This window comes from Paenibacillus sp. Negev47, from assembly GCF_058313655.1.
On the sequence record NZ_CM177754.1, the window covers coordinates 1,095,760 to 1,153,430 of the forward strand.

At 45.7% G+C, this 57,671-nt stretch carries 62 protein-coding genes and 1 pseudogene (1 of these 63 running past the window's edge); 52 read left to right on the forward strand and 11 right to left on the reverse strand.

Annotated elements, in window-relative coordinates; all coding sequences use genetic code 11:
* The 15 genes from AC4G47_RS05020 to AC4G47_RS05090 all read left to right on the forward strand — a co-directional run.
* Positions 1-581, forward strand: partial view of a histidine racemase CntK family protein gene (locus tag AC4G47_RS05020; protein ID WP_458123932.1) — the 3' portion only. 280 nt of this gene lie to the left of the window's left edge; the window shows 581 of its 861 coding nt (coding positions 281-861); the start codon falls outside the window, past its left edge; the stop codon is at positions 579-581.
* A 42-nt stretch (positions 582-623) separates the two neighbouring features.
* Positions 624-1,418, forward strand: coding sequence for an SAM-dependent methyltransferase (locus AC4G47_RS05025; RefSeq protein ID WP_491105052.1), 795 nt, complete (start codon positions 624-626; stop codon positions 1,416-1,418).
* A gap of 46 nt (positions 1,419-1,464) precedes the next feature.
* Complete coding sequence (locus tag AC4G47_RS05030; RefSeq protein WP_491105053.1) at positions 1,465-2,760, forward strand: opine metallophore biosynthesis dehydrogenase; 1,296 nt, start codon at positions 1,465-1,467, stop codon at positions 2,758-2,760.
* A gap of 258 nt (positions 2,761-3,018) precedes the next feature.
* Positions 3,019-4,647: a staphylopine-dependent metal ABC transporter substrate-binding lipoprotein gene (cntA, locus tag AC4G47_RS05035; protein WP_491105055.1), complete on the forward strand. Its 1,629-nt coding sequence runs from the start codon at positions 3,019-3,021 to the stop codon at positions 4,645-4,647.
* 128 nt (positions 4,648-4,775) lie between these two features.
* A complete protein-coding gene (gene opp1B, locus AC4G47_RS05040; RefSeq protein ID WP_458123928.1) occupies positions 4,776-5,708 on the forward strand; it encodes a nickel/cobalt ABC transporter permease in 933 nt (310 codons plus the stop codon).
* Entirely contained in the window at positions 5,708-6,604 is an 897-nt protein-coding gene (gene cntC, locus AC4G47_RS05045) for a staphylopine uptake ABC transporter permease subunit CntC (protein ID WP_491105058.1), read from the forward strand. The genes opp1B and cntC overlap by 1 nt, the downstream gene beginning before the upstream one ends.
* A complete protein-coding gene (cntD, locus tag AC4G47_RS05050; RefSeq protein ID WP_458123926.1) occupies positions 6,585-7,394 on the forward strand; it encodes a staphylopine uptake ABC transporter ATP-binding protein CntD in 810 nt (269 codons plus the stop codon). Before cntC ends, cntD begins: the two co-directional genes overlap by 20 nt.
* Entirely contained in the window at positions 7,395-8,147 is a 753-nt protein-coding gene (locus AC4G47_RS05055) for an ABC transporter ATP-binding protein (protein WP_491105060.1), read from the forward strand.
* A 14-nt stretch (positions 8,148-8,161) separates the two neighbouring features.
* The gene (cntE, locus tag AC4G47_RS05060; RefSeq protein ID WP_491105062.1) at positions 8,162-9,355 is read left to right on the forward strand and encodes a staphylopine family metallophore export MFS transporter CntE; all 1,194 of its coding nucleotides are present in this window, start codon (positions 8,162-8,164) and stop codon (positions 9,353-9,355) included.
* On the forward strand, positions 9,352-10,611 hold the full coding sequence (gene cntE / locus AC4G47_RS05065; protein ID WP_491105064.1) for a staphylopine family metallophore export MFS transporter CntE: 1,260 nt from the start codon (positions 9,352-9,354) through the stop codon (positions 10,609-10,611). The genes cntE (AC4G47_RS05060) and cntE (AC4G47_RS05065) overlap by 4 nt, the downstream gene beginning before the upstream one ends.
* A 337-nt stretch (positions 10,612-10,948) precedes the next feature.
* The gene (locus AC4G47_RS05070) at positions 10,949-12,145 is read left to right on the forward strand and encodes a GTP-binding protein (protein WP_491105065.1); all 1,197 of its coding nucleotides are present in this window, start codon (positions 10,949-10,951) and stop codon (positions 12,143-12,145) included.
* 280 nt (positions 12,146-12,425) lie between these two features.
* Entirely contained in the window at positions 12,426-12,695 is a 270-nt protein-coding gene (gene rpsN, locus AC4G47_RS05075; protein WP_036605831.1) for a 30S ribosomal protein S14, read from the forward strand.
* Between the two features lie 43 nt (positions 12,696-12,738).
* A complete protein-coding gene (locus tag AC4G47_RS05080; RefSeq protein ID WP_169480557.1) occupies positions 12,739-13,074 on the forward strand; it encodes a DUF3024 domain-containing protein in 336 nt (111 codons plus the stop codon).
* A 205-nt stretch (positions 13,075-13,279) separates the two neighbouring features.
* Entirely contained in the window at positions 13,280-13,756 is a 477-nt protein-coding gene (locus AC4G47_RS05085; RefSeq protein WP_047841240.1) for a DUF2975 domain-containing protein, read from the forward strand.
* Positions 13,757-13,765: 9 nt separating this feature from the next.
* Positions 13,766-13,999, forward strand: a complete 234-nt coding sequence (locus AC4G47_RS05090) for a helix-turn-helix domain-containing protein (RefSeq protein WP_491105066.1) — start codon at positions 13,766-13,768, stop codon at positions 13,997-13,999.
* A 79-nt stretch (positions 14,000-14,078) separates the two neighbouring features.
* On the opposite strand, the gene AC4G47_RS05095 is transcribed toward AC4G47_RS05090, so the two are convergent.
* Entirely contained in the window at positions 14,079-14,930 is an 852-nt protein-coding gene (locus AC4G47_RS05095; protein WP_491105068.1) for a helix-turn-helix transcriptional regulator, read from the reverse strand.
* Positions 14,931-15,111: 181 nt separating this feature from the next.
* Here AC4G47_RS05095 and AC4G47_RS05100 point away from each other — a divergent pair, with 181 nt between their 5' ends.
* Complete coding sequence (locus AC4G47_RS05100; protein ID WP_491105070.1) at positions 15,112-17,184, forward strand: beta-galactosidase; 2,073 nt, start codon at positions 15,112-15,114, stop codon at positions 17,182-17,184.
* A 139-nt stretch (positions 17,185-17,323) separates the two neighbouring features.
* Here the strand turns inward: AC4G47_RS05100 and AC4G47_RS05105 are convergent, their stop codons facing one another.
* Positions 17,324-18,355 (reverse strand): helix-turn-helix transcriptional regulator, encoded by a 1,032-nt coding sequence (locus tag AC4G47_RS05105; protein WP_491105071.1) that lies wholly within the window; start codon positions 18,353-18,355, stop codon positions 17,324-17,326.
* Between the two features lie 237 nt (positions 18,356-18,592).
* On the opposite strand from AC4G47_RS05105, the gene modA reads away from it, so the two are divergent.
* The 20 genes from modA to AC4G47_RS05205 all read left to right on the forward strand — a co-directional run bounded on the left by modA (position 18,593) and on the right by AC4G47_RS05205 (position 35,498).
* Positions 18,593-19,465 carry a molybdate ABC transporter substrate-binding protein gene (gene modA, locus AC4G47_RS05110; protein WP_491105073.1) on the forward strand — a complete coding sequence of 291 codons (873 nt, stop codon included), beginning with the start codon at positions 18,593-18,595 and terminating at the stop codon, positions 19,463-19,465.
* On the forward strand, positions 19,462-20,148 hold the full coding sequence (modB, locus tag AC4G47_RS05115) for a molybdate ABC transporter permease subunit (RefSeq protein WP_491105075.1): 687 nt from the start codon (positions 19,462-19,464) through the stop codon (positions 20,146-20,148). The genes modA and modB overlap by 4 nt, the downstream gene beginning before the upstream one ends.
* A gap of 273 nt (positions 20,149-20,421) precedes the next feature.
* Positions 20,422-20,754, forward strand: coding sequence for a hypothetical protein (locus tag AC4G47_RS05120; RefSeq protein WP_145325187.1), 333 nt, complete (start codon positions 20,422-20,424; stop codon positions 20,752-20,754).
* A 319-nt stretch (positions 20,755-21,073) separates the two neighbouring features.
* Positions 21,074-21,895, forward strand: coding sequence for a transporter substrate-binding domain-containing protein (locus AC4G47_RS05125; RefSeq protein WP_491106649.1), 822 nt, complete (start codon positions 21,074-21,076; stop codon positions 21,893-21,895).
* A gap of 23 nt (positions 21,896-21,918) precedes the next feature.
* Positions 21,919-22,662 carry an amino acid ABC transporter permease gene (locus AC4G47_RS05130; RefSeq protein WP_491105076.1) on the forward strand — a complete coding sequence of 248 codons (744 nt, stop codon included), beginning with the start codon at positions 21,919-21,921 and terminating at the stop codon, positions 22,660-22,662.
* Between the two features lie 4 nt (positions 22,663-22,666).
* Positions 22,667-23,377 carry an amino acid ABC transporter permease gene (locus tag AC4G47_RS05135; RefSeq protein ID WP_491105078.1) on the forward strand — a complete coding sequence of 237 codons (711 nt, stop codon included), beginning with the start codon at positions 22,667-22,669 and terminating at the stop codon, positions 23,375-23,377.
* On the forward strand, positions 23,374-24,126 hold the full coding sequence (locus tag AC4G47_RS05140) for an amino acid ABC transporter ATP-binding protein (RefSeq protein ID WP_491105080.1): 753 nt from the start codon (positions 23,374-23,376) through the stop codon (positions 24,124-24,126). Before AC4G47_RS05135 ends, AC4G47_RS05140 begins: the two co-directional genes overlap by 4 nt.
* A 121-nt stretch (positions 24,127-24,247) precedes the next feature.
* The gene (locus tag AC4G47_RS05145; protein WP_017692509.1) at positions 24,248-24,535 is read left to right on the forward strand and encodes a hypothetical protein; all 288 of its coding nucleotides are present in this window, start codon (positions 24,248-24,250) and stop codon (positions 24,533-24,535) included.
* A 23-nt stretch (positions 24,536-24,558) separates the two neighbouring features.
* Positions 24,559-24,900: an alpha-helical endospore appendage domain-containing protein gene (locus AC4G47_RS05150; RefSeq protein WP_491105082.1), complete on the forward strand. Its 342-nt coding sequence runs from the start codon at positions 24,559-24,561 to the stop codon at positions 24,898-24,900.
* Positions 24,897-25,196 carry a hypothetical protein gene (locus tag AC4G47_RS05155; RefSeq protein ID WP_458123910.1) on the forward strand — a complete coding sequence of 100 codons (300 nt, stop codon included), beginning with the start codon at positions 24,897-24,899 and terminating at the stop codon, positions 25,194-25,196. Before AC4G47_RS05150 ends, AC4G47_RS05155 begins: the two co-directional genes overlap by 4 nt.
* 1 nt (position 25,197) lies before the next feature.
* Positions 25,198-25,539, forward strand: coding sequence for a hypothetical protein (locus AC4G47_RS05160; protein WP_458123909.1), 342 nt, complete (start codon positions 25,198-25,200; stop codon positions 25,537-25,539).
* A gap of 440 nt (positions 25,540-25,979) precedes the next feature.
* On the forward strand, positions 25,980-27,074 hold the full coding sequence (locus tag AC4G47_RS05165; protein WP_491105085.1) for a CgeB family protein: 1,095 nt from the start codon (positions 25,980-25,982) through the stop codon (positions 27,072-27,074).
* A 59-nt stretch (positions 27,075-27,133) separates the two neighbouring features.
* Positions 27,134-28,273: a CgeB family protein gene (locus AC4G47_RS05170; protein WP_458123907.1), complete on the forward strand. Its 1,140-nt coding sequence runs from the start codon at positions 27,134-27,136 to the stop codon at positions 28,271-28,273.
* Between the two features lie 67 nt (positions 28,274-28,340).
* Complete coding sequence (locus AC4G47_RS05175; RefSeq protein WP_491105086.1) at positions 28,341-29,966, forward strand: glycosyltransferase; 1,626 nt, start codon at positions 28,341-28,343, stop codon at positions 29,964-29,966.
* A 14-nt stretch (positions 29,967-29,980) separates the two neighbouring features.
* Positions 29,981-31,072 (forward strand): non-hydrolyzing UDP-N-acetylglucosamine 2-epimerase, encoded by a 1,092-nt coding sequence (gene wecB, locus AC4G47_RS05180; RefSeq protein ID WP_491105087.1) that lies wholly within the window; start codon positions 29,981-29,983, stop codon positions 31,070-31,072.
* The gene (locus tag AC4G47_RS05185; RefSeq protein ID WP_491105089.1) at positions 31,065-32,051 is read left to right on the forward strand and encodes a polysaccharide biosynthesis protein; all 987 of its coding nucleotides are present in this window, start codon (positions 31,065-31,067) and stop codon (positions 32,049-32,051) included. The genes wecB and AC4G47_RS05185 overlap by 8 nt, the downstream gene beginning before the upstream one ends.
* Complete coding sequence (locus AC4G47_RS05190; protein WP_491105091.1) at positions 32,048-32,875, forward strand: dTDP-4-dehydrorhamnose reductase family protein; 828 nt, start codon at positions 32,048-32,050, stop codon at positions 32,873-32,875. Before AC4G47_RS05185 ends, AC4G47_RS05190 begins: the two co-directional genes overlap by 4 nt.
* Positions 32,857-33,798: an NAD-dependent epimerase/dehydratase family protein gene (locus AC4G47_RS05195; protein ID WP_491105093.1), complete on the forward strand. Its 942-nt coding sequence runs from the start codon at positions 32,857-32,859 to the stop codon at positions 33,796-33,798. The genes AC4G47_RS05190 and AC4G47_RS05195 overlap by 19 nt, the downstream gene beginning before the upstream one ends.
* Positions 33,795-34,511 (forward strand): glycosyltransferase, encoded by a 717-nt coding sequence (locus AC4G47_RS05200; RefSeq protein WP_491105095.1) that lies wholly within the window; start codon positions 33,795-33,797, stop codon positions 34,509-34,511. The genes AC4G47_RS05195 and AC4G47_RS05200 overlap by 4 nt, the downstream gene beginning before the upstream one ends.
* A 270-nt stretch (positions 34,512-34,781) precedes the next feature.
* Positions 34,782-35,498 carry a glycosyltransferase gene (locus AC4G47_RS05205; protein WP_491105097.1) on the forward strand — a complete coding sequence of 239 codons (717 nt, stop codon included), beginning with the start codon at positions 34,782-34,784 and terminating at the stop codon, positions 35,496-35,498.
* A gap of 157 nt (positions 35,499-35,655) precedes the next feature.
* Here the strand turns inward: AC4G47_RS05205 and AC4G47_RS05210 are convergent, their stop codons facing one another.
* A complete protein-coding gene (locus tag AC4G47_RS05210; protein ID WP_491105098.1) occupies positions 35,656-36,543 on the reverse strand; it encodes a putative RNA methyltransferase in 888 nt (295 codons plus the stop codon).
* A gap of 321 nt (positions 36,544-36,864) precedes the next feature.
* Here AC4G47_RS05210 and AC4G47_RS05215 point away from each other — a divergent pair, with 321 nt between their 5' ends.
* Complete coding sequence (locus AC4G47_RS05215; protein ID WP_491105099.1) at positions 36,865-37,395, forward strand: GNAT family N-acetyltransferase; 531 nt, start codon at positions 36,865-36,867, stop codon at positions 37,393-37,395.
* A gap of 243 nt (positions 37,396-37,638) precedes the next feature.
* Here the strand turns inward: AC4G47_RS05215 and AC4G47_RS05220 are convergent, their stop codons facing one another.
* Positions 37,639-37,809: a hypothetical protein gene (locus AC4G47_RS05220; protein WP_458123896.1), complete on the reverse strand. Its 171-nt coding sequence runs from the start codon at positions 37,807-37,809 to the stop codon at positions 37,639-37,641.
* Positions 37,806-39,044, reverse strand: a complete 1,239-nt coding sequence (locus AC4G47_RS05225) for a glycosyltransferase family 4 protein (RefSeq protein WP_491105101.1) — start codon at positions 39,042-39,044, stop codon at positions 37,806-37,808. Before AC4G47_RS05225 ends, AC4G47_RS05220 begins: the two co-directional genes overlap by 4 nt.
* Before the next feature lie 184 nt (positions 39,045-39,228).
* Between AC4G47_RS05225 and AC4G47_RS05230 the strand changes: the two genes are divergently transcribed.
* Together AC4G47_RS05230 and AC4G47_RS05235 are read left to right on the forward strand one after the other, a co-directional pair.
* Positions 39,229-39,588 (forward strand): hypothetical protein, encoded by a 360-nt coding sequence (locus AC4G47_RS05230; RefSeq protein ID WP_491105103.1) that lies wholly within the window; start codon positions 39,229-39,231, stop codon positions 39,586-39,588.
* Positions 39,589-39,838: 250 nt separating this feature from the next.
* Positions 39,839-41,323 (forward strand): DHA2 family efflux MFS transporter permease subunit, encoded by a 1,485-nt coding sequence (locus tag AC4G47_RS05235; protein WP_491105104.1) that lies wholly within the window; start codon positions 39,839-39,841, stop codon positions 41,321-41,323.
* Between the two features lie 242 nt (positions 41,324-41,565).
* On the opposite strand, the gene AC4G47_RS05240 is transcribed toward AC4G47_RS05235, so the two are convergent.
* Positions 41,566-42,639: a glycosyltransferase family 4 protein gene (locus tag AC4G47_RS05240; protein ID WP_491105105.1), complete on the reverse strand. Its 1,074-nt coding sequence runs from the start codon at positions 42,637-42,639 to the stop codon at positions 41,566-41,568.
* A 244-nt stretch (positions 42,640-42,883) separates the two neighbouring features.
* Between AC4G47_RS05240 and AC4G47_RS05245 the strand changes: the two genes are divergently transcribed.
* The 9 genes from AC4G47_RS05245 (at position 42,884) to AC4G47_RS05285 (ending at position 51,979) form a co-directional block, all read left to right on the forward strand.
* Positions 42,884-44,017 carry an ABC transporter ATP-binding protein gene (locus AC4G47_RS05245; RefSeq protein WP_491105106.1) on the forward strand — a complete coding sequence of 378 codons (1,134 nt, stop codon included), beginning with the start codon at positions 42,884-42,886 and terminating at the stop codon, positions 44,015-44,017.
* Entirely contained in the window at positions 44,014-44,730 is a 717-nt protein-coding gene (locus AC4G47_RS05250) for an ABC transporter permease subunit (RefSeq protein ID WP_491105107.1), read from the forward strand. The genes AC4G47_RS05245 and AC4G47_RS05250 overlap by 4 nt, the downstream gene beginning before the upstream one ends.
* A gap of 4 nt (positions 44,731-44,734) precedes the next feature.
* Positions 44,735-46,129: a GldG family protein gene (locus AC4G47_RS05255; RefSeq protein ID WP_458123889.1), complete on the forward strand. Its 1,395-nt coding sequence runs from the start codon at positions 44,735-44,737 to the stop codon at positions 46,127-46,129.
* Positions 46,126-47,139 (forward strand): DUF4340 domain-containing protein, encoded by a 1,014-nt coding sequence (locus AC4G47_RS05260; RefSeq protein ID WP_491105109.1) that lies wholly within the window; start codon positions 46,126-46,128, stop codon positions 47,137-47,139. The genes AC4G47_RS05255 and AC4G47_RS05260 overlap by 4 nt, the downstream gene beginning before the upstream one ends.
* Before the next feature lie 185 nt (positions 47,140-47,324).
* Entirely contained in the window at positions 47,325-48,305 is a 981-nt protein-coding gene (locus AC4G47_RS05265; protein WP_491105110.1) for a YhcN/YlaJ family sporulation lipoprotein, read from the forward strand.
* A gap of 246 nt (positions 48,306-48,551) precedes the next feature.
* A complete protein-coding gene (locus AC4G47_RS05270) occupies positions 48,552-48,767 on the forward strand; it encodes a LuxR C-terminal-related transcriptional regulator (RefSeq protein ID WP_491105111.1) in 216 nt (71 codons plus the stop codon).
* 343 nt (positions 48,768-49,110) lie between these two features.
* On the forward strand, positions 49,111-49,380 hold the full coding sequence (locus AC4G47_RS05275) for a hypothetical protein (protein ID WP_491105113.1): 270 nt from the start codon (positions 49,111-49,113) through the stop codon (positions 49,378-49,380).
* 260 nt (positions 49,381-49,640) lie between these two features.
* The gene (locus tag AC4G47_RS05280) at positions 49,641-50,966 is read left to right on the forward strand and encodes a DNA sulfur modification protein DndB (RefSeq protein ID WP_491105115.1); all 1,326 of its coding nucleotides are present in this window, start codon (positions 49,641-49,643) and stop codon (positions 50,964-50,966) included.
* Positions 50,967-50,968: 2 nt separating this feature from the next.
* Positions 50,969-51,979 (forward strand): phage lytic cycle repressor MrpR family protein, encoded by a 1,011-nt coding sequence (locus AC4G47_RS05285; RefSeq protein ID WP_491105116.1) that lies wholly within the window; start codon positions 50,969-50,971, stop codon positions 51,977-51,979.
* Between the two features lie 491 nt (positions 51,980-52,470).
* On the opposite strand, the gene AC4G47_RS05290 is transcribed toward AC4G47_RS05285, so the two are convergent.
* The 3 genes and pseudogenes from AC4G47_RS05290 to AC4G47_RS05300 form a co-directional block, all read right to left on the reverse strand.
* Positions 52,471-52,782, reverse strand: a complete 312-nt coding sequence (locus AC4G47_RS05290) for a hypothetical protein (RefSeq protein WP_491105117.1) — start codon at positions 52,780-52,782, stop codon at positions 52,471-52,473.
* Positions 52,769-52,888: pseudogene (locus tag AC4G47_RS05295) on the reverse strand (excalibur calcium-binding domain-containing protein); the annotation flags it as partial. The gene AC4G47_RS05290 and the pseudogene AC4G47_RS05295, both read right to left, overlap by 14 nt.
* 195 nt (positions 52,889-53,083) lie before the next feature.
* Positions 53,084-53,467 carry a helix-turn-helix domain-containing protein gene (locus AC4G47_RS05300; protein ID WP_491105119.1) on the reverse strand — a complete coding sequence of 128 codons (384 nt, stop codon included), beginning with the start codon at positions 53,465-53,467 and terminating at the stop codon, positions 53,084-53,086.
* Positions 53,468-54,020: 553 nt separating this feature from the next.
* Here AC4G47_RS05300 and AC4G47_RS05305 point away from each other — a divergent pair.
* The gene (locus tag AC4G47_RS05305) at positions 54,021-54,443 is read left to right on the forward strand and encodes a hypothetical protein (protein WP_491105120.1); all 423 of its coding nucleotides are present in this window, start codon (positions 54,021-54,023) and stop codon (positions 54,441-54,443) included.
* A 134-nt stretch (positions 54,444-54,577) separates the two neighbouring features.
* Complete coding sequence (locus AC4G47_RS05310) at positions 54,578-54,934, forward strand: hypothetical protein (RefSeq protein WP_491105121.1); 357 nt, start codon at positions 54,578-54,580, stop codon at positions 54,932-54,934.
* Between the two features lie 819 nt (positions 54,935-55,753).
* Here AC4G47_RS05310 and AC4G47_RS05315 read toward each other — a convergent pair.
* Positions 55,754-56,347 carry a hypothetical protein gene (locus AC4G47_RS05315; RefSeq protein WP_491105122.1) on the reverse strand — a complete coding sequence of 198 codons (594 nt, stop codon included), beginning with the start codon at positions 56,345-56,347 and terminating at the stop codon, positions 55,754-55,756.
* 210 nt (positions 56,348-56,557) lie between these two features.
* Here AC4G47_RS05315 and AC4G47_RS05320 point away from each other — a divergent pair, with 210 nt between their 5' ends.
* Complete coding sequence (locus AC4G47_RS05320; protein ID WP_491105123.1) at positions 56,558-56,911, forward strand: hypothetical protein; 354 nt, start codon at positions 56,558-56,560, stop codon at positions 56,909-56,911.
* An 18-nt stretch (positions 56,912-56,929) separates the two neighbouring features.
* Positions 56,930-57,238, forward strand: a complete 309-nt coding sequence (locus AC4G47_RS05325; protein WP_491105124.1) for a hypothetical protein — start codon at positions 56,930-56,932, stop codon at positions 57,236-57,238.
* Between the two features lie 103 nt (positions 57,239-57,341).
* Here the strand turns inward: AC4G47_RS05325 and AC4G47_RS05330 are convergent, their stop codons facing one another.
* Positions 57,342-57,656 carry a hypothetical protein gene (locus AC4G47_RS05330; RefSeq protein WP_491105125.1) on the reverse strand — a complete coding sequence of 105 codons (315 nt, stop codon included), beginning with the start codon at positions 57,654-57,656 and terminating at the stop codon, positions 57,342-57,344.
* Between the last annotated feature and the right edge of the window lie 15 nt (positions 57,657-57,671).

A 57,671-nucleotide genomic window follows, 5' to 3' on the forward strand; every position in this document is an offset into this window, starting at 1 on the left:
ACATCATGCTGGAGGTTTCCGGAACCGATCAATTGATCATGTGCCACGTGAAGAAGCAGCAGAACGAATACGACTGCCAGGTAACCATGCCGGTTCCGAAGCAGATCGAACAACGAACAATCCGATACGAAGGCATAGAGCTCGATATGGTGATCATCCGGTACGCCGAGTTCATCCATATCGTGATTGAAGTCGATGACTTCGACGATACGATGAAGAAGAGGGCACAGACCCTTGCAAGATTACTGGGATTAACCCTGGGAGATAAGCTGATCGGTATCTTGTTATATCAATCGCACTTGGAAGAAATGGCCCCACTCATCTATGTTCCGGAGCTGGATAGTCTGATCTGGGAGAGAGGGTGCGGTTCGGGTACGGCCTCCGTGGGGGCCTATCTCGCATGGAGCCAGCAGAGAGGAATTACTCAGTACATCAAGCAGCCTGGTGGTGCGATTAAAGTGGTGGCCGAGTGGGATGGTACAGAACTTGGGAGCATTACGATTGAAGGATCGGTTGGCATCGTGGCTCAGGGCAAAGCCTTCATAGACGCTCCAATGGAATGGAGTGGTGTGAATGCATGAGATTCATGGCCATGACAACAACAACATACAGGGGGAAAAGAAATGATCACATTGGTCCATTTTCAGACATGTTTGAGTGAGTTTGCAGAGAAATTCGATAAGCTCGCAAGCAGGTATGATCATACAATTCAGCATAGTTCGGAGCTGGAGGCTGTGATCAATGACTACTCCCGCTTTGTGACCGATCAGGAGAATAAGGCAGCCTGGGAACAGTTAGAGCAGTCGGAGCTCGAAGAGCTGGATACGCTTGTATGGGAATTAAGAAATAAATCAGCCCTGTGTGTGGCGATCATGGAGAAATATCGTGCATTGAAGTTAGAGAACGGGGATGTGCAGATTGCCGATTATTTCAAAAACATAGAAGAGTGCATCGATAAAGAATTTGGCAGCTTCCATGTTACCTCCGATTCCAAAGTATTACTGGTAGGCTCCGGTTCATTCCCTATGACCCCATTACTTATCGCCAAGCGAACAGGTGCACAGGTTGTCGGGATCGATATTGATGAAGAATCCATCACACTTGGGCAAAAAGTGGTGGAGACGCTGGGCGCAGGCTTGAAGATTCGTTTGGAGTCAACATTGCTGGAGAATTTGGATTACACAAGGGAAGCAACCCATATTATTTTCAGCTCTACCGTAGCCCCAAAATATGAGCTGCTTGATCAACTGCATGCCCTGACGAATGCAGAGGTGGTTGTAGCCATGAGATATGGTGACCAGTTAAAGTCCTTGTTCAATTATCCCATGAGAGAGACGGATAGCAGCAAGTGGAAGCTGGTGGACAAGATCCTGCGCCCGGATGATGTATTCGATATTGCATTGTACCAGAAAGCATAGGCATGCAAGAAAAGTCGAAGTTGAACTTTGAATAAAGGAGGATTACATGAGCATTCTTCAGCGAATTCTAATACTCGGAACCGGACCTGCATCCATTCAGCTTGCGGTAACGCTCAAAGATCATCTCAATTGCTGCATAGGCATTGCGGGGAGACAATCGGTTCGTTCAGCATCGATATTTGCAGCCCTTGAAGAGAGCAATCAACGTATTCAGGTCAGCATTCAAAATGAGAAGCATCAGCCACTCGCAGGTGAGTGTTATGTTGATCATGTGTTCAAGGGATATGACACCATTGATGGTGAGTGGGACACACTCATTTTGGCTGTAACAACGGATGCTTATATCAATGTATTGGAACAAATGAAAAATGAATTCATTAAACAACTGAAATGTATCATTTTGGTTTCTCCAACGTTCGGGTCGAATCGACTCGTGACCCATTACATGAGAGAGCGGAATGCAGAGCCGGAAGTGATCAGTTTCTCTACCTACCTTGGGGATACCCGTTGGATGCACGAACATCCGTCGAATCATGTGATTACTACTGGGGTCAAGAAAAAGGTCTTTATCGGTTCCACTTGTTATCCGTCTGAACAGGTGAGCAAGCTACGCCAAGTTTATGAGCGTTTGGGTGTTGCGCTGGATGTGATGCGATCCCCACTGGAGGCGGAAACGAGAAATATCTCGTTGTACGTGCATCCGCCCTTGTTCATGAATGACTTCTCATTAGAGGCCATCTTTGGAGCTTCGGATATTCAGCAATACGTATACAAGATGTATCCTGAAGGTCCGATTACACAGGTTTTGATACGGGAAATGAGGGCACAGTGGCAGGAGATTATGAATATTACGGACCGACTTGATATTCAGGGAGTCAACCTGCTTCAATTCATGACGGATGACAACTATCCGGTTCGATTAGAGAGTTTATCACGTCAGGATATCGAGAGTTTCAATCAGCTGCAGGTCATTCATCAAGAGTATTTATTATACATAAGGTACACCTCATTATTGATTGATCCATTCTCGGAACCCGACTCCGAAGGGAAATATTTCGACTTTTCAGCAGTTCCATTCCGTAAAACGTTCATGAACCGCGAAGGGGAGCTGGATATTCCCCGTATGCCCAAGGAAGATTACTACCGCATCAAAATCATTCAGGGCATTGCCAGACATCTCGATGTGAGCTGTCCAACTATTGATCAATTCATCGCCAGGTATGAGGCGAAGATTCAGGAAGTAGCTGACGCACACCCGGATCAGCGCTTGTCCGATGCCTTTGTGATCCAATCCTTTGACGAAGATATCCGCATGATCTGCACCGGACTTTCAAGGGTCTAATTACATCTCAAATTAATCAAGTTGAACCTGATGTTTACATCGTAACGAAGAGTGCAGAATCAATCTGAAGAAGCGGAGCGGTCGCCTAAAAGCTTTCTGAAAGAAAGCTACTTCGGAAGCATATGCTATCCCCGGATTTTCTCTTTGGAAAAGAGAATCGAAAAAAATCTGGGGATAACAGCGATCGGAAGGTTGTTCTGACCACGTAGTGGTCTTGTGTAAAGTTTGAATTTAATTTGCTCATCAGGAGGAAATGTTGTGAAAAAGGGTCTTACTTTTACATCCATACTATTGCTGGTGTCTGCCATTGCGCTGCTCGCCGGATGCGGACAGAGCCCAAAAGGGGACGCACAAACGGAGCCTGCCAATAGCCAGGTACAAACTGAACTTATCTATGCTTCTGCCAAGGATATCAATGATATGAATCCCCATCTGTACACAGGTTCCATGCCTGCGCAAGGGATGGTATATGAGTCTCTGGTGGAAAACACGCCTGACGGGATCAAGCCATTACTGGCTGAATCATGGGACATCTCGGAGGATGGCAAGACCTATACCTTTCTTCTGCGACAAGATGTGAAATTCCATGATGGAGAGCCGTTCAACGCAGAGGCGGTTAAACAAAATATCGATGCAGTCCAGGCCAATGCCGAAAAACACGCTTGGATCAAGCTGTCTACCAAGATCACGAGTGTAAAAGTTATCGATGAGCATACCGTGGAGTTGACGCTGTCTGAAGCCTATTATCCGGCACTGGTGGAATTGTCCATGACAAGACCTTACGTCTTTATATCACCCAAGGATTTCAAGGATGGCGGAACCAAAGACGGGGTAAGTGGTTTCCACGGCACAGGACCTTACAAGCTTACTGCTCATAAAGTCGAAGAGAATGCCACGTTTGAAGCCAATGAAGACTATTGGGGTGGTGCACCTGCAATCAAGAAAATCACATCCAAGATTCTTCCGGCTGGCGAAACGACATTCCTGGCATTGCAAAAGGGAGAGATCAACTTCGTGTTCACCGATGACCGGGGAGCAGACAGTATCGATGTCGAAGCCATGGACCAATTGGCTGAATCCGGTGGTTATCAAGTGGTTCGAAGTGAAGCGATGAATACGAATATGATCGTAGCCAATAGCAGTCGCCAGAATAGTCCGGTTCAGGAAACGGCAGTCCGGGAAGCGCTATGGGTTGGCATTGATCGAGAAACGATCAGTAAAGATATTTTCAACGGAACGCAGACTGTAGCGGACACGTTATTTTCAGCCAATGTCAATTACGCCAAGGTGGACCTTAAGAAACGGGAGTATAATCCGGAATTGGCTAAAAATCTTCTGGACCAAGCTGGCTGGACATTGGCAGACGGTGAAGTGGTGAGAACGAAGAACGGTCAGCCTTTAGCCATGAACTTATACTATGACAGCAACTCTTCTTCACAGAAAATACAGGCCGAATTGATCCAGTATTCCATGAAAGAATTGGGGATTCAGCTTGAAATCTTGGGCGAAGAGTCCACTTCCATTGCGAATCGGAGAGCTACCGGGGAATATGATCTGCTCTTTAATCAAACCTGGGGACTGGCCTATGATCCACAGAGTACCATTGCGGCATTTACGTCAGATTCGGCATACAAACATACGACAAGCGGAATTGCCGAAGCAGATGAACTGTACCAGAAAATCGATGCGGTCATGGTTTCCACGGATGAGATATCACGCCAATCCCTGTATGCCGACATTATGAAGATCGTCCATGATGAAGCGTTGTTCATTCCGATTACCAACGGGCGTGTCACCGTAGTCGCTCCTGAGAATCTCGATGGAATCTCATTCAAGCAGACCCAATATGAACTGCCATTTGATCAAATGAATTTCATAACTCATTAAAATGGATTTTTGTAGCTAGATATAGACAAATTGAATCGTTTTGATCTATATCTAGCCCTGATTGAAGCAGCTGAAGGTATTATGAAATTAATTTCAACAAATGAATTTTAAATAGAGCGGAGATGGATATGGGAAGTTATATTGTCAAAAGGATTCTGTTAGCCATCCCTTTACTGATTATTATTTCATTTATAACGTTCGTTCTGATTAATCTTTCTCCCTTGGACCCGGCGGTTGTTGTGTTACAGGCACAGGAAGTTCCACAGATCACGGAGGAATTAATTGCCCAGACCAACAAGGCATTGGGGTTCGATCAGCCGTTCATGATCCAGTATGTAAACTGGATCATGGCTGTTGTGCAGTTGGATTTCGGCAACTCTTATGTATCTGGTGAACCCGTATGGTCATTGATGGGGCCAGCTTTTATGAACACATTGAAGTTAACGCTTGTTTCGTCGGTATTCATTATTGCGCTGTCCATTCTGCTGGGTGTGATCTGTGCCATGAGAGAAGGCAAGCTGTTGGATCGATCGGTCAGAGGCATTTCCTTTTTCCTTACGGCCATGCCGTCCTACTGGCTTGCAGCCCTTATGATCTGGTATTTTTCCGTCAAGCTGGACCTGTTACCTACCAGTGGCATGGACTCGTATCGAAGCTACATTCTACCGGTGATCGTAATCACGGTGAGTTATACAGGCATTTACTTCCGAACGGTTCGAAGTTCCATGCTGAGCAATATGAATGAGGACTATGTATTATATGCAAGGGCAAGCGGTCTGAGCGAAAAGAAAGTTACCCTGCATATTCTAAGAAATTCATTACAGGTGGCCGTGTCCATCTTTTGCATGGCGATTCCGATTGTGCTAGGCAGTACGGTGGTCATCGAAAATGTATTTGCCTGGCCGGGACTCGGAAGGCTCAGCGTGAAATCCATTTTAAGCAGGGATTTTCCGATTATTCAGGCGTATGTTCTGATGTTGGCTGTAACCTTTGTATTGTTTAACACACTATCCGACATCATTAATGCGGCGATGAATCCCCGTCTGAGAAAGGAATTCTGATGCGAATATTGAAAAATCTGAGCAAAGACAAGCTTGCCATGACCTCCTTGGTGGTGATTATCTTCACAATTATGGCGGGCGTTCTGGCCCCTTTAATTGCACCACATGACCCTGGGCAAGTGAATATGAAACTTCGTTATGCCTCCTCGTCCTGGGATTATCTATTAGGCAATGATCATCTGGGCAGATGTGTATTATCCCGGCTTATCTATGGTATCCGTCCAAGTGTGTTATGGGTTCTGGTTGCGCTAAGCCTTTCTGTTCTGATTGGGGCTATAGTTGGATTCGTCGCGGGTTACTTCAAGGGAAAAGTGGATGCATGGATCATGAGAGTTTGTGACATTATGCTGTCTTTCCCCGGATATGTGATGACACTTGCGGTGGTCGGCATTTTGGGTGCAGGACTGGAGAATATTTTGATTGCCTTTGTGTGGATGAAATGGGCGTGGTTTGCCCGCGTTATTCGAACATCTGTGATGCAATTCTCCGATATGGATTATGTGAAATTCGCCAAAGCTTCCGGCACGCCCAATCTGAGAATCATAACCAAACATATTGTTCCCGTTACCTTTGCTGATATTGCCGTCATAGCCAGTGGCTCCATGTGTTCGATGATGTTGCAGATCTCCGGTCTTTCCTTTCTGGGGCTTGGTATTCAGGCTCCGCATGCGGAGTGGGGGATGATGTTAAATGAGGCGAGGGAAGTCATGTTCTCCAGACCTGAATTGATGTTGGCACCAGGCCTGGCCATTGTGGTGGTGGTGTCTGCTTTTAATTTTCTATCGGATGCCCTTCAAGTGGCTCTGGACCCCAAATTGATGACCTCTCAAGGTAAGTCTGACAAGTCTTACGAAAGTGAGGTGAGAAAGACCGCTTATGAATATAGTCGAGGTTGAAAATTTGAAAGTATGGGACACCAATACAGGTAAAGTGATCATTCATAACAGTTCATTCGAAGTCAAGCAGGGAAGCTGTATGGCTATCGTGGGGGAAAGTGGAAGTGGCAAGTCCGTCACGTGCAGGGCCATCATGCGACTGAACAAGCCATGGATTCGCCAATCGGGCACGATGTTATTTCAGGGAGAAGACCTGAACCAACTTTCGGAACCGGAGATGCGGCGTAAGCGGGGCAAGCATCTGTGTATGATTTTGCAGAATGGCATGAGTGCATTTGATCCCTCCTGTGTCATTGGTGTCCATATTCGGGAGACGCTTCAGCAGCATTTTGGCTGGAACACCCGCGAGATTGAGCGGAAAATCATCAATGCCATGGAAAGCGTCATGCTCAGACATCCGCGCGAGATTCTAAATCAATATCCACATCAGCTGTCCGGTGGGATGCTGCAACGAATCATGATTGCCCTGGCATTGGTGCTTGAGCCCGATCTGATTATTGCGGATGAGCCGACAACGGCACTGGATACGATCTCCCAATATGAAGTGGTGGAGCAATTGATTCAATTACGCGAACGCATGGGCTGTTCCATGATGTTCATCTCCCATGATCTCGGCGTCGTTCAGAAGATTGCAGATGACGTGATGGTCATGAAAGACGGCAAGATCGTCGAGCGCGGTAGTATGCATTCTGTTTTGACCAATCCGGGGCATGCCTATACGCAGTATCTGGTCTCTACCCGATTGGAGCTGAGCAATCATTTTAAGGCGTTGATGCAGGAGGACTTATAGATGCTAAAGGTGGAAGGTATTTACAAATCATATAACCAAGGCGGACTGTTCTCCAAGCACAGACAACAGGTTTTGAATCAGGTTACCTTTGAATGCCGGCATGGTGAATGTCTGGGCATCATCGGTGAAAGCGGAAGCGGCAAATCGACGTTGGGCCGTCTGATTCTGGGTATTGAACGGCCGGATCATGGGAGGATCTCGCTGGATGGTAAAGACGTACAGGATCGACGTGTACGGATGGGTAACCTCAGCGCCGTTTTTCAAAATTATACGTCCTCCATCAATCCGTTTCTTACCGTGGAAGCTGCCATTATGGAACCTATGCAAGCGCAGCAAAAGCTGCGAAAGGGTCAGGGCAACTCAGATAAGGTGGATCTGTTGCTGAACCAAGTTGGACTGGACCCTTCCTATAGATCCAAATATCCACATGAACTATCCGGCGGGGAGGCCCAGAGAGTGTGCATTGCCAGGGCCATCTCCACCGCCCCCAAATGCATCGTGTTCGATGAAGCGATTAGCTCACTGGACGTGTCTGTTCAGATTCAGGTGCTGCAATTGTTGAAAGAGCTTAAGGAAATCTACCAGCTGAGCTACGTCTTTATCACGCATGATATACAGGCGGCAGCCTATATCTGTGACAGGGTTATCATTTTCAGAGAGGGTCAGATTGAAGAGATCGTTCCTATTGAGCAGCTGAAGGATGTTCAGTCAGACTATGCGAAGAAATTATTGAAGCATTTAATTACATTTTAGGGGGAACACCCATTGTGAGTGGAGCGATGTCTTGGCCTTTTCTGCGCTTGTACATACTGGTTCTTCTTTATTTCAGTGCTAATGCTATTCTTAACGTGATGATCCCATTGCAAGGGGAGTCTTTGGGTGCGAGCGGTACAACAATTGGACTGATCATGGGCGCTTATATGTTCACAACCATGTTTTTCAGACCATGGGCAGGTCGGATTATTCAAAAGCACGGTCCGATCAAAATATTGCGTCTGATTCTGATCATCAATGGATTTGCGCTGATTTTATATACCTTTACGGGACTCGGAGGTTATTTGGTTGCTCGTATTTTGCAGGGTGTATCCACAGCGTTCTTCTCCATGGCCTTGCAGATTGGCATTATTGATGCACTTCCGGAGAAAGATCGGTCACAGGGAATTTCGTATTATTCGCTGTTCAGTTATATACCAGGGATCGTGGGGCCTGTTATCGCGTTAGGAATCTGGCAGACGGGTGGCATGGATTATTTTACAGTGGTTCTGATCGGCATTGCCGTCTGTACGGGCGTCTTCGGATATACCGCCAAAATGGAACCAAGCAAGGAGCAACCTGCTGAGAATCTTTCGGAGCAGAACGTGAGTATGTGGGAATCCTTTGCTCAGTTGGTGAAAAATCCGTTTCTGTTTCGATGCAGTGTATTGATGCTTGCTGCTTCCGTTGTATTTGGTGCAATTACAACCTTTATTCCGCTGTATGCGAGCCAAGTACCGAATGGGAATGCGGGTGTGTATCTGATGCTTCAGGCCGGGACGGTTGTACTGGCTCGAATCATGCTCCGGAAAAGGATTCCTTCCGATGGGAGATGGCATTCTCCTTTTATCATGGGAACCATGTTTCTTCTGGCCGTTGCTGCTCAATGTGTGAGTTTTTCGGTGACAGGGGGCGTAGTCTTTTTCTATGTCGGGGCTATATTCATGGGCATTGCTCAAGCCATCCTGTATCCGACGCTCACGACCTATTTGTCTTTTGTGTTGCCTAAGCTGAACCGGAACGTCCTGATCGGGTTATTTATCGCGATGGCTGATCTGGGTATTTCTCTGGGTGGTGTGATTATGGGACCCGTCGCTGACTTCTCTTCCTATTCATTTATGTACATGATGTGTGCTATCCTAGGAGCGGTAATGATCGTTTTTGCCTATGAACGGCGAAGACCCGTGACAGGTACATCTGTGAGTTGACTGCCAGAAGAGAAAGTGGTGACGAACGTTTGAAGTCTTCAATGACGGCAACATCTAATGGAAAATTAAATCCGGTATCCTTTTCGTTTATCCGGTTTTATATGCTGGCCTTTTTATTTTTTGCGGCAAATTCAGCTTTGACGATTATTCTGCCTCTGAGAAGTGAGGCCGTTGGATTAAATCAGGCTGAGATTGGTCTGATGATGGGGGCATATATGTTCACCTGTATGCTCTTGAGACCTTTTGCAGCGCAGCTGCTGGGTAAGCATGGGCCGCTTCGTGTAATGCAATGGCTATTGCTTTTGCATGCGGGCACGCTGCTGCTGTTTGTTGTTTTTGGTGTGGAGACGTATCTGTGGTTACGGGCCCTGCAAGGGGTAGCTACGGCCTTTTTCTCCATGACCATGCAGGCAGGCATTGTGGAAAAGCTGGAGGACAAGGACCGGGCACAAGGGTTGTCCATGTACACCCTGTTTACGATGGTTCCTTCTCTGGTTATTCCGATCCTTGCCATACAAATCTGGGAAAATGCCAGTGATCTGGCGTTTACGCTGCTGATGATCGGACTGGCGGCTCTGCCACTTCTGATTGGGTATAATGTGGATCTGCCCCGGAGTACCGTGCAGAACAAATCGTATACACTAGGCGACATGTTGCGTTCATTCGGCGGCATCTGGCGCAGTACGCCACTGCTGATTAGCAGTGTGGTGATGCTGTTTGCGTCCTGCGTCTTTGGGGCAACAGCGACCTTTCTTCCCCTGTATATGGTATCCACCGGCATGGCGAGTGCAGGCGTATTTCTGACAATTCAGGGATTGGTTGTAATCCTGTGCAGGTTTATTTTGCGTAAAAAAATTCCGTCCGACGGTAGCTGGAATACCTGGCTGATGGCAGGATTAATGCTGTGTGCTGCACTGGGAACCCAGTTGCTCAGCCTGATGGAGATCATCGGGCCATTGGTGTATCTCTCCGCGGTGTTCAGCGGTTTTGCCCTGGCATTGTTGTACCCGACATTAACCACATATCTGTCTTTTGTGCTGCCTGCGGATTCCAGATATGTACTCATGGGGATCTTCATGTCCTCGTATGACCTTGGATTCTCTCTGGGTGGACTGGCGATGGGGCTTATTGTGCAGGTGAGTTCTTATTCGACCATGTTTATGATCTGCACGTTGCTCTCTATTGCGACGATGATTCTGGTGGTCGTTTTCAGGCAACGGATGGAAGCGGGCAATAAGTCCAGCTCATTTTCTTGATTCCTTTTTTGTTCAGTTCAATCTATATAGCTGTGTTGAATCGGTCGCGGTACAGGCGTACTTTGAGTTTATATTGATATAGTCCGCTGTCCAGCCCATCCAGCATGTATTACGATATTTACAGAGGAGGTTTATGACTCACTTCTTGCCAAAACGTATCCTCAGGATGCGAAAGTGCGAGGGGAGGTCATCAGCCTTTTTTTGTTTTTTGCAGGTAGAAAATCAAAAAAAAGTTTGACAACGACCGTCTAACAGGATTATAGTCATTGTTATTAATCGTAATAATTACTATTAAGGTCTGGGTTACACAGACTGCAAATATAAGGAGTAGAGATCTATGACACAAAAGCAAGTTCCGGTAACCGTACTGAGTGGTTACCTCGGTTCAGGGAAAACGACGGTTTTGAATCATGTGTTGAACAACAGACAGGGGCTCAAAGTTGCGGTGATCGTCAACGACATGAGTGAGGTGAACATTGATGCTGCGCTGGTCAAGGGGGAGGCAACCTTGTCTCGAACCGAAGAGAAGTTGGTGGAGTTGTCGAACGGTTGTATCTGCTGCACCTTGCGGGATGATCTGATGCAAGAGATTGAGAAGCTGGTGAACGAAGGCAAGTATGACTATATTTTGATCGAATCCACCGGCATCAGTGAACCTGTTCCAGTTGCACAGACCTTTACATACGCCGATGAGGAGTCGGGTATTGATCTGACTCGCCTGGCCCGATTGGATTGTCTGGTAACGGTGGTGGATGCCAATCGATTCTGGCATGATTTTGGATCAGGACAGAGTCTTCTGGATCGTAATCAGGCTACCGGAGATGAGGACACCCGTGACGTCGTAGACTTGTTGATCGATCAGATCGAAACCTGTGATGTACTGCTGCTGAACAAATGTGATCTGGTCGATGACACCGAGCTGAACAAGCTCGAAGGCATCATCCGCAAGTTACAGCCAAACGCCAAGATCATTCGGACCGAGAATGGACAGGTGAACCCGTCTGAGATTCTGAATACGAATCGCTTTGATTTTGAGAAAGTGAGCATGTCCGCTGGATGGATTCAGGAGCTGGAGAAGGAGTCGCATACACCGGAAACCGAGGAATATGGCATTGGTTCCTTCGTCTATCGCCGCAGAAAGCCATTCCATCCTTCTCGTCTAGCTGAGTTCATGAGTTACTGGCCGGAAGAAGTAGTACGTGCCAAAGGATTGGTATGGCTCGCGGCTGAAGGGGATGTTGCTGCAAGCCTCAGTCAGGCAGGGCCGTCCATTCAGTTCGGTCCTGCGGGACATTGGGTAGCGGCGTTGCCGGAAGCGGACAAAGAAGAGATTTTACGTAACGAACCGGATGTTCTGGAGAAATGGGATGCCCAGTGGGGAGATCGTCAGACGGAGCTTGTCATGATCGGGATCGAAATGGAACGTGCGAGCATTGAAGATGAGCTGGACCAGTGCCTGCTTAGTGATGAAGAAATGCTGGCTGACTGGGGCCATTTCGACAATCCACTGCCATGGCCTGTGGAAGCCGTTTAACTCGGAAATTGATGGTTCTGAATTTGGAGTAACGCTATATAAGCACATCTATATAAATTGAAATAAACATCTACACAAAACGGAGAGGACAGAAAGGACCTGAAGAAGCGGAGCGTTCGCCTTTATCCCCGGATTTACCCTTTATAAAAGGAATCAAAAAATCTGGGGATAACAGTGATCGGAAGGTTGTTCTGTCATCGGAGTGTGCAGTGTAAATATTCTTTAGTTCAATTTATATAGATAAATAAAATAAATTCAATGGATAAAGGAGCTGTCATTCATGGCTAAAAAATCTAAAGTGGTACGTGAGAAGCAACGTCAGGCGATCGTGGCAAAATATGCGGATCTGCGCCGGGAGCTGAAGGAAAAAGGGGATTATGAAGCATTACAGAAATTGCCCCGGAATGCATCTCCAACTCGTTTGAAGAACCGTTGTGAAGTGACAGGTCGCCCGCGGGGCTATCTACGCAAGTTCAAGGTATCTCGAATTAAGTTCAGAGAACTGGCTCATCAAGGTCAGATTCCAGGCGTAACAAAATCCAGTTGGTAAAATGATCAAGGGATGGTATTTTGCTGAAAGGATGTGCATCTTCATGCTGGACTCGTTTACGTTACGAAGAATTCAGTCGGTGATGAATGGCTATATTCATGAGAAGGTTCCTGCGCCACTGCGTACGATGGTGAAGTTGACGTATGAGATGAATGACAATGAACTGATCCTGACCGAAGAAAGACCTGCCGAGGAACGGTATCAATGGGACAAGATGCACATAGCCCGATTTTACTGGGAAGAAAATCAGTGGAAAGTGTATGCCAGAGATGAACAGAGCAGCTGGAATCCGGTAGATGTTATTACACCTTGTTCCGATTTTGAGAATGTGCTCGAGCAGGTTGAACGGGATGAGGCCGGGCTGTTCTGGCGTACGTGAGCGAGTTCAAAGATAGCCATTCAATGACTATCTTTGGGCTTTTTTTGTGTCCAAGCAGAACTGAAGCAAAGAGGGGGGGATTTTTGCGTTATCTGTTCTTAATGGGTGAAAGAATAAAAAAAATCTGTTTTGCAATAAAAATTTATTGTAAAACGATAAATAATATGATAAATTCATATCACTTAAAACAAGTGAGGTGCTTTTTGTGAAGCGAGGTACAACTATCTTTTTAAAATTGGCTGTGTTGCTTATTGGTGTTCCCATTCTTGCCTTATGTATATTCGGCATTCCCTGGTTAGCGAACAATCCGGTGAATCCGAATTATGCAGGTGCACTATACCCCATAGTGATTATTATGTATGTGTCAGTTATTCCGTTTATCGTTGCACTGTACCAGGCATTCCGTCTGCTGAGCTATATCGACAAGAATGAAGCGTTCTCCCTAATGTCGGTGAAATCCTTAAAAACAATAAAATATTGTGCTATTGTAATCAGTAGTCTTTATTTTGTAATGTTGCCATTTGTTTATGTTGTAGCAGAGAAAGATGATGCCCCAGGCCTCATTCTTATGGGAATGGTTCCTATTTTTGCTTCATTGGTCATTGCAGTGTTTTCCGCGGTGCTCCAAAGATTGTTACAGGAAGCGATTGATATCAAATCAGAAAATGACCTAGTGGTCTGAGGTGAATATATGGCCATTATAATCAATATTGATGTGATGTTGGCAAAGCGGAAAATGACGGTTACCGAGCTTGCAGAGAGAGTTGAGATCACAATCGCCAATATTTCCATATTAAAAACAGGAAAAGCGAAAGCGATCCGTTTATCCACTCTGGATGCCATCTGTAAAGCACTGGAATGTCAGCCTGGAGATATATTGGAATATAAGGCTGACGAGGACGAAGACACGAACGAGCATTCATGAAAAATGAGCGAAGAAGACTCTGCATGTTATGTGCAGAGTCTTCTTTTGCGTCAGCTTGATCAAGGAATACGTGCCGTGCCTATAACGAATGATTGTGTATCATCCGGAATTGCATAGGCGTTACGTTTTCCTGAGTTTTAAAACATCGGATGAAGTAGCTTGACTGTGAAAATCCCGTTTCCAACGTAATTTGCTTAATGGAAAGGTTGGTTGTCGCGAGCAGCTGTTTCGCATGTAATAACCTGGATTCCATCAGGAATTCCGGGAAGGAGATTCCGAACGTTTGACTGAACTTTCGGCTAAAGTAGGTTGTACTGTATCCGGCTATCCCGGCAGCGTGGTCAAGTGTGATGTGTTCGTTACTATGGGATCGAATATAATTCGCTGCTTCTCGAATTCGCTCTGAAGTGTGATTGAGCGAAACATTAATCCGGCTCGCTGCGGATTGCAATCGGGTCAGAAGCTCATATAGTGTTGCTGCCATGCTGTGCTCGTCTTCCACTTGATAGCCTCTGCCTAGCTCCAGTAATCGATCCATCAGCTTGGTAATCACCGGGAAGTTGGAACATTGAAACAGCCATGGCTCGTCAACCCCTTTTCCATTTAAAAGCTCTTCGAGACGAACGCCGTAAAAGTGAATCCAACGAATATTCCAAGGCTCATCCGAATCTGAATAGTAGGTTTGTCTAAGACCGGGACCATAGAGGAATCCCTGTCCACGCGTTAGCTCATAACAAGTGGTTCCAGTGTCCAGGAATCCTTTACCGTCAAGTACAAGGTGCAGGTTATAGCAATGATCCAAGTTGATATCTTTCGTTTGATATTCCCGATTCACATGATGCTTCGGAAAATCACTGTACCCTCCAATAAAATCGGGAAAGCATACATGTCTGGGGAAAACCGGCTTGGGGAGAAAGATGTGTTCTTTCACGTGCATCCTCCATTTGAACGCAATATTTTGATGTAGTGAACTGAAATAGATTAAGCCCACTGTTATTTGAATCTCAGACAATGACAATATTTTATTATAAGTCGCATAATCTTGTCATTTATTATCTGTGAAGTATCCAATAGAATGGAGGCAATATGGCAGGTTAAGGGGGCAATTGAAAGTGGCAAAATCAATCCAAATGGATGAATTGAAACTGGGGGTCTGTTATTACCCGGAGCATTGGTCGGAAGCGTTGTGGGAGGACGATTTCCGTAGAATGAAAGAGATGAATATCACAGTTATTCGGATGGCTGAATTCGCATGGTCCATCTTTGAACCGGAAGAAGACCAATTTGATTTTAGTTTTTTCCAGAAGGCACTGGATCTGGCGCATCAATATGGTTTGAGTGTTATTTTGGGAACACCTACTGCAACTCCACCAGCATGGTTAACATCCAAATATCCCGAAGTATTGAATGCGAATAAGGACGGGGTATTGTATCAACACGGCATGCGACGCCATACCAACTACAGCAGTCCAATCTATAGACAGCAATGTGAAAAGATCGTGCGCAATATGGTGATTGCCTATAAAGACCATCCGGCTGTCATTGGCTGGCAGATCGATAACGAATTCAATTGTCATATGGATGTTTTCTACGCTGAGGCAGATCATGTCGCCTTCCGTGAATGGCTTAAGAATCGTTATGAATCGTTGGAGAATCTGAACAAGGCATGGGGAACCGTTTTTTGGAGTCAGACCTATACCGACTGGGAGCAAGTTCACCTTACCCGAAATATGGTTAGTCCATCCCCCAATCCTCATCTGGCATTGGATGAAAAGAGATTCATATCAGCCAATACGATTTCATTTGCGAAGCTTCAGGTGGACATCATTCGGGAACTGGATCCGGAACATTGGATCACGACTAATGGTACGTTCGGACACTTGGATAATCATGAAATGACAGAAGACCTGTTGGATTTCTTCTCTTATGATTCATATCCGCAGTTTGCCACGATCTTTCCAGGGACAGACGACAATTCATTGCAAGATCGGGCATGGAGCATGAAGTTATCGAACGTACGCAATATGTCACCGAATTTTTGTGTCATGGAACAACAGTCTGGACCAGGAGGTTGGGTAGATAGTATCGGCATGGGTACGCCAAGACCTGGACAGATCCGATTATGGTCATATCAATCCGTTCTTCATGGTACGGATCTGCTTGTATACTTCCGCTGGCGGACAGCAACGTTCGGAACCGAGATGTATTGGCATGGGATTAATGACTACCATAATCAACCTAACAGAAGAGTTCGCGAGGTTGCACAAGTGGGTGAAGAGTTTGCCAGAATAGGGCGCGTTATTGCGGGTACTACATATCAAGCTGATGTTGCGATCCTACAGGATTACGATAACATCTGGGATGGAGAGTTGGACGAGTGGCACGGTCCGCTTCATCAACAGAGCGTACGCTCCTGGTATAAGCAGCTCCAGTATCTTCATATTCCGACGGATCTGGTTACATTGCAACCAACGACAACACTTGAGGCGTTATCCGAATATAAGGTGATCATCTATGCTCACCCGGCCATCATGACAGACGAGACAGCAGAACTTCTGCAAGCCTATGTCAGTCAAGGGGGGACTCTGTTTTTTGGTGCTCGCACCGGTTATAAGGATCTCAAGGGGCATTGTTATATGAGACCATTCCCAGGGGCTGTCGCTGAGTTGTGTGGTGTAACCGTAGAGGACTTTACATTAATCAAAGGAACCGTTTCTGCAGCCGAGCTGCAATGGAATGGGGCGAGTGAGCGACTTCAGGAGGGAACGTTGACGGCCGGATTTAACGAAGTACTTCATGTGGAGCATCCCGACGTGCAGGTCATGGCCGAGTATGCATCAGAATACTATGCAGGGAGTCCTGCTTTGACCAAACGTGCGGTAGGTCAGGGGCAGGTATGGTATTATGGAGCGGCTTATAATGAACCGGTCGTAGATGCTCTCCTGGATGAAATAGGGTTATCTTCGCCAGTGGATGACCTGATAGAGGTACCTTCCGAAGTTGAACTTGGTATCCGTTCTGGTAAGGATAAAGCTTATGTATTTTTACTCAACTACTCGGATCAACAAGTACCCATTAAGCTTAAGAGGCAAACAAAAGAGTTACTATCGGGTACAACAGTTCAGGATAAAATTAACATGTCGGCGTATGGTGTATTCATCCTGGAGATCGATTTACCGCAATGAGGAGCCTATTCTTCAATATAATGAGTTATATATAGAATGAACCACCAAAAACGCCTTGCAGCCATTGCAAGGCGTTTTGTATTATGCATCGTATGCAACATACGTTTAGCGTGAATTGACATGGCTGTATTTTGTATGACTATGCTTCGTACAAAATGTGGCCTGTTCGGGATACGTCATATCCTTCGAATGACTGCAGTTCCTGCCTGAACTCCGGCGATTGTAGAATCCGCAGGACCGATTCGGTCCAGACTTCATTGCCTTGCTTCCTCAGCATGACCAGATCATAGCGTTCCTGAACGAGCGGGATAAAATCAACCTGTCCCACAAGTTTAGCAGCCTTTTCAATGCCAACCCCGACATCGGCTTCACCCGAACTGACTTTGGCGGCCACGCCCATGTGACTGGTTTCTTCCGCTTCATATCCGATCAGACCTGCAGCAGGAATTCCATTAAGCCGAAGTTGTTCATCCAGCAATACTCGCGCGCCAGAACCTTTCTCCCGGTTAGCCAATCGCAGCTCAGGCTTGTTGAGATCGTTCCAATTTTGCAAATGAAGCGGATTGCCGCGCCCAACATACAATCCTGCAGGTCGTGACAGCAGATTCACCACAACATAAGACCGTCCCGTCAAAATTTTGCGAATGTACGGCAAATTATATTCACCGGTATCTCCATCGAGCAGATGGGTACTGACCAAGTCGGACTCCCCGCGATACATCGAGATAAGCCCGTCCAGACTACCCATGAACGAGCGGAGCGGGCGAATGTCCCGTGTATGTTTCTCCATATGTCGCATCAGAATATCCAGACTGATATCCTGCCCAGTAATGACCAGATGCCGTGGCGTACCTGTCATTACATGGCTAGACATTGCTGGCGCAGATCCAGCGGGGGTTGCTGATTGTAGGGAAGTCCCCTGGGAATCACTATGACCGGGTTGAGTCCCGGATGCTAAGGTCTGATCTGGAGTCGGGATGCGTTGACCTGGGGATTGGAGTTGCTTGGAGCGACGTTTATATGCCTCCAGATCGGCTCTATCAATTCGCATTTGTTTACCCACACGGTATGCGACGAGGTCTCCCTTCTTGATCAGGTCATAGACCGTCAGTTTCGATATTTTGAGCAGCTTGGATATTTCTTCCGTTGTGTAGGATTGCTCCTCCGTCATAAGTGAAGATCCTCCTTCAAAGGTATAGAGCAATTATGGTTTTGTTATGAATGTTTCTTGTACTATACCATTAATTGAGGGATGCCATAAACTTGAGAACAGGGAAGAAACGCATAGGACAGGTAACAAAAATTAAATGTGATTGAAATCACCTTCCCATTTTAATCGTCTTGTGTATAATTAGTTATAATCAATTATATCTAGTTATAACCAAACATAATATTGGGGGATAAATGTATGAGCAAGAGGATCGGATATGTTTTGGGAAGTCTGTCACTCGGACTGGCTCTTATATTGGCTGGTTGTGGCGCAAACACGGGGACTACGGATACATCCACGGGTGCAGAACAAACGACTTCAGCGCCAGCGGCATCAGGTGAGAGTACATCAGCAGGAAATACCGATCCACAGGAAACGGTAGATCTGACGATCTCTGCGGCTGCCAGTCTCACGGATGCCATGAAGGAAATAGAAATGAACTTTGAAACAGCGAATCCCAATATAGAACTGAATTTCAACTTTGGCGCATCAGGTGCCTTGCAACAGCAGATTGAACAGGGGGCACCGGCTGATATCTTTGTGTCGGCGGCAACGAAGAACATGAGTGCGCTGGTGGATGAGAACTTGATTGCATCGGGCGATCAGAAGAATTTGCTACAGAATTCACTGGTGGCTATAGTGCCAGCAGATGGAACCCATACTGTAACCAGCGAAGCGGATCTCACCAGCGATTTCATTAAGACGGTAGCGATTGGAATTCCGGAAAGTGTGCCTGCGGGAACCTATGCCAAGGAAGCTCTGACGAATGCCAAGCTGTGGGATGAACTGGAAAGCAAGCTTGTGCAGGGAAAAGACGTTAGGCAGGTTCTTCAATATGTAGAGACAGGCAATGCAGATGCAGGATTCGTATACAAAACAGATGCTCTTACTTCGGATCAGGTGAACATTGCGTTTGAGGTAGACAAGAATAACTACACACCCGCCAATTATCCGGTAGGTATTATTGAAGGAACGAAACATCGTACGGAAGCCGATCAATTCTATGCGTATTTGCAAACCCCTGAAGTACTTGATATCTTCACAAAATACGGATTCTCCATTCCGGAATGAATGTGAACGCAATAGACTGGTCCGTATTCTGGTCACCGGTGCGTTTGTCACTTCAGGTTGCGCTGTTATCCAGTGTGGTGGCTGCCATACTTGGCATCGCTATAGCCTGGAAGATGTCACGCACTTCATTTCGGGGAAAGATTCTGCTGGAAACAGCATTTATGCTGCCACTAGTTCTTCCCCCGACGGTGGTCGGATTTCTGTTGCTTGTCATACTGGGACGTAAAAGTCTGTTAGGACAATGGATTGAAGCGATATTCTCTGCTCCGGTTATTTTCTCCTGGTGGGCTGCGGTGATTGCCTCGGTGGTGGTTGCTTTCCCGTTGGTGTATCAGACGATGAAATCGGGATTCAGTGCTGTGGATCGTGATCTGGAAGATGCGGGGCGTTCGATTGGGGCGAATGAATGGCAGGTATTTCGTTACATTTCCCTGCCGCTCGCAGGCAGAGCATTGATGACCGCCTTCATTCTGGGCTTCGCCCGTGCACTCGGGGAATTCGGAGCGACATTGATGATTGCAGGTAATATTCCAGGCAAAACGCAAACGGTACCGACGGCGATCTATGTCGCTGTGGATTCGGGCAATCAGACCATGGCCTGGGCGTGGACCATTTCCATTATCCTCATCTCGTTTATCATGTTACTGATGACCAGACAGCAGCGAGATGGAAAAAATGACTGATTTTATATGCGTCCATATTATATAAAACATGACGAAAAACCCGTGTTAAGGAAAGTGTTTCTTCCTTCACTCGGGTTTTTATTACCAATTTCATATGCATCAATATCAAACCGTTAACCGAATTGGCCCTAATGGAAATGTAAAGCTAATTTAACATAAAAAAATAAATTTTTTTCCGAAATTTAACCGTTCTCCACTCGCTTTCAGGGGGCTTGTTCCTGTAAGATAGAAGTAACTGATTCCAGCCAAGTACTGAAATAAGGAGAGACGACGATGAACACTAAACCTGATTGCGGCGTTTCGTTGCAAATCGATGACTATCTGGATCTTTTGCATTTTGCCATCCAAGTTCAAGATCAGGAATGGCAGCAATCCCTTATCCACCAACTCAAAATATTTCAGACGGCGACGGAGCAGCAGCGCACACCTGAAGAAGAATTATGGACACGGTTTGATTATATCAACAGCAAACTGACAGGTCTTTGCCATCAGATTCATGCCGCTCATTCCATGGATGAACGCAAGAAATTCGAGGAACGCATCGGGCTCTTGCAATTACAGCGATTGGAAGTCGCACGTAAAATTAAATGGGCGAGTCGCAGATAGATGAATCGTGTAAAACATCAAAATGGTGTAACACCAAAATAGTATGATCCAAGAGATTCGCACCTGAAAAAGTCATCCATCAATTCAATATTGGGGATGGCTTTTTTGTGTACTATAGAGAAGTTCTATAATCTTATCAGGATGTCCTATTAGTTTAGATATTGCCCAAGTATGACTGGTGATGATATTCTTTTTTCAACCTAATTCCAAGTATACAAGTAAGAATGGTTTGTTAAGAAATTAGAGGATAGGGAGCACACATCATATTCGCTGTGATAACAGCCTGTGGAGGAGATTGGGAATGGTTAAAAAACGGGGGATTCAAAAATTCCGGACAGCACTGCTGTTCATTACAATGTTAGCGGTACTGGCTGGATGCAGTACAGGAACTGCAAGCAATGAGTCAGAATCTGCTTCGGCAGCAGGCGACACCAAAGTGAAAAAGATCATTGTAGGAACAGGTACACAGTTTCCGAATGTCTGCTTCATTGATGAGAATGGCAAGTTAACAGGTTATGATGTGGAACTGATCCGTGAGATTGACAAACGCTTGCCTGAGTACGAATTTGAATTCAGCACCATGGATTTCAAAAACCTGTTGCTGAGTCTGGAAACAAAAAAAATTGACCTGATCGCTCACCAGATGGAAGTGAATGAAGAGAGACAGGCCAAATTCCTGTTTAATGATGAAGCCTATAATATTTTTCCTAATAAAATTGTCGTAAGTCAGAAAAATGAGGCAGTACAATCGATTGAGGATCTGAAGGGTAAAAAACTGATTGTTGGCGCGACGAGTAATGCAGCTGTACTTGCTGAGAAATGGAATGCAGCGAACGGTAACGGGATTGATATCGTCTATTCCGGAGCAGGTGAGGATACCATTACCCAGATCAAAACAGGCCGGGTGGATGCAACGATCAGCACCCCATTTGCCATTGATTATCAGAATAAGGCGGTGGATGCACAGTTGAAAACGGTAGGAGATGCCCTCTCCAACTCCAAAGTCTATTTCATTCTGAACAAAGATGAGCAGGAGCTCAAAACCAAAGTGGATGAAGCGCTCAAAGCGATCAAAGAAGATGGAACACTAGGCAAACTGAGCACAGAGTGGCTTGGAGCTGACTATACGATTGAAGAGTAGTCGGAGAAAGGTGTGCAGCGGTAATGGGAAAATCATTTGATCTGTCATTGGTTCTGGATTTCATCCCGGAACTGCTACGGTATTTGCATATAACACTGATTGTACTGGGTGGTTCCATTGTGCTCGGACTGGTGGGCGGCGTGCTTCTGGCCGTTCCCCGGCTGTACCGGATTCCGGTACTAAGCCAGCTGGCTACCCTGTACGTCTCATTCATGCGTGGCACACCGATCTTGATCAAGTTATTTCTGGTGTACTACGGACTTCCCGAACTGCTGAAACCAATTGGCATCGACCTGTCGAGAACCGACCCGTTGCTATTTGTCATTGTGACCTATGCGCTTAGTGATGCGGCCTCCTTTGCCGAGATCTTCCGTGGAGCAGTACGCAGTGTGGACAAAGGTCAGACGGAAGCAGCCTACGCTGCGGGCATGACGACATTCCAGTCGTTTCGGCGGATTGTTGTTCCGCAGGCACTGATTGTTGCTTTTCCGAACATGGCTAATACGTTAATCGGTTCATTGAAGGATACGTCACTGGCGTTCTCCATCGGTGTCATGGATATGGTGGGCAGAGGGCAGACGCTAATCTCGGCTACATCGCATGCGCTTGAAGTGTATATCAGTCTGTCCGTAGTCTATTATGTCATTGTCATTGTACTTGAAAAAGGGTTCGCCGTTGCAGAACGCAGACTTCAGCGTCATGAACGCAAAAGAGTCGTACACAAGTCGGCAGTTCGAGCCGAACGCCTGAAACGAATAGCGGGGTGAGCATATGTCGATTGATCTCCAGTTTATCTATACATCCTTTTTTCAAATCCTGAAGGCATTGCCACTGACACTCGTCATTACGATTGTTCCGTTGATTACAGGCTTCGGGATAGGTCTGGCTACGGCTCTAATCCGTATCTATCGCGTGCGGTGGATACACCGCATTGCTGAATTCTACGTTTCTTTCCTGCGTGGGACGCCGATGCTGATGCATCTATTCCTCATATATTACGGTATTCCGATGATTATCGATCAATTGGCTGAACGTTATGGCTGGGCTTTCCAATCATCTTCGATCCCGATTCTCGTATTTGTGCTGATTGCCTTCTCGCTCACTGCGGGCGCCTATATGTCCGAGATTATCCGTTCGGGCATCCTTGCGGTAGATATCGGACAGATGGAAGCCGCTCACGCTGTAGGCATGAGTACATTCCAAGCTTTAAGGCGCATCATTATACCTCAAGCGCTTGGGGCGGTGTTACCCAATCTGTGCAGCATGTTTGTCGGGTTCCTGCATGGATCAACACTCGCTTTTACTGTGTCGCAGATGGACATACTCGGTAAAGCAGACGTGGTGGCATCCGTCAGTCTGAAATTTCTGGAGGCCTTTATCGCCGCAGCGTTCATCTACTGGGGGCTGACCATCATAGCCGAGCGGATCACGGCTTTGCTTGAGCGTCGGGTTGCCGTGTACAGCAAAGGAGGCGTGTCATGATTACATTAACGAACATACACAAAACATTTGGCAAACAGGAAGTATTGAAGGGGATTGATCTGACCGTGGAGCAAGGCGATGTTGTAGCGATCCTTGGACCGAGCGGTTCAGGCAAAACGACATTGCTCCGCTGTGTTAATTTTCTGGAACGTCCCGATGAGGGCGAGGTTCAGATCAGTGGATTGACCGTCGATTGCAAGCATGCGCGCAAACATGACATTGTACAGTTGAGACGTAAAACGGCGATGGTCTTCCAGCATTATAATCTGTTCAAACACAAGACTGTGCTGGATAACGTCACCGAGGGATTGATTATTGCCCAGAAAATGTCCAAACCCGACGCTCGCGCTCGTGCCTTGCGTGTGCTTGAACAAGTTGGACTATCTGCCAAAATCAATGAGTATCCGAGTATGTTGTCCGGTGGACAACAGCAACGGGTGGGTATTGCCAGAGCACTGGCACTGAATCCCGAAGTCATTCTGTTTGATGAACCGACCTCGGCGCTGGACCCCGAGCTTGTGGGTGAGGTATTGTCTGTCATCCGCTCCATTGCTCAGGAGGGGATTACCATGATTGTGGTGACCCATGAAATGGGGTTTGCCCGTGAAGTGGCGAATCGTGTTGTTTTCATGGACGGAGGTTCCGTTGTAGAGGAAGGAACACCGGAAGAAGTATTTGTGCGTCCCAAGCAGGAGCGTACTCGCCAATTCCTCAGTCGATATTCTTCCGACTGGAGTTACGTCATTTGACGATATAGGCGCAAGCTGTAGTAACTGACGATCCCGGCCCGGCATATGCTGTAACAGGCAAATGCTGATAGGCCGGGTTTTTCTTTGGGTGAAGCAGGCCGTGACGGTAAGGAGGAGGACCATGCAGAGCAAAATTGATGAAATCATCACACATATTGCACATTCTCACCAGCAGATCGCACGAGTGCTGGATGCCAAACGCCAAGTCGCTGTACGCATGTCTGAAATCATTAATCATTTGCCAGATATCGAACCGGAGCTGGATGGCGTTGACGGTCTGCTGGATAGCTCGGGGCAAATCAACAAAAGCATTATTTCTTACTTGGGAGGCCTTGCAGATCTGGAAGAGGCTGTCGCCGAAACGCTGACCCAGGTCATGCGGGAGATCGCGGTTCAAGAAGAAGAATAAGCCCGGAAGGCGGGTGAAGGAGCATGAGCAGAGAACAGAGCCTCATTCTGATGCTGGATGCAGCAGCCAAGATGCAGTGGAATATTGCCCTGATTCTGGAGGCAAAAGCGGTTGAGGCCGAGAAGGTACGGAACTGGACGCTGAATCATCTGAATGGGGATACCTTTCTGACGCATGGGGATCAGGTAGGTGAGCCACTCAAAATGCATGATCAGCTGGTGGAATTGCTGGAAGGACTGACCCGGATGGAAACCGGACTGTGTAACAATCTCAAAGCGGTGATGGTGCAGAGCGATAGCGAAGATGGCAGCGGTATGGACGGTGGCATGTTTGGCGGCATGGATCTGGGAGACTTGGGAAAATGAGTCTGATGCGGCGCGAGCAGGAAGCGAAACTGGCTCTCATTGAATCCATAGCACACAGTCAGGAGGCGTTGGCACGCATTCTGGACAGTGTAGCCAGCGTGACCGCTCATTCGGAAGTATCCGCCCGCAGTCTGGCCGAGAACATTCGTCTGCTGAGTCGCTATCAGGAAGAGATGTCTCGTATGGTTACGGGCATCAGGCTGGCCCGAATTCAGCATGGGGAGCCTGGCTTGCCTTGGCTCAAAGACCCCGGGTGTGCGATTCGTATCGTTCGGGACATACAGGAGGAATGTTGACATGTTAAAGAAGAAGAAAATACGACTGAGAACCAAAAGAGCTTTGGTAGCCCGTGGAGCCCGTCTGCGCAAAATCCGCAAGCTGCGTGCGCTCAAAGCGAAACGTGTCCTTCACAAACGCCCGATTAAAGGACGCAGTGCGTGGCTCAAAAAAAAGAAACGTACGGTGCGGCGGCACCGGAGTCCGAAGCCCGTGCAACCATTCGTCCCGGCTACCCCTACCGATCCGAACCCGGACACTGCGTACAGCCAGGGATACAACGAGGCGTACAACGAGGGATTCAACGCGGGTTTCGCCAAGGGATTCGAGGACGGACATCAGCTGGCGTACAAAGCACAGTAACCGAGTAGACACGATTATTCCTGCATGGAATGATATCTGTAACAGTGCCAGTTCAAAAAGACCGGTTTTCAGTACCGAGAAGATGGGATGAAGCTAGAAATGGAGTAGCGGAGCGTAGGGAAAACTACGTGAGCAACGGACATTTCGGCTGAATTCCATATTCGATGCTGATGATGCCGCTAGGCATCCTCCGTAATCAAAAGCGGACTTTTTGAACAACCTTTAACAGTAGACGATAGCCCGGGGGGACAGATCCCTCCGGGTTATTTGCATCGCCGCAGAAGCGGACATGCCCGTACAGGCGGATGTGGAGGGCAAGCGCCAATTTTGCGCCTTGCAGGACACCCGTCCATGATGCATCTGACCCCGAGGCATATCCTTTAGAGGGAAGACCAATCACGGGGAGAGTCTGGAAGTGAGATCTCCTGAAGGAAGACAGGGTGAAGAATGTGGCAAAACGAAGACACCGTCCGCTGACCGAGGCGAAAACAGCTTACCGCGGCGGATACGCAGAAGGCCGCAGATTTGGCGGCTGTCAGGCCATGATGGAGCGGGTGCAGATGTTTGAACCAACGCTGCATGACATGAAGGTGCTGTATATTCCGCAAGGATTCGATGCCATCGATGAAGGTGTCACCCTGGCCCTGCAGCAGTCTGTACGTGAATGTGTTGTTGGATCGCCAGCAACGATGTTGCAGGAAGCCAGTCAGCATCGGCCGGATGTAGTGCTCGTCATGAATGGTCTGCATGTATTCCCCGCAGATCATCTGGAGCAGGTGAATAGCATACGTGCACTCGGTATTCGAACAGCCGTGTGGTTTGTGGATGATCCGTATTTCACCGAAGATACAGCGACCCTCTGTCAGCACTATGATGTTGTGTTCACACATGAAGAGGCCGCTGTGCCATTCTATCTGGGACATGGAGCAGGCCGGGTCGTCTATATGCCACTGGCTGTGAATCCGGGCATGTTTCAACCGCGGCGCACGGCACCGCAGCATCAGTACGACATTTGTTTTATCGGTACAGGGTTCTGGAACCGGATTGCCTTGTTCGATGAGCTGGCCCCTTTTCTCGCAGACAAAAAAGTGTTCATCGCGGGTAGCCAGTGGAACCGGCTGGCACGCTTTGATATCCTTGGCCGATTCATCCACGAAGGATGGATTGATCCCGGAGCGACAGTGGATTATTACAATGGCGCCAAGATTGTCATTAACATTCACCGGACTTGCGAGAATGGGGAAGACAACCGCAATACGCATCATCTGGAAGGCCGATCCATTAATCCACGGACGTATGAGATCAGTGCCTGCGGCACGATGCAGATTACGGATGCACGCGGAGACCTGCCCCGTTATTATCAGCCGGGCTATGACATCGAGACGTTCAGCAATGCGGCAGAGCTTCAGCACAAGATCCACTATTATCTGAAACATGAAGAGGAGCGTCAGGCGATGGCATGGCGTGGACTTCTCACTACGATGAATCAGCACACGTTCACGCGTCGCATTGCTCAGTTGCTGGAACATCTGTAATCCCCATATGAAGTACAGCACCAACGAGAACCCTATCCCAAAAATAAAGGAGTGGCGGTATGTCTCTCAAACACCGTAAAACCAAAAAGGTTCATGCACCCGTACTCAGCCTGGCAGATCAAGCACGCAAAAATGGGCAACATGCCGGATATGATGCGGGTAAGGAAGAAGGATATTTGCGCGGTCGCGCCAACTATATTGTGAATTGTGCACAGGAACCATTGCCTTTCCGGCAGCTGCATGTGCTGTATGTATCTTCGGGTAAAGGATTCCCGTACTCCCCGCTGGATGAGGCTATTATGGCCACACTTCAGGGTATGGTAGCTCAGGTAACCCTCTCTGATCCGCGTCAACCGGTTTCCGAAATTGCACTGCAGACGCGCCCTGATCTGGTGCTTGTGCTGGACGGAATGGATATTCCCATCGAGCATATCGATGCAATTCGCCAAGCGGGCATTCAGACAGCGATCTGGCTCACGGATGATCCGTACTATACGGATATGACACTGGAGATCGTGACCCATTTTGACCATATCTTCACACTGGAATTGAACTGTATCGATCTGTATCGACAGACCGGCTGCGCGTCGGTTCACTACCTCCCATTTGCCGCTTTCACCAATCATTACTTCCCGATTACAACTCCTTCCCCGCTGAAACGGGATGTCAGCTTTATCGGCTCCGCCTACTGGAACCGGGTGTACTTCTTCAACCCGATCATGGCTCAGCTTATGTCACATAATACGGTATTTAACGGCATCTGGTGGGACCGTCTGCCCGACTATACCGCCTATGGCGAGAAGATTGAACTCGGCCGCTGGATGAGTCCGCAGGAGACCAATGATGTGTACAATGGCACCAAAATTGTCATTAACCTGCATCGATCCCACGAAGATGATTCCGTCAATAACAATCACCTCAAAATCCCGCCAGCCTCACCGAACCCGAGAACGTTTGAAATTGCCGCGTCCACGACGCTACAGCTGACCGATACACGGGATGACATTGCGCGTTTCTACAAACCGGGTGTGGAGATCGAGACATATTCCTCCCCGCAGGAGCTGCTCGACAAGGTGGAATATTATCTTACTCATGAGAAGGAACGCCGTGAGATTGCCCTTCGTGGACTCGAGCGTACACTGAAAGACCACACGTATGGCAAACGGATTAATGAAATGTTAACCATTATATTCCCTTAATTTTGGCCGGGAGGAGGTGTGCACAGTACCCTGTATCGGGATGTCCGCATACAGGGTCCGTGCGGCCATGGCAACGAAACCAAAGCTGATGTTGTTTTCCCATGTGTGCAACACCCGCAGCATTACGGGCGCAGAGAAGCTGCTGCTTCATTTTATGAGGGAGATTGATTCGATCTTTGATTGTGTGCTCGTAGCTCCGCAGGAGGGAAAGCTTGCGGGGCTTGCACGAAGATTCGGCATTCAGGTCAAAATATGCAATCTGCCGATGCTTCACGGTGTGTACACACCTTACCGGGGCATTGCAGACGATGCGGAGCATCTTCGCCATACACCCGCGTTTCAGGAGGCGGTCTCCCTGATTCGGGAAACCGCTCCTGATATGGTGTTAACGAACACCTGCGTCAATGTGATGCCGGCTGTAGCGGCTAAGTCGCTTCAGATTCCGGTCGTCTGGAAGATAACCGAGATCATTCACTCAAATGAGCATACAACCGAGGCGATCCAGATGATTGGCCGTTACGCAGACTGGATTATCGGTATATCCGAGACAGCGGTAGCCCCATTTCAAGAAGCTGGCATGGGTGACAAACTGACCATCATTTCTCCTACCTGGGAACCCGCGCTGCCAGCCCCGGACCGCTGGGTCCATCTGCGTGAGCGCAAGCGCAAGGAACTCGGCTTCAAGTCATCGCAGACCTGTATCGGTTATATTTCTTCCTTTATATATGATGCCAAAGGGTTGAAACCTTTTGTGGATATGGCCTTGAAGATCTGTGAGACGCATTCGCGTTGTCGTTTCTGGATCATCGGTGCACCCTCGGATAAAAAGTATTACGACGAGTGTGTATCACGGGTGAAGAAATCCGGCTATTCGCGCCGATTTACTTTCACCACGTTCGAAGAGAACGTATCTCTGGCGTATACCGCCATGGATATTGTGGTTATTCCGAGCATGGTCAAAGAAGGATTTGGGATGACCGCTCTGGAGGGGCTCTACTTTGCCAAACCGGTCATTGCCTTTGCCCAAGGTGGGCTGAAGGAATTGATGGAATCCGTAGGAAGTGATGCATTTCTGGCCCCGCCGGGGGATACCGAAGCGCTTGTTGCACTGGCAACAACCTTGCTGAATGATTCAGAGCTGGCCTCCGATACGGGGTGGCGCAATCGGACAGAAGCGGAAAGGCTCTACGGGATTGAAACCTACCGAACGAAATTGCATACGATGGTGACACAGTGGTTGTTACGTTTTCCCGGATGGTTTGCTTATATCCAGCCTCCGATTGGACCTGTGTACACATGGGGGGAGGGCGGATTACGCACGGTACTGGTTCTGGAGCCGGCTACGGTTCGGACACTGTTATTCCCACTGACCGTCATCCAGGCGTTGCCACTTTCCTCATTACCTCCGATCGCATTGGGTCATGATGCTCAGAGTGCCTCAGCTGCTCGCTCCGCTGCAAAGGTCATTCAACAGGGTGGCAGAGCGGGAAAACGTCGTCGCAAGTCACTTGCACCTCATTCTCGCCGAGATCGTGAGGGGCTGAGACGAACTTCGGGAACTGGCAAACGCAAGGGCAAACCCCGGAAAACGAAGGGACTGCGTCCGCATACTGGAAAATCGGCTAGTCGCAGACGCAAATCTGCCAAGGCGGGACGTAGCCGAGTAGGGCGCAAAGGTTCCAATACAAGATGAAGGCAGGGATTACGATGAAGATCATGACGGTGCTGGGTACGAGACCTGAGATCATACGACTCAGCCTGATCATTTCCAAGCTGGACCAGTACGCGTCCAACCATATTCTGGTACACACGGGACAGAACTTCACGGAAAGTCTCAGCGGTCTTTTTTTCAAGGAAATGGGCCTGCGTGCACCGGATTACGTTCTCCAGGATGAAGCGGCCTCCCTGGGACGGCAGCTGTCCTCGATGTTTACACAGATGGAAGATCTGATATTACAGGAGAAGCCCGATAAATTACTGCTGCTCGGAGATACCAATAGCGCATTGTGTGCTGTGCTGGCTGAGCGCATGGGCGTTCCTGTTATTCATATGGAAGCAGGCAATCGATGCTTCGACCTGGATGTGCCTGAGGAGAAGAATCGCAAGGTGATTGATGCTATCTCCACCATTAATATGCCTTACACGGAACAGAGCAAGAAACATCTGGTTAGCGAAGGGGTGCCCAGCAGGCGGATCGTGCTCACGGGCAATCCCATCTATGAAGTGATGCAGCACTATGACGCACAGGTAAGCTCCAGCAAAATACTCAAGAAGCTCAAGCTGAAGTCCGGGCAATACTTTTTGGTTACTGCCCATCGGGCTGAGAATGTGGATCACCCTCCTCATTTGCTGGAGATTATGAAAGGACTGAACCAGGTCGCTGAGGAACATGGGTTGCGTGTGATCTGTAGCATTCACCCACGAACAGCGATCCGGATTGCGGAACATTTGCAACTGGAGATGAACCCGCTGGTGGAGTTTCATGAGCCGTTTGGATTCTTCGACTTTGTAATGCTCGAACGTCATGCTCGCTGTGCACTCACGGATAGCGGTACCGTGCAGGAGGAGTGCTGCATTATGGGTGTACCGACCGTGACCATGCGTCGAACGACAGAACGCCCGGAAACAGTAGATTGCGGTAGCAATGTGGTCTCCGGTCTGGATGCGGCACGTATCGCCGATTGTGTGAAGGTCATGACTCAGATGTCTAGCGATTGGGACTGCCCGCAAGGTTACAAAGCAACAGACGTATCCAGTAAAGTGGTTAAATTTCTGCTTGGAGGGAAAATGCATGTTTGAAAATAAGCGTATACTCGTGACTGGCGGTACGGGATCATGGGGTTATGAACTTGTGGCTCAACTGCTGCCCCAGCAGCCCAAAGAAATTATTGTGTATTCCCGGAACGAGTCCAGCCAAGTGGCCATGAGTCGTGAATTTGAAGACTCGCGTCTTCATTTCCGGATTGGAGATATCCGTGACAAGGACGCCTTGACGGCTGCCTGCCAGCATGTGGACTATGTATTCCATCTGGCTGCGCTCAAGCATGTTCCGGTGTGTGAAGATCAGCCGTACGAAGCACTCAAAACCAATGTCATTGGTACACAGAATGTGATCGAGGCGGCTATTGAAAACAGGGTGAAAAAGGTTATCTATATCTCGACTGACAAGGCTGCCAATCCGTCCAACTTCTATGGAATGACAAAGGCCATCGGCGAGAAATTAATCGTATATGCGAACTTGTTACACAGCGATACCAAGTTTGTTACAGTGCGGGGCGGGAATGTATTGGGAACAAATGGAAGTGTGGTGCATCTGTTCAAAAATCAGATCCGCCAAAAAGGCCAGGTATCCATTACGGATATGAGCATGACTCGATTCTTTCTTACCTTGAAGGACGCGATTACCCTGCTGTTCAAAGCATCGGTGGAGAGTGTCGGTGGAGAGATCTTTGTCATGACGATGCCGACATGCAAAATCGTGGATCTCGCTGAAGTGTTGATTGAGGATTCCGGCGTGGATAACGTGGCCATTGTGGAACGTGGTATTCGCCCAGGTGAGAAAATTCATGAAATACTGATGAGTGAATTCGAGAGCATGACTACCGTTGTTTACGATGAGCAGTACCTGGTCATTCTCCCAACACTCGGTATACCGGGGCTACGTGAACATTACACGAATTGTCCTCCGGTCTCCTTCAACAGCTTCAGTTCAGAACATCAACTGATGACCAAAGAGGAGATTCGTGAAATTCTGAAACGCGGAGGATTCCTGTCATGAAACTGCTGATACTTGGTGGGAACGGAATGGCCGGCCATATTCTGGTCGACTATTTCCGCCGTCAAGGTGTACACAGCGTCTTCTACACAACTCGGGATGTCACGGACCCGTATGGTCTGCTCCTGGATGTGAACGACAGCTTCATGGTCGACCGAATGGTAGAAGCGGTGCACCCGGATGTGGTTATAAATGCTGTAGGTGTATTGAACAGCTTCGCAGATGAGGACAAAATTACCGCATATCATATTAACGGTTTCCTGCCGCATCGTCTGCGGCGGGTTGCGGATACGGTTGGTGCACGTCTGATTCATATCAGCACAGATTGTGTGTTCAGCGGGGACCGGGGAGCATACCGGGAAGATGATGTCACAGACGGGACCTCTGCTTACGCCATCACCAAAGCACTTGGCGAAGTTCAGGATGAAGGCCATCTGACGATCCGTACGTCCATCATTGGACCCGAGATTCGGAAAGGCGGCATTGGTCTGATGCAATGGTTTATGTCCAGGACAGGTGAAGTTGGCGGATATACCCGCGTATTCTGGAACGGTGTGACCACGCTTGAGCTGGCCAAATGGGTAGACCATTACCTGACTTCATCCGTTAGTGGTCTCATCCACCTGGCTCATCCGGTACCTGTGAGCAAGCATGACCTGCTTGTGTTGTTCAAGCAGACCTGGGATAAGCAGGATGTGACGATTGTGCGTGATGACAGTATGGTGCAGGACCGTACGCTGGTGTCCACTCGCGAGGATGTGAAGACAGACCTGCCGGATTATTCTACAATGCTGAAGGAGCTGGCATTATGGATGGAGCAGAGCTGACAGGCAAGAAAGTACTGATCACAGGCGCCTCCGGATTTACCGGGCGACATGCCGTGTCTTATTTTGGGGAAGCAGGTGCAGTGGTTGCAGCGGTAGTCCGGAGACCCGACGTGTATTCATTCGGTAAAGGCGCCCAAGTCCATGTCTGTGATCTGAATGATAAACAGCAAGTGCGTCATCTGATCGACAAGGTGCAGCCCGACTATGTGCTGCATCTCGCCGGCAAAAATTCCGTACCCGATTCGTGGGCAGACCCATTGTTGGTCCTGGAGACCAATGTAATGGCCGTTCTGTATTTGCTGGATGCGCTTCGCAGTTGTCCGGCAGCACGCACCGTTATTGTGGGATCAAGGTTAAAATATACGCCGGAACCCGGCCGGATTCCCCAGCCTCCGCACCCGTACAGTCTCAGCAAAGCACTGGAAGAGATGGTGTCTTTGTCCTGGATGTCGCTCTTTGGACAACAAATTATGTTGGCGGAGCCGGGCAATCTAATCGGAGCCGGTCCATCCACAGGTATCTGTTCACTGCTTGCACGTCATATTGTTGCCTGTGAGCAGGCGGGCAAAACCGAGGCATTCCGCCTGTCCGGGCGAGATAGTACTCGTGACTTTCTGGATGTGCGGGATGCCGTTAGGGCATATGCGACTCTCTTGGTACACGGAACCAGTGGTACGGTATATCCTGTGGTGTCCGGAGTCGAGCGCAGTCTTGGTGAAATTGCAGATCTGCTGTTGTCCATGACAGAAGCAGAAGTCCCTGTTCGCTGGGATGGAGCGTCTTCCGGTCCGGATGGTGCGGGGAAGCAGGAGGAATTATCATTGCTGCGCAAGATAGGCTGGCTGCCGCTGATTCCATTTGCCACATCGCTACAGGATATTCTGAATGATGTTCGTGCCCAGCAAGGGAGGACGACAAGTTGAGTCCAAGAGTGTCCATTGTGATTCCGTTCTACAACTGCCCTTACGTGCCACAGGCGATTCAGAGTGCACTGAACCAGACGTATCCTGATGTGGAGATCGTTGTCGTGAACGACGGCGCTACCCGGCATGCGGAGTTGCTTCAGCCCTATCTTCCATATATTAATGTGCTTGGCAAAAGCAATGGAGGTACAGCTTCGGCACTTAATCATGGCATCCGCCATGCCTCTGGTGAATATGTGGTTTGGCTTAGTTCGGATGATTATCTGTACCCTGATAAAATCCGGCATCAGCTTGCGTTTATGCAAAGCGAGAATGTGCTGGTTTCTCATACGAATTTTCATTACATCAATGAACATTCTGCCGTGACCAAGTTGAACGGAGGAGCTGAACCGATGGCCGATCTGGATTGGCTGCGATTGTTCGTTAACGGCAATCCGGTCAACGGTTGTACCGTCATGATCCGCAAGGATCTGTTCAGCGGGGTAGGTCTGTTCGATGAGCTGCTGCCATATACGCACGATTTGGATCTCTGGCTGCGTATTCTTCTGAACGGTCATCGTTTTCCTTACCTGAACGAGCCACTTACTGCGTATCGTTGGCATGGAGGAATGGGATCAGTTCGTCATGCGGATGTCATCGGCAGAGAGGCATCCATGGTATGGTCCAGATATCGTGAACCGTTATTGCAGCGTATAGCGGCGCTTGGCGGGTAGCGTAGGAGGGCAGTTATGAGGCCGCAAGGTGGCTGATTAACGCCCTCTTTGCGCAGCAATTTTGCCGAAAATAGTGACGGTGGGAGAGCGATTGACGGTTCTTATATCACACGCTTCAGTATGCAAGTTTAGCGAGCCGATATGCTGGCCATCCGTATTGAAATGTGCTTATACAGCACTACAGATGTCCGATACCGATTGAAACGTTCTTCATATAATAGAGAAAAAGCAATGGCTGTGCAGAGACAAGCGGAGGAAGGGGAGGCCCGAATGGAGCCGAAAGTATCGATCGTCATTCCTTTTTATAATTGTGCGTATATCGAGCAGGCTGTTCACAGTGCCATTCACCAGACGTATCCGCATATTGAAGTCATCGTGGTGGATGATGGGTCAACGGAGCACGTGGAGAAGCTACAACCATTCATGGATTCTATCTGCTATATTCGCAAAGAAAACGGTGGAACCGCAACAGCATTGAACGAGGGGATCAAGCAGGCGACAGGGGAATATTTTGTCTGGCTCAGTTCAGATGATGTCATGCTGCTGGATCGGGTGGAGAAGCAACTGAAGTTTATGCGCGAGGTCAAGGCTTCATTCTGTCACGGTGCCTACCATTATGTGAATGCAAACAGTGAGTGGTTGGATACAGTGCAGCCTGAAGTGGGGAGCCGTCTGGAGATGTTGCAGGTACTGCTCGAAGGTTGTCCGATCAACGGCTGTACTGTCATGGTAGAGATGGATGCATTTGAGCGGTTTGGCTTGTTCGATACCGATTTTCGCTACACGCATGACTATGAGATGTGGATGAGACTATTTCCGATGTATGAGCTGTTCTATTACAATGAACCGCTGATGTGCTACCGTTTGCATGAGTCGATGGGGACCAAACGCCATTTCAAAGCACTGGTGGCCGAGATGGAGCGGGCTCAGGCGAAGCATCGTCCAACGCTGCTTAATCTGCTGCATGTGGGCGGATATTGGAAGTAAGAATATTTAACCGAGTGCAAATTCCATATTGAATACCGGCGACTTAAATTTGCCAAAATTCATGCTGAAAAAGGAGCAGCCTGCTTATAAACTGCAGACTGCTCCTAGATTATAGAACTAACGGTTACCGTTAGTTTAATGAATTAATCATGTGATGTTAATTTTTCACCGATCCGATTAGAACTTTAAAGTCCATAGTGACCTGCTTCAGATTCAACTGAAGAACTTTTTCAATGCGCTCTTCAGAAGTCCCCCATGATAATGGCGTCATACCCAACAACGGTTTGATTAATTGTGTATTTAAGTTCACCTGATATTGGATGCTCTCAACATCAATTAAATTGAATTGTTTCTTGAAGTGGTTGATTGTAAGTGAATTGGAATAATTTTGCTTCTTAGACCCCATATAAAGGATTTCTCTTAACTCTTTTAGATAGTCCTGAGTAGGCACGACTTTAATCACCAAACCATGATCACTTAATAACCTCTGAAATTCCGAATAATTGGCTGGCGAAAGGATGTTCAAAATGAATTCGAACTTTTGACTTTGAAAGGGGCAGTTCGCAATATCCGTGACACACCAGATAGCATTTGGATTTTCTGCTGCAGCAGAACTAATTCCCTCTTTAGAAATATCGATTCCTACAGCCAATAGATCCATAGGTTTTGTTCGATTTATTTCGGTGTGTATGTTATTTAAGTGAGACCCCTCTCCACAACCTGCATCTAGCACCCTTATCGGCTCATTGCTCAAATGGTTATTCATTATAATCTGACTTACCGCACCATATAATGGATTGAATATACCGTCTTTACTGATTAATCTTCTGTACTCAAAAATCTTTTTATCATATTTCGTACGCATACCTCGGGACAATAAGTTTACATATCCTTGCTTTGCTATATCGAAACAGTGATGATTGCTGCATACTAAACTCTGTAAATAGACAACTTGCATTGTTTTTTTACATAACGGACATCTAAATATGTCTTGATGCTTTTCAAGTATTGCAGCACTGATTAACTTTTTACTTTTTTGGAACACAAAGAAGCACCCTCTCATTCATAATAGGTGAATGGAAAAAGGCACAGTCAAACAAACCCTAGCTATTTTGTCAAAATTGCCGGGTTATGTGATCTGCACCTTACATTACCTATAGCGAATGAATTGGATGATCATGGTCAAACTCTCCTTCATGAAATACATTTTGAACACTATTAGTTTAACATGTTTCGCTTATATAAAAATACCTGCACGAATAATTCCCTGTATAATGAAACGTAATTGTACACAGAAGGGAATGGACTATGCGCAGATATCAATATCTTAAACCTAACTATTAATAAACTGATGGAGGTAAAAGTATTGATTACAGAGTTACACACAGAACGGTTACAATTGCGAAAAATGAAAGTAGCGGATTCGGCCAGTTTGTTTAAGATTTGGTCTGATCCGGATGTTACGAAATTTATGAATGTTAGTAGTTTTACGGATGAAAATCAAGCCATAGCAATGATTAATCTTCTGGAGGAGCTTTCTCAGGAAAACAAGGCTATCCGGTTCTCTATCATTGTACAAGAGTCCAATGAAATCATTGGTTCCTGTGGTTATAATTCGCTGGATTTTGAAAATCTAAAAGCAGAGATTGGGTATGACATTGCCAGATCCCACTGGGGGAAAGGATACGCTACAGAAGCGATCTTTTCTTTGTTAACTCACGCATTCTCGACTTTGAAGCTGAATCGAATTGAAGCAAAGGTTGATCCCGAGAATGTGAATTCGATCAAGCTTTTACAGAAGCTTAATTTTACATTTGAAGGAACACTTAGAGCATACGAGAGGACGGGCGAAACGTTCAACGATCTGAGTATGTATTCCAAATTGGCAGCAGATTAAAAAGATCAGGATTTTCCCTAGTTCCAAGCCTTTCGAGCTGGAAAACTGACCATGATGGACGAAATAACGTCTCTGTGATTCGTTATAAGTCAGACATGCGCAAAAGAAAGCAAATAGCGTGTTCTGGATTCGTTAGACACATGAAAGTAAATAAGGGGTGTCCCCTGTCATTCTTATGACATATGGACAGCCCCTTGTTTGGTATTCAGGCATGTTATTTAAACATGGCGTGGTAGTGGAAACTTAATCTTTTGAATTCAGTATCATCATGGATGCAGGATCAGGAAATACGTATCCTTTGGGAAGCTTCTTCATCAGTTCATTCATTGTAGCGTAATCCACGTCAATGTGAGGGGTGGAGACAGGCGTAGAGAACCAGCGATTGTACAAATCACTAGGCACAAGCAGTGTCATATGGAATGCCCTCCTCTATAAATGGCTTCCTGGTAGACATGTAATGTACGAAGTCCCATCTCTTCCAGAGAGCGGTTTTGTTCGGCCCAGGCTTTGGCCGCAGCCCCTACTTGTTTACGGGTAATATCATCCTCCAGAAGTGCATGCAGCAGTTCACGGAGGGAATCAACGTCCTGCGGAGGAACGACCCATCCTGTACGTCCGGGTTCAACCATCTCAGGCATGCCGGCTGTACCACTGACGATAACGGGTACACCCGCGAGTTGTGCTTCGGTCACGGAGAAAGGTTGCGTGTCCTGCAGACTTGGCTGGACATAAATGTCGGCATGTCGCAGGAAGGAAGGAATATTGTCCAGCTTGCCCCAGAACACAACATCGGCTGAAATACCAGCCGCCGTGGCCTGGGCCCGCAATTCATCAAACAGATTGCCTTCTCCTGCGATCCAGCAGACCCAATCAGAACGTTTACTTTTCAGACTGGCTAAGGCTTGGATTAACACATGAACGCCCTTGATATATTCAAGCCTTCCTGTAAAGGCGATGACTTTCTTGCCGGTGGGTGGTCGCTGGCGGAACTTCGTCGCTGCTAATGCACGGTAGGCCGGTAGATCCACGGCATATGGGATTATCCGGAACTTCGATTCGGGAACCGCAAGCTCTGTAAGCGTACTCTTGATCCAATGACTGGACACCAGAATGAGCTCAGACAGGGCTGCACTTCGTTCTTCCAATGAGAGAAAATAACGTCCGCGTTTCGATTGCAAATATGCAGGGAGGGTTAGCTGCGGGTTGGAATTTTGAGCATCATAGAAGGCTTCGCGTGCAAGTGCTCCATGATAACTGGTGACAAGCGGGATATTGCGGTTCAAGATGCGTTTTATGGCGACGGCAGCTACCGGATCTTGCGCATGGATGACATCATAGTGGTCCACCCCGAGATAAGCGGCGGCCATCTCGAAGGCATATCTGTTCAATTCATAATAAGCCAGAAGAGGATCAGCTGTGAATTGTGGCAGATCGGTCGGATTGAGCTTCGCTTGCAGCATAGGCCACACTTTATCCTTGGAGAATGCCCGGTTCAGATTACGAATATATACTTCGTTATTGGCACCATTCGTGCCCATGATATCAACTTCAACACCAAGTGTGATCAGCCTGTCAGCCAGCTGTTTGACATATGTCCATATTCCACCCATATGTGTAAGCTCCCAATACGTAACGAGCAGAACTCTCATAGCTACCTCCTTGTCACGGCCTCCATAGGCCGAGCTTCTATCCTTTTATTCTATGAAAAAAGAGGACCGGAAGGTCGGGCATTTCCGTTTAATTGCTTGGAAATGGGTGAATGCAAATGGCAATGGACGAGAGGAAGCATATCCTATCTACAGGAAGTTTCATGCAATGAAGGAGGGATCTATAGTGGCCGCATATGTACTCGAAATTCATGAGAATCTGCTACAGACTTTTGTTCCAGTGAAATATATAGACGTGGAATTAGCCTATGTTGGCGGAGAGGAAGGGACAGATGTATTTGTTGGTGGGGCCAGTATCAACGGGGAGCTATTCCGACATCTTTTTCATATCGGATCGGGATCGGGGGGAGCGGGTGGTAACCAGGTCATTCATAATCTGGATGTGTCATCCGAGCCTTATGAAATGAGGATCATCAGCAACAGTTCAGCACCGAATCATCTGGTTATTCGAATGTATTGCAGGAGTATTCACGGTCAGACGTTGGGCATACTGTCAGAATATCAGATGATTAAACTTGCAGATTGATATGGATATCATTGAATAGGCATGATCAGCCAATGTGTGGAACAGGGAAGTACCTGTTCCATTTTTTTGTGGTGCATTCATAGTAGAAAGTTCTAAAAAAATAGCTTGACAGCAAAGGTATTTTCATTAAAATTAGATCAGTGTTAAACGAAAGTTTAAAACGATAGTTTGAAATTAGCCGTAAAATATAGGCTGAGCAAGACGCAGAGATAAACCTGTGATCGGCTGGCTGGAAAAGAGTGTGGAGAACGTGAAAGAACAAACAACAGTATCCCAGGAGCCCGCAGAGTTTTCAATCAAAACGATTATACTGCCACTCTTGGCCATTATCGTCGGAATGATTATGGTCATTCTGGACAGCACGGTGGTGAACGTGGCCATTCCGAATCTGGTTCAATATTTTGAGACAGATCTAAAGACCATTCAATGGACGGTTACGGGTTATACCCTCGCTTTGTCTGCGGTTATTCCACTGGCAGGCTGGTTAACTGACCGGTTTGGTGCCAAAAGAGTATTTCTGTTCACGATTGTCATGTTCACCTTGGGTTCTGTATTATGCTCGATTGCTCAATCACCTGAGCAATTGATCATTTACCGTATCATTCAGGGCCTCGGTGGAGGCATGGTTGCTCCTATTGGTATGGCGATGGTCTTTCGTCTGGCTCCTCCTGAGCGAAGAGGCTCCATCATGGGTATGCTCGGAATTCCCATGCTGCTTGCCCCTGCATTGGGTCCGGTATTGTCCGGTTGGTTTATTGAATCACTGAGCTGGCACTGGATCTTCCTGATCAACTTGCCAATTGGTATTGCAGCTTTCATTCTATGTATCAAGTTCTTGCCTGATACGGATCGTGGACGCACGCCTGCACTGGATCTGCTCGGCATGATTCTGGCTCCAATTGCATTCTCGATGCTCGCTTATGGTGTGAGTGAGGGTGGAACGAGCTGGACATCTGCAACAACACTGACGGGTGTAATTGTGGGTGGTGTAGCGCTCATTTTGTTCATTATTGTAGAATTACGTCATCAAAATCCGTTGCTGGAACTCCGGGTGTTTAAATCATCTGACTTCTCGCGGGGGATTGTTCTCGCATGGGTGTCACAAGTGGCGCTGTTCGGTGCGATGATTCTGATCCCGCTCTATTTGCAGCAGATCAAAGGATACACTGCGCTGGAGACAGGACTTATTTTGCTTCCACAGGCTCTGGCTTCCGGCGTGGGTATGCCGCTCGGCGGTCGATTGTTTGATAAAATTGGCGCGAGACCTCTGGCTTTCGTGGGTCTGGGCATTATCTCGGGTGCATTATTTATTCTGTCCTCCATCACGGCAGAGACAGGTCTTGGTCTGATTATTACAGCTCTGGTTATGATGGGCCTGGGTATGGGCTTGTCCATGATGCCGCTCAATACGCATGTATTGAATGCCGCACCACGTAAGTTGGTTGGACGGGTTACACCGCTCACGGCTGCGGCACAGCAAGTGGTCGTATCCTTCGCAGTTGCAGGGCTTACGGGCTTCCTTACTTCAAGAATCGCAGACAATACAACAAGTACGGAGCCGACGGCTATAGTGCAAGGTCTGGTGGGTGGCTTCAATGATACATTCTTCCTGGCTGCTTGTATTGCATTGTTCGGATGTTTGCTCAGTCTGATCCTGCGCAAACCGAAACCAATGCCGAAGGAAGACCTTCAGAATGGCGACGAGCCTGATCCTGCAATGATGATGGGACACTAAAAATATCAACCCTTGTTAGAGGTTGTTCAAAAAGTCCGCTTTTGATTACGAATCATGCCTAGCGGCAACATCAGCATCGAAGTTGAAATTCAGCCGAAATGTCCGTTGCTCACGTAGTTTCCTACGCTCCGCTACTCCATTTCTATCTTCATTCCATCTTCTCGGTACTGAAAACCAAACTTTTTGAACACGTACTATTAAGGCAGTTCAGAGCATCCCTCTGAGCTGCCTTTTTGCGATCCTCAATGGAAAATACGCAAGGCGGTCATCATTTCACGGAAAGAAACGGCATACCGATCTGGTGAGAAAGACAAGCTCATATGCTGTCTGCCCTGGATGCGAATATATTCACGCAGTTTCTTGTTGTTCATGAGGTCCATTGCTTCGGAGACAGCTGCCATGACATTGCCAATCGGATAGAACTTTCCAGTCATGTTATGTGTGATAAATGAACGTACACCGTCCGAATCTGTACTGAGTACCGGGCAGCCACAAGAGATGGCTTCAGCGACGGCATAGCCGAACCCTTCAAGTAGGGAAGTGGATAACATGATGCCCCCTGAAGCGGCAATCATGGAATAGAAGGTAGGCATCTGAGAATGGGGAACATTGATGAAGATGCCAATCTTATCTTCAAGCCCGTATTCTGCCAGCATATGCCGGAAAATGACTTCATCTTCAGGATTAGCCAGAGTGGGATCGTGGAACAACCATAGTCTGGCTTGCGGATTTTTTTTGATGACTTCACTGGATATGGTTAGGTATTCACGCCAGTTTTTGTTGTGTTCGAGTCGGCCTACCCATGCGAGTACCGGATAGGGTGGGGTATCCACCAAGATCGGGGCAAAGGTGTCCGTATCCAGCATATTGGGAATCACAAACCGATGAAGCCAAGGGCAGATATGAATGAACATATCCAGCAGGTGGTCTGTGGGGGGCAAAACAGCAGCATCGCAGTGGGCTTGAAGGTAAGGTACAGCCATTTGGATGGTTTCCAGAGCCTGATCGCGCGTTCCAAGTCCTTGGGCTTCAAAAATAATTCGTCCGGTATAACCGAGTCCTCTCAAGCGGCCGGGCATAGCGATATCTGATGTGGCAATGATGGCATCATAATGATGTGTCTGAATTAAATGATGAATATCCTCGTCACTGGACGCGGTGAAAATGGGCGTATCACTGTTGTTTTGTAATCCCGATCCAGTGATGAGATACAATAAGTGCGCTTCTATGCCATGACGTTTCAGAACGGCGGTGCGCAGTCGATTTAACGTATCCACGCCACCGCTTGGAACATAAAACGTGAATAATACTTTCACACGATTCACCCTCTGACTTTTGGTCAGGAGCACATTCTCCTGTACTCTATGGTACGTTGGCTTTAAGCGCAGGGTGTGGGTGTTACTGCGAATGTTCACATTTTAGACAATTATTTTTAAGCTTTCTTTCAAGTGACATTAAGCTGAATTTAGGATAGTTCACGTAAGATACAAGGAACTTCCCGTGCCCAACATCTACTGTAATGATGGTGCACGGGTATTTTAACGGGAAAGGATGAATGATGTGCTCGAAGTGAAACAGGTCAGCAAAGTGTACGAAGGGCAGCGCGGCGTGCATCAACTCGATTTCACCATGGAACGTGGTGAGATTGTCGGGTTTCTCGGGCCCAATGGTGCCGGAAAAACAACTACAATGCGTATGATTACGGGCTATCTGCATCCAACCGCGGGTTCCATTATGGTGGATGGTGCATCGGTGCATGAGCAGGGCCAGCGTGTTCGTTCGAAGATTGGGTACCTGCCAGAAACGCCGCCCCTCTATCCGGATATGACAGTGCAGTCCTATCTCCGATTCGTAGCGAATCTGAGAGATGTCCCGGCCCGTGAGGTTAAGTTGCGGGTCAGTGAGATGGTTAGCAGATTGGGACTTCAGGGTCGGGAAAAACAATTGGTGCGTGGATTGTCCAAGGGGTACAAGCAACGTCTTGGACTGGCGGGAGCCATCATTCACAAGCCAGATCTGCTGGTCCTGGATGAGCCAACATCGGGACTTGATCCGAATCAGATTATCGAGATTCGGGATCTGATCCGGGAACTGGGCGAGAACCATACGGTACTGCTCAGTACGCATATTTTGCCGGAAGTGAGCACGCTCTGTAATCGAATGTTGATCATTAATCAGGGGCAGCTTGTGCTGGATGGTTCACCACAGCATTTCGGCTCAGCAATGGGGGATGAGTTCAAGGTTTCGATTGAAGTGAAGGCCACTGCTGAGCAACTACATAATGTGCTGACACCATGGGAGAAGGTACGGAGTGAAGTCATTCAGGCATCGGATACGAATACCGCCAAAGACACTTCACTTACATCAAGTTCAGTGGATACGGTTAAAATGCTGCTCACCGGAGAGAGCGCGGAAGATTTTCGGGAAGAGTTGTTCTACCTTTTGTCCGGTGCAGGATTACCGATACTGGAGATGAAGAAGGAGAATCTGAGTCTGGAGCAGATCTTCCTGAAGTTGACTACAACCGAAACAACAGACACGGACGTGAATTCGGCAGATGTGGATAAGGTTGCAGGGGCACAAACGGATCGGGACGTAACTTCGGACATCGACTCGTCGAGTATATCGGGAACATCAGCGAGTACATCAGAGGAAACTTCGCCCCATTCTCGCAAAGGGGAGGACTCCAAATGAGACGAATGATGGCGGTATGCAACAAAGAGCTGCAAGCTTATTTTCTGTCCCCGACGTCCTATTTTGCTTTTGCGGTATATGTACTGATGACCAGTCTGTTGTTCTACTCCAGCTTCGTGTATTATCAGCCGAGCATTGTCGATTATCGTCTCGTACTGGGGGACACGTTATCTATGCTGCTTTTTGTAGTTCCATTATTAACGATGCGACTCGTTGCAGAGGAATTCAGACAGGGAACGGATGAATTATTGCTAACTTCTCCGGCACGTGTCACAGAAATTATTTTCGGCAAATATCTCGCTGCTCTCGCCATTCTGGTCGTACTCATTCTGTGCAGTCTGGTGTACCCCCTCATCATGTCGTTCTATGGGACACTGGATATGACGACGGTATGGATGTCTGCGCTGGGTCTGTTCTTCCTCGGCGGAAGCATGATGGCGATAGGACTATTCGCTTCTACGTTATCCCAGCATCAGATGGTGTCTGCGGTCGCTGGTTTTATTATTTTGCTCGTTTTGTGGATGCTTGATTCATTCGCAGGCAATACGGGATCTGCTTTGCAACAGTGGCTGGATCCGTTTGCTCTGACCAACCGGTTCGACAGCTTCATGAAAGGTGTGCTCAGTGGACCGGATATATTGTATTATGTCACCCTTTCGGGTGTGTTTCTGCTGTTAAGCATTCAAATTGTGGAACGGAAGCGGTGGAGGTGAGAAAATGAAAAAATGGTTAAGTCATACCAACAGTACCGTGCTGTCCGTAGCGGTGATTGGCATCTTTATTTTGCTAACACTGTTCCTGAATTCACTTGGCGGTTTTCAGCTGGATCTAACCTCGAACAAACAATATACGTTATCTGACCAGTCTCTTACTGCGATCAAAAATGTGAAGGATGACGTCAACATTCTGGTGTTAACCGTCGAAAATACCAACAATACCGTCCTGAACCGTGAAGTCACGGATATGGTGGAGGAATACACGAAACGCAATAGCAAGTTGAAGCTAAAACAGTATAATCTGACGCAGGAACCTGCGCTTGCATCCAAATACGGCATAACTGGAAGTTCCATTGTTCTTGAGCAAGGAGATCAACACAAAGTGATTGATATCGCCAGTTTGTTCACCGCAACAGGCGACGGCAGTGATGGATCATATCAGTTCACAGGTGAGGAGAAGTTAACGCAGGCGTTAATGAATATGTCCTCTACCGAGATGCACAAAATGGTATTCCTGACTGGGCATGAAGAGCTGAGTCTCGCTCAGATGACTACGCTACAGTCCTCCCTGGAACAGAACAATGTGCAAACGGAGGAATTGCAGCTGAATCAAGCTGGCAAGGTTCCCGAAGATGCAGATGTGCTGGCCATTATTGGGCCACAACGTGATCTCAGTGATACCGAAATGAAGGCTATTCGCACGTATCTGAGTAATGGAGGCAAGTTGTTATTATCCCTCGGATTCGTGGAAGATATGAAATCCAGTTGGAAAAACATCGATGCCCTCATGGCTGACTATGGCGTTGTTGATGAGCATGCGGTCATGGTGGATAATCAGCAGGCCAGTACGATGGGGCCCCTCTGGGTGGTACCAGAGTATGGTACACATGCAATCACGGACAAACTCGCTGCCAGCCAATTGTATCCGATGTTGTCGCTGTCGATTGCGTTGACCAGCAAAGAACAGGATAAATATACACTTTCCCCATTAATTCATTCTTCGAATGATAGTTACGGTGAGACAAATATCGGCGGCTTATTGCAAAATGAAACGACCAATGATCCGGAAGAGGACATTCAGGGTCCAGTGGAACTAGGATATGCAGCCGATACGACGGATGGCCAACCGAAGGCGGTTATTCTGGGCTCGTCCATTTTCATGCAGGATTCGGAAATTGCGAATGGCGGTAATCGGGATTTTATTTTGAATACCGTGAACTATTTGAGTGAAAAAGAAGATGGATTGACGATTCGCCCACGGGTACAAGCCGGTTATGAGATGGCATATCTGAATGGTGAACAGGCCAGAACGATCTTCTTCGTGGCGATTGTCGCGTTCCCGCTTATCTTTGTTATAATCGGTGTACTCTTATGGTGGAGGCGCAGACGGGTATGAGAAAATGGGTTCCAACGATATTGGTGGTCATCGTACTGATTGTGGGTTGGGTGTACGCAGCCAGTCAAAATTATTTTCGGGAAGAAGAAGCGGTACAAGAAAAGTTGCTTGGCATTCAGTCCGGGGACATCCAATCTATCACGATACATGACACAACGGAGGATACAACTGGTGCAGTAGCATCGTCGACTGTAGAGCTTGAGAATGGCGTCTGGCAGATGGTTGAACCGAAAGCCTATCCTCTGAACGGTTACAGTGTAAGCAGTTGGCTGGATGCTCTGAGTGGTGCGAACCAGGAACTGTTGGTGGAAGAAGCACCGACGGATCTGAATAAGTACGGATTAGGAACAGATGCTACACGAATCGATATCAAACTAAAAGATAACCGGGAGATTAAACTGGCTATTGGCGGCCAGCTTCCAGCAGATGATGCACGTTATGTGCGCGTTGATTCGGGCCCCGTGGTTGCCGTGCAGACAGAGACGATGACCAACATCAACTTGTCACGTCGTAATCTGTTGGATACAACCCCTTTTAACATGGATGAGACGAATGTTGCTTCTCTGGAGTGGGAGGGTGAAGCTGCCACCTGGATGTTGAAATCGACATCGGGGGATGGTGCGGCAGAGCAGGTCTGGACACTGAATGGAAAATCCATTGAAGCCACAGATGCCGTATCGCTCATTGGCAAAATCAAAAACCTGTCTACAGCCGATGATGTGCGCAAAGCTTCGGAGCTGAAGGGTACTGTTCCCCGATTCACCCTGTCTGTTGAACAGACGGTAAGTGGGCAACAAGTTCGAGATGTGTACCGGGGGCTTACACTGCCATCCGAACCGGATCAGATCTGGGTCATTACGCCGGATGGTCAGTGGGCATATGTCATGGATGCGACGAGTCTGTCGGAAGCGGAGAAATTCCCGGATACGATTAAAGCATCAACAACTTCTTCAGAAGAGTCATCGAATGCCGCAGATGAGTCAACGAATTCCTCATCAGACGAGGAATGAACGTTAAGTAAGAAAGTGAGTATGACAAACTTAAAATGAAATTCAAGTTACCTTAAGGCAGTGCTGCGAATAAGCGGCACTGTTTTTTTATAGGGAAAGGTACCATATCCTTTCAGCATATCGGTACGTACAGAAGCGCATCCTATCTTTGTGACCAAAACCAACAAACATTGGAGGATGAGTACATGCCAGCAGTCAAAAAGGCAACAGCTATTACGTTATCATTGTCTACTGCAATCTTTGTAATGGCCGGTTTGACAGGTTGTGGTACGAATCGGGATACCAACAATATGCATACGCAAAGTGTTCGTGAGCAATCCAACGGGATTAACCGTTATGGTGTGGAAACGAATGGCATGGATGGTATTCGTGCGCAAAGCTATCGTATGCATAATGTGACTGACCTGAAATCCAGTGAAGAGCTGGCCAAACGCATTACGGAGATGAAGGAAGTTCAATCTGCCCGTGTCATGCTAACGGATCGTAATGCGTATGTCGCTGTTCGTCTGACAGATGGTCATGCAGGCAAGTTGGATAACAAGTCGAATGGTCGTACGAGCATGCTGGGTGGAACGATGCGTAATCATGCCAGTGATACCATGCGTGGTGGAAACATGAATCAAGATATGGGTGGTATGCGTGTGAATGGCGGCACGGGAACCATGTCCCCATACAGTACCAGCGGAATTGCTCCAGGATTGAACACGGGCTCAGCAACAGATCGTGGGCATATGGGGAATGACCGCAGCATCTATGGCACGATGGGCACAGGTACAGTTGGTATGATGCGTGGTCTGACGAACAGTGGCAGAACTAATACGATGAACGAAGGAATGCAAAGTGAAGGCCAACGTGTAAATAGCACGGACGATAACACATCGGATGAGATCAAAGGTAAGATTTCAGCCAAAATCAAGCAGTTTGCACCGAACATCGAGAATGTATATGTATCAGCCAATCCGGAGTTTGTGGAGCATGTGGAGAACTATGCCACAGATATGCGTAATGGTAAACCGGTGAGTGGCATGATCGATACGTTCCAATCGATGGTAGAGCGCATTTTCCCAACGAACGGAACAGATACAAATAACCGTGATGGCATCCTTAACGATGGTCTGATGAACCGTAATAATAATGACGGCATGATGAATCGAGTGAACCGGTAGTTTAGAATCAGACAAATAACCAATGTGCCTTTGCGGGGATGACAACATCAGCTGCAAGGGCATGTTTGGTTTAAATAATTTTTACATAAAAAATTGGAACATGTTCTATTGGGACAGTGAAACACATAATTATTGCCCATTTTTCTTATAAAACTGAACCAACGCCCTTGACCTGACATAAGATGAGTTGACTGTATCCCCTTAACCTTGTTACACCAACACAACCCGAGCAAGGAGGGGTGAACATTGAAGGGTATCGATCATAAAAGCAAATTTTTGTTGACCCACCGTGAACGCGAAGTATTCGAATTACTAGTTCAAGACAAAACAACGCGTGACATCGCAGGGCAGTTATTCATCAGCGAGAAAACGGTGCGTAACCATATTTCGAATGTGATGCAGTTTGAAAATAATCGCATAATAGATATTACTCAAGGCAGTTACGTACAGAGTAGAAAGTGAGTTCGAGTAAATGGTATAATATCCCTATACAATCAAGGGAGATGGATACCATACGCATTAGATTTGACACAACCCAATTACCAAGAATTATTGTTTTAGCAGTTATTATAGGTTTACTAATTTACTCGATTCCCAATGTAACTACACACAAGTTATTCGCAAATGGATTTACCGGAATACTTGAAACGACATTGAATCAGTTAATGAATATTACACCGCCTGACTTCTCAAATACAGCCCCTTAGAGGGCTTTTTTATTTTGTTTATGATGTAAAAACTTAGGGTATTATGTCGAAACGTGTTACAATAGAAAGAATCAAAACGTAAGGAGTTGGTTCTTTTAGTGAGGTTTAAACCAAACAATCATCGTAAAAAGCAACGGGTTAAAGAAGGTTACACTAATGGAAAGACATTAGCTCTTGTTAAGAAATATGATGAGCTGAGAAATGGACTTTTGAAGTGCAATTGCAGCAGATGTCAAAAAAATATTCGTTTAAGTCAAACTGAAGTCGGATCATATTGTGGTGAATGCATGAGACAGGGGATTTACTCTAAATATGTGCTGGCTGATTATAAAATAGATCGTACCAAACAAAGATATAAAAATGCATAATATCAGACAGCCTAGACAGCCCTCACACGGCTGTTTTTTGTTTGCTTACTTTTTAAAACTACTCAACTCCTAAAACTCCAGCATGGACAATCCTATCCCTTCACAATCGTGTCACCCGGTGACACTGTGGTTCCGAATTACGGAAGTGCAAAATCCACTCAAAAAAGTGTCATCAAGTGACACCTCTAAATTTTAATGATACCATGTTATTTTAGTGTAATTGTGATACCATACTATATGTATGGAAGGAGCTAATGTACATGAAGAGAGATAGATCAGATATTGAGCATTTAATTAATACACAACTTGAAGAAATAAGCGCCTCTAAGAAACTCAAATATCAATTCAAGTATCAACTCATTGAGCTTAATGTTCCTGTAGAAGTAATTGACTCACTCCTGAAAAAAGAAGAGTACGTTGTACAATACATCACACAAATTGACGCTTCAATATTGTACGGTGTATGCCAAGCTTTATTTAGTGTGACAGGTAATGAGCAATTAGATCCAAATCAACTTTTCGGTAAACGTGAGATTAGAGATGCTCAGGATAACCTTAATTCAATAGTCCAGAAAAGAATGGAATTACCTATTTCATTTTCAGACACTACCATGCTTAAATTTGACAGCTACATAACCAAGATTGCGATTGCAGATTTAGTAAAAATGTCTGAAAGTCAATTGATTGTTTACGATTACGAAACTCAACGTGGTGCTAAATATACAGTTAACCAGTCTGGAGGAGTCGTCAAAACACCAATTGTTAATAAGACAAGTGTTAAGAGGATTGCAACTAAAATGGCTGATAATCACTACTTTGAGGATATGATTACCTTAAACGTATATTCTACAGAAGTTGATCCTGTGACGTTCTACGAGGACTCTAGAATACTAACTATTAACGATGGGGCAGTTATATCTATACTTGATGGATTCCACCGCTTACAGGGTGCTATATCAGCATTACAAATGAATCCTAATTTAGATTTAGACATGATACTCTCCATTAGGTCATATGACCATGAGACAGCTCAGAAGTATTTTGGACAGATCAATACAATTAACGTGTTGAAGAAAGAAAGAAGAGATGAGTTGTCACAGGAAAAAATGTCTGACAAGGTAGTTGCCATTCTCCAGCGGAAGTCAGAGATAGGGAAACGGATTGCTTCATCAACAACTGTTAATGAATTAGCTGGAGAGTTGACCACCTTTGATATCATGAGTTACTCAATTGATCGCATTTATCATTTTGACAGACAGTTAGACGTTATTAAAACTTCAAATTATCTCAATGATTTCTTTACTTATTTGGTTGGTAGTTATCCAGATGAGTTCTCAATTGACGCTAATAAGCGTAAAACTCCAATTATGAGCCATCCATTAATGTTTATAGGATACATTGTACTTTCAAAGTTCATGAAAGATCATGATATAGGCTTAGACCAGATAGAGAAGTATATCGAAAGTATTATTTTTGACTATAAAGAACTTGAACTGCTTCTCAATGCTAAGAAAACACTAGCAGGAAACAAACGTATCCGTAATCAAATAATTAATCACTTTGAATCTACGCTCAGAGGGGAATAACAGTGAAAAAGATATACGATGATAATCTTTACAATGAGTCACAGAAAGAGCGATTTCTGCAAAGACAGAATGCGAATACAAAAGAAGCATACTCTAGGGTGCTTCGTAGAGCATCTGTTATTGAAAAACGGTTAGAAATGGATTTATATGATTTTAATCTAAATGAAATCAAACAAGTATTACTCCTGTTAGAATCCACTAAACTTGCTACTGTTAAAACTACAGGAAGCATTATACAGAACTATATTCGATGGGCGATAGAACAAGATTTGCGTAAGGACAATATAAATCCACTTGACGCTGTTTATGGAAATGACTTTTACATCCAGTTTGTAGATGATAGCAGAGCAGTACTGTTCAGTGAAGAAGACATTGGGAATGTTGTAGATGGATGTTTAAATTTTCAGGATAAGCTAATTGTACAGTCACTATTTGAGGGAATAATGGGTAAGGCAAACAGTGAATTGCTTAATATGAAGATGGAACACATAACTGGATCAGAGGATGAATTTAAAATAACGCTTTATGATGATACTCGTAAAGGCCGAGAAAGCAGAGAGATATTTATATCAAATTTTCTGTACAACATTCTAAGAATAGCTAACACAGAAGAGAAATACATCAAAAATAATGGTGTTCTCAAAGCACATATCAAAAGCGATTCCAATGAGTTAATTGATAACGACTATATAATCAGATCTGCTGTTAATTCTAGTATTAAGCAAGGGATAGATGAACCAGCATCTAAATATCTTGTTCAGTCTAGATTGTCTAAAATTGCAGAATGGCACAGCTTACCTTTATTGACGGTTACTAACCTTAGAAATAGTGGAATGCTAAAAATGGCAAGAGACTTGTATATCAAGCGTGGAAAACTGGAGAGAGAAGAATACTATACGATCTGTGAGCATTATAACGTAGGTAAGCAGCCAGATGGTTCGTACGCCTATTCAAGATATAAAGTTGGCTTTCTGAATATGGAGAATTTAGGTTTAATATACGGTATAGGATAGTCTATTGGGGTTGACATTGCGTCAACCTTTTTGCGTTGCCAAGTATTTCTCGGTTTCGAGAAAAAGTATGTGAATTTTTCCTAGACTTTTAGACCTTATGAATTGGATTATCGTTATACCGAATGTCGACATTCGATTTGAGTCCTAACCAATTTGGTTAACACTAAAAGGTGGTGTCTAATTTAACCATCCTTACAAACATATGCTTCTCGTCAAATTGACGATCACCTATTTGTCATAGTATTTCGGGATTGCTCGAATAAGTCTATATGTATCAACCACTTTACATTCCACCTATATGACCAAATTGGCAAGTTTAACTGTGTACTCAGTGTACACGTACCTGATCCTCAAATTTGAAGGGCAGCTTCCACGAAAATTTAGGGGAACCGTGTAGTAAATTTCTTCAAAATGTGCAGACATCCACATCCACATCCACTCAAACAATAGTGGAAGACAAAAGCACCCCAACCAAATGGAGTGCTTGTACATTACTTATATAGTTCAAGGATCTTCTCTGAATAATATATGATTTGTTCAGTGTATTTCTTTGTCTGCTGGAGGTTTGCTATATGTTTTTTTGAACCTTTAACCATTGTACTACGTTCAATTTCTAATTTAGCAATCAAATGTTTAAGTTTCTTGATTTGCTTTTGGAAATACGCCACTTTTTCTGCTACAGTACTCTCCTTTTTAGCAGCAGCTTCTACTTTAGGCTGAAGGGAAGGAACTGTAATTACAGTAGAAACCACAGAGAAGCAAATTAAGGCGCTGAAAATTTTAGTTAGGTTATTTCTTCTCACAAGCTACACCATCCCCGTCTCTATCCAATGCTTTACGATATCCTGGCTCACCTTTGTATAGAGGTGCTTTGCCAGCCTTTCTAACAGCAGTACAGTTCTTGTAATACACTTTTTTTGCTTCAGCTTTAGGTGCAGCTATCATTGATACGTTTGCAACCAAAATTGCGACTAACACAGTAAAAACTAATTTCTTTTTCATTATGGGACTACTCCTTCAATGTTTATGTAAGTTGCAAAGTTAGTTTACCAAAATTATATGTGTAGTACTACATATTTCCTAGTAAACAAATAAAAAAGACCCTTATTCAGAGTCCTTCAATGCTTTCCTTCTGATTTCATTTATCATTTTTTCCTGTGCTTCTAGTTGTTCTGGTGTCATGCTTGCAAATAAGTCATTTAACATTAACTGACTTAGAGAAGGATTCTTTTCACCCTCAAACTCTTCTCCATTAACCAGCCAGTCTAAGGAAACATCAAAAAATTTAGCTACTACAACCATTAAATCAACATTTGGTCTGTGCTTGTTATTCTCAAGATTGCTAATTGTGCCAGAGGTAACAGGCTTATGATCTATAATCTTATCTTTACTATAGACTGGAATGGCTAGTTGGTTAGCTAGTTGTTCCATGGTTAAACCTTTACGTGTGACTCTAAGATAATTGATACGTTCCCCGAGGCTCTCCATAATTGCATACTCCGATCTACGTCCTAATTTTTAATTGTAACGGTTATATTCAAAGTTAGAACTATTATACCAGATAACTAATATAGTTATAATCAGAGGTTTAGATTTATAATTAATTTAATTTCACTAAATTAGCTAAGTGATACTTAAAAAACGTTGACCATTTGTTTATTATGTGGTTTAATTACTTCATCAGCTAAGTGGATACTAAATAACAATGAGTTGATGAGCGAAAACATACCGGAACTTCGGAACTTCGCTTTTAAATATCTAAAAGCGAGTCACACCAGCAACAATGTACTGTAACTTACATTCATAAGAATAGTATCTTAGTAAAAATGTATTTCATGTAACACCTGTAAAATATGCTTACGGAAAATTATCCGAAAGCAAACTCATCAGTAGGAGCGATACAGATGTATAAACACGGCAAACTGATCAATCGACAATTATGTATACGTACTCGTAACGGTACGTGGGTAGCACTGAAATCTGTTGCAACTTTAGGTTAGCAAATTCCCAACATGTTGCGAAAGGAGTTATCACAATGATAATGTACTATTTTGATCAAAAGCGGGATTGGACACTGAATGAGATATATGTGGCTTGCGAAGTTCCTAAAAAGGCATTGAATATTATTCATGGAATTGAAGCACTTCTCACAACTCAAGAATTGCGTCAACAGTTTATGGCAAGGGTTCCGATTTATCCAACATCTATTCAAGTGTTTAGCCTTTTGTGTCAGTTCAGACGTGAACAGCTTGAATTGAATCCCATGAGCGATGAGGATTTCAAAGATATGTTCTTACTCAATCCTGTAAAGGCGCTCACACAATACTTTAAAGAACAGGTTTCGCCTGTATGCGTTGAACGTATGAGGACGTATGGTGTAACCATTGAGCATCTAATCGAGCAACGAAAGCTGAACAGACACATTCATGTAGTCAGGGCAATCGGAAATGTATCTCACATTTGATTCATACATAAACAATGTACTGTAACTATGGTTAAATAATTCTTATAACAACTTTATATGAACATAATATTCTCTGTGAAATCCTAGTTTTATTTCATTTGATGGACAGAAGAGAATGGAGGTTAACAGAACAGATGAACGTAAAAGAATTGTACAAGGCTGATTACGACAACTTACCACCAGATGAAAAGGCAGCTTGGACGTATGAGGAATACCAGCAGACCCGTGCAGCAGTCGACAAATACTTTATCTCATACGGCCTAGATATTGCCATGATCATAGAAATGACAGAGAGAGCAAAAGAGTTTAATATTAAGAATCAAACGATAATCGATATTATTGTTGCAAAACTCTTACCTCCATACAGCCTAGAGCTAGATAATCTTCAAATGATGATTTCCATTTTGTTTGATAAAGTATTGCGACCTCTACCGCCAGAGTTTTCAATCGAAACGAAGAAGAGGAGGATTGGTTATATTGGACACTATTAAAACTAGATTCGTAAGTGTGCGCGCAGCATACACAGAGAGTAGAACGAAATCCAATGCACAGTAATGAGACACTGTTCGAAACGATAATGAGTTTGAGGACTACGGAAATTCCGTATCAGTCACCCAGTAGTAAACATAGAGCCAAACCTATTGAGCCAAAGAAACAACGTCTAAATAAGCCTATAACAATTGATTCACGATACAGCTATCTAGTTGCTGAAGGATCAAGGTTAGATATAACAATTAAACGTAGGATAGAAATACGTGAGGAGTTAACATTGATTAGGCAACAGAAAAGAATGATGATGGAAATTGAATACTACATGTGAGGATGGCGCAAAGTTGCGCTGTCCTTTTTTGTGTTGTAAACAAGTACCCCTCTGAGGGTAACTGAGAAAGGTGGTATGTTGATCCTACATCCTCCAGTTGGACGTTGTGTCCAATTTCAACACGAGTGTCCATATTGAACATGCGTTGTACGCCATGTACAACCGTTTAACGCTACGTGAAACCATATCGAGCTGAATTGTGACGGTCATAGTGGACTTCACCATTATAATAAACTAGATGATCACTGTTATAGTGTGGGTCGAAACCACATCATTAATCTGAGAACGGAAAGTTCCGCATTCTAACTTCAAGGTTAAAAAGGACTTGAGTACATCATGTACCTGAGTCACCTTCAATCTGAAGGAGGGTTAATTTCACCGTCAAGTTCAACGAACGGAAAATTTTGGTTGGTCAAACTGAATTCTTTCATTCAGATATAGTAAAGAGGACAGCCCTCTTGTGGACTCTCCTCAATTCGAGTGCTTATTCTTAAACTCTAAATCCAATTTGTTTGTTTGGCTCCATAATTTGATCTTCTGTTTGAAATTGCTGTTCGTAATTCCATTGCTGAATTCTGAAAAAAGCGCTCTTCACACTAGAAACAAGAAGGCTGTTTGCCATTTCGTTAAATTCTTCAAATGTTCTTTTAGTCTCCAGCCGATCAATCCAGCCTATTTCTTTATTAATGTATACCTCACCGTTAACGTTAACCAGCAAATCAAAAAGAGTTACATATGCTGTGTTTTCTCCTTTGAAGTAGAATGACACCCTTCCAGTAAAGCGTGACTTGAAGGTTGGGTCTGTTAATACCTCAGTCATGCTCTCCATATGTTCATCTTTATTGAAATGTGTAATTGCCACTTCATCATGAACAACAAGATAAAATTTTGTATCAGAAGTTTCAAAACCAAACTGTTTAGGCGAGTCAATAAAAATTCCCGTCTTGGGATCTACTTCCTCATGACCGATTAACATTTTCAAGCATGATTTCAGATGATGAAAAGCGAAATTTGCTTTTTTATAAACATCGGCCTTAAGCTGATCTAGCAGTTGTTTTTGCTCAAAAATTGGTATAAGAGACATGATGGCACTTCCTTTATAGTGTGTTGTTATAAGCATTGTAAAGGTATATTATACCATAAAAATCAACACAAAATAATAGCCCTCTAAGGAGCTGTATTTGAGAAATCTGGTTTTATATATCCAAACGTGGTCATCAAGTATCTCCATGTTGATTAAACAAGATTATTCTTAGTGGTATAATATTCCTATCATACATAAGGAGTGATGTAGATGAACGAAGCAACAATGTCTAGTTTGATTGACATGATTTATGATATGAGGACGAAAGAGAAGAAGGTTGAGGACGCTCTAGGAGTGGATTGGAGTGTGTATGATAAATATATTGAAGACCTCGAAGAGATCATCTTAGATGCGGTAGGAATGCCTAAGGATAATACAGTTGAAATGATTAAACTGCATGGCGAGGACGCAGCACACGAGCACAAAGATATGTTTTGTAGGGACACTCCTTCTGAATGGTTTTATGCATATGGTAATGGAGAATTAAGTAAGGAACAGTTAATCTACAATGTTAAGAATTGGCGTGAATTGTTTGGCATGAAGAGTGAGTGGATTGATTTATAATAAAAGGAGTCGATTGATATGGTTAAGATTACTTTCTTAGATGGAACCGATATTACAATTAACAAAGAAACTGTGATATATGGTTATACAAATTTTTCCGATGATCCAGAAAAGGAATTCTACTTAAAAGAATTTTACACCAATTCTATTAATGGAAATGAAGGTAAGAAAACTTCCCGATTGACAACATATGATGAGAAAATTGGTATTATGGGATTCATACTTTCAGTTGATTGTTTTTTAATTGGTGAAGACACGAAGAACAGCATACTTTATCGTTCTACAGCAGTAAAATCGGTAGAAAATTTGGACTTCTATTTTGATTAATATAAAGCATCCTTCGGGGTGCTTTTGTTGTTTACAGAACATATATAACAGCCAAATGAAAAACTCCGCTGAAGGATATCCTCCAACGGGTAAAAATTGATAATTAAATGAATCTGGTGTTCTTGATAAGGAGGCTTACTCCACTAGGCAGTGTTTCAACTGTACCAAGTTCCTCAAAATCAATATTGTAGTGTAAAAGTAAGTCGCGAGTATTAGAGTTGATATAACTAAAGTAGTCATAGTCTGGGAAATTGGGATCTTCATAGGAATTGGTTGCATAGTGGAGTATTACACGCTCTTTTGTGTATGGTATTGCATTCTGAGCACGTGTGACTTGTTCATTCTGAAGAGGTTCCATGATTTGTCTTTGCAATATTCCAGAATCCCTTAGTGAGTCATGACCAATAACATAGTACATTTTATAATACACCTC

What these genes read in the sequence shown, in the direction of transcription:
- AC4G47_RS05025 (WP_491105052.1), top strand. Translation starts at nt 624, where the DNA reads ATGATCACATTGGTCCATTTTCAGACATGTTTGAGTGAGTTTGCAGAG.
- AC4G47_RS05030 (WP_491105053.1), top strand. Translation starts at nt 1,465, where the DNA reads ATGAGCATTCTTCAGCGAATTCTAATACTCGGAACCGGACCTGCATCC.
- opp1B (WP_458123928.1), top strand. Translation starts at nt 4,776, where the DNA reads ATGGGAAGTTATATTGTCAAAAGGATTCTGTTAGCCATCCCTTTACTG.
- cntC (WP_491105058.1), top strand. Translation starts at nt 5,708, where the DNA reads ATGCGAATATTGAAAAATCTGAGCAAAGACAAGCTTGCCATGACCTCC.
- cntD (WP_458123926.1), top strand. Translation starts at nt 6,585, where the DNA reads ATGAATATAGTCGAGGTTGAAAATTTGAAAGTATGGGACACCAATACA.
- AC4G47_RS05055 (WP_491105060.1), top strand. Translation starts at nt 7,395, where the DNA reads ATGCTAAAGGTGGAAGGTATTTACAAATCATATAACCAAGGCGGACTG.
- AC4G47_RS05070 (WP_491105065.1), top strand. Translation starts at nt 10,949, where the DNA reads ATGACACAAAAGCAAGTTCCGGTAACCGTACTGAGTGGTTACCTCGGT.
- rpsN (WP_036605831.1), top strand. Translation starts at nt 12,426, where the DNA reads ATGGCTAAAAAATCTAAAGTGGTACGTGAGAAGCAACGTCAGGCGATC.
- AC4G47_RS05080 (WP_169480557.1), top strand. Translation starts at nt 12,739, where the DNA reads ATGCTGGACTCGTTTACGTTACGAAGAATTCAGTCGGTGATGAATGGC.
- AC4G47_RS05090 (WP_491105066.1), top strand. Translation starts at nt 13,766, where the DNA reads ATGGCCATTATAATCAATATTGATGTGATGTTGGCAAAGCGGAAAATG.
- AC4G47_RS05105 (WP_491105071.1), bottom strand. Translation starts at nt 18,355, where the DNA reads ATGACGGAGGAGCAATCCTACACAACGGAAGAAATATCCAAGCTGCTC.
- modA (WP_491105073.1), top strand. Translation starts at nt 18,593, where the DNA reads ATGAGCAAGAGGATCGGATATGTTTTGGGAAGTCTGTCACTCGGACTG.
- modB (WP_491105075.1), top strand. Translation starts at nt 19,462, where the DNA reads ATGAATGTGAACGCAATAGACTGGTCCGTATTCTGGTCACCGGTGCGT.
- AC4G47_RS05120 (WP_145325187.1), top strand. Translation starts at nt 20,422, where the DNA reads ATGAACACTAAACCTGATTGCGGCGTTTCGTTGCAAATCGATGACTAT.
- AC4G47_RS05130 (WP_491105076.1), top strand. Translation starts at nt 21,919, where the DNA reads ATGGGAAAATCATTTGATCTGTCATTGGTTCTGGATTTCATCCCGGAA.
- AC4G47_RS05135 (WP_491105078.1), top strand. Translation starts at nt 22,667, where the DNA reads ATGTCGATTGATCTCCAGTTTATCTATACATCCTTTTTTCAAATCCTG.
- AC4G47_RS05140 (WP_491105080.1), top strand. Translation starts at nt 23,374, where the DNA reads ATGATTACATTAACGAACATACACAAAACATTTGGCAAACAGGAAGTA.
- AC4G47_RS05145 (WP_017692509.1), top strand. Translation starts at nt 24,248, where the DNA reads ATGCAGAGCAAAATTGATGAAATCATCACACATATTGCACATTCTCAC.
- AC4G47_RS05150 (WP_491105082.1), top strand. Translation starts at nt 24,559, where the DNA reads ATGAGCAGAGAACAGAGCCTCATTCTGATGCTGGATGCAGCAGCCAAG.
- AC4G47_RS05155 (WP_458123910.1), top strand. Translation starts at nt 24,897, where the DNA reads ATGAGTCTGATGCGGCGCGAGCAGGAAGCGAAACTGGCTCTCATTGAA.
- AC4G47_RS05160 (WP_458123909.1), top strand. Translation starts at nt 25,198, where the DNA reads ATGTTAAAGAAGAAGAAAATACGACTGAGAACCAAAAGAGCTTTGGTA.
- AC4G47_RS05170 (WP_458123907.1), top strand. Translation starts at nt 27,134, where the DNA reads ATGTCTCTCAAACACCGTAAAACCAAAAAGGTTCATGCACCCGTACTC.
- AC4G47_RS05175 (WP_491105086.1), top strand. Translation starts at nt 28,341, where the DNA reads ATGGCAACGAAACCAAAGCTGATGTTGTTTTCCCATGTGTGCAACACC.
- wecB (WP_491105087.1), top strand. Translation starts at nt 29,981, where the DNA reads ATGAAGATCATGACGGTGCTGGGTACGAGACCTGAGATCATACGACTC.
- AC4G47_RS05185 (WP_491105089.1), top strand. Translation starts at nt 31,065, where the DNA reads ATGTTTGAAAATAAGCGTATACTCGTGACTGGCGGTACGGGATCATGG.
- AC4G47_RS05190 (WP_491105091.1), top strand. Translation starts at nt 32,048, where the DNA reads ATGAAACTGCTGATACTTGGTGGGAACGGAATGGCCGGCCATATTCTG.
- AC4G47_RS05195 (WP_491105093.1), top strand. Translation starts at nt 32,857, where the DNA reads ATGGATGGAGCAGAGCTGACAGGCAAGAAAGTACTGATCACAGGCGCC.
- AC4G47_RS05205 (WP_491105097.1), top strand. Translation starts at nt 34,782, where the DNA reads ATGGAGCCGAAAGTATCGATCGTCATTCCTTTTTATAATTGTGCGTAT.
- AC4G47_RS05220 (WP_458123896.1), bottom strand. Translation starts at nt 37,809, where the DNA reads ATGACACTGCTTGTGCCTAGTGATTTGTACAATCGCTGGTTCTCTACG.
- AC4G47_RS05225 (WP_491105101.1), bottom strand. Translation starts at nt 39,044, where the DNA reads ATGAGAGTTCTGCTCGTTACGTATTGGGAGCTTACACATATGGGTGGA.
- AC4G47_RS05250 (WP_491105107.1), top strand. Translation starts at nt 44,014, where the DNA reads ATGAGACGAATGATGGCGGTATGCAACAAAGAGCTGCAAGCTTATTTT.
- AC4G47_RS05255 (WP_458123889.1), top strand. Translation starts at nt 44,735, where the DNA reads ATGAAAAAATGGTTAAGTCATACCAACAGTACCGTGCTGTCCGTAGCG.
- AC4G47_RS05260 (WP_491105109.1), top strand. Translation starts at nt 46,126, where the DNA reads ATGAGAAAATGGGTTCCAACGATATTGGTGGTCATCGTACTGATTGTG.
- AC4G47_RS05265 (WP_491105110.1), top strand. Translation starts at nt 47,325, where the DNA reads ATGCCAGCAGTCAAAAAGGCAACAGCTATTACGTTATCATTGTCTACT.
- AC4G47_RS05280 (WP_491105115.1), top strand. Translation starts at nt 49,641, where the DNA reads ATGAAGAGAGATAGATCAGATATTGAGCATTTAATTAATACACAACTT.
- AC4G47_RS05300 (WP_491105119.1), bottom strand. Translation starts at nt 53,467, where the DNA reads ATGGAGAGCCTCGGGGAACGTATCAATTATCTTAGAGTCACACGTAAA.
- AC4G47_RS05305 (WP_491105120.1), top strand. Translation starts at nt 54,021, where the DNA reads ATGTACTATTTTGATCAAAAGCGGGATTGGACACTGAATGAGATATAT.
- AC4G47_RS05310 (WP_491105121.1), top strand. Translation starts at nt 54,578, where the DNA reads ATGAACGTAAAAGAATTGTACAAGGCTGATTACGACAACTTACCACCA.
- AC4G47_RS05315 (WP_491105122.1), bottom strand. Translation starts at nt 56,347, where the DNA reads ATGTCTCTTATACCAATTTTTGAGCAAAAACAACTGCTAGATCAGCTT.
- AC4G47_RS05320 (WP_491105123.1), top strand. Translation starts at nt 56,558, where the DNA reads ATGAACGAAGCAACAATGTCTAGTTTGATTGACATGATTTATGATATG.
- AC4G47_RS05325 (WP_491105124.1), top strand. Translation starts at nt 56,930, where the DNA reads ATGGTTAAGATTACTTTCTTAGATGGAACCGATATTACAATTAACAAA.
- AC4G47_RS05330 (WP_491105125.1), bottom strand. Translation starts at nt 57,656, where the DNA reads ATGTACTATGTTATTGGTCATGACTCACTAAGGGATTCTGGAATATTG.